Source organism: Kocuria rhizosphaericola (assembly GCF_044462205.1).
GTDB lineage: Bacteria > Actinomycetota > Actinomycetes > Actinomycetales > Micrococcaceae > Kocuria > Kocuria rhizosphaericola.
On record NZ_JBISWK010000122.1, the window covers coordinates 1 to 47,382 of the forward strand.

Annotated in this window: 41 protein-coding genes and 3 pseudogenes; 17 read left to right on the top strand and 27 right to left on the bottom strand. The window is 72.3% G+C overall.

Annotation, left to right across the window (positions count from 1 at the left end):
- The first annotated feature begins 144 nt into the window (after window positions 1-144).
- Window positions 145-717 carry an MOSC domain-containing protein gene (locus tag ACH9D2_RS12445; protein WP_396363118.1) on the top strand — a complete coding sequence of 191 codons (573 nt, stop codon included), beginning with the start codon at window positions 145-147 and terminating at the stop codon, window positions 715-717.
- Between the two features lie 167 nt (window positions 718-884).
- Here the strand turns inward: ACH9D2_RS12445 and ACH9D2_RS12450 are convergent, their stop codons facing one another.
- From ACH9D2_RS12450 to ACH9D2_RS12460, 3 genes are all read right to left on the bottom strand, one after another.
- Window positions 885-1,853: a TIGR03885 family FMN-dependent LLM class oxidoreductase gene (locus tag ACH9D2_RS12450; protein ID WP_396363119.1), complete on the bottom strand. Its 969-nt coding sequence runs from the start codon at window positions 1,851-1,853 to the stop codon at window positions 885-887.
- Window positions 1,854-1,957: 104 nt separating this feature from the next.
- A complete protein-coding gene (locus tag ACH9D2_RS12455; protein ID WP_396363120.1) occupies window positions 1,958-2,797 on the bottom strand; it encodes a fumarylacetoacetate hydrolase family protein in 840 nt (279 codons plus the stop codon).
- A gap of 61 nt (window positions 2,798-2,858) precedes the next feature.
- Entirely contained in the window at window positions 2,859-3,182 is a 324-nt protein-coding gene (locus tag ACH9D2_RS12460; protein WP_396363121.1) for a DUF6504 family protein, read from the bottom strand.
- 301 nt (window positions 3,183-3,483) lie between these two features.
- On the opposite strand from ACH9D2_RS12460, the gene ACH9D2_RS12465 reads away from it, so the two are divergent.
- Window positions 3,484-3,987: a GNAT family N-acetyltransferase gene (locus ACH9D2_RS12465; protein ID WP_396363122.1), complete on the top strand. Its 504-nt coding sequence runs from the start codon at window positions 3,484-3,486 to the stop codon at window positions 3,985-3,987.
- Window positions 3,988-4,110: 123 nt separating this feature from the next.
- Here the strand turns inward: ACH9D2_RS12465 and ACH9D2_RS12470 are convergent, their stop codons facing one another.
- From ACH9D2_RS12470 to ACH9D2_RS12515, 10 genes are all read right to left on the bottom strand, one after another.
- Window positions 4,111-4,542: a pyridoxamine 5'-phosphate oxidase family protein gene (locus ACH9D2_RS12470; RefSeq protein ID WP_396363123.1), complete on the bottom strand. Its 432-nt coding sequence runs from the start codon at window positions 4,540-4,542 to the stop codon at window positions 4,111-4,113.
- Between the two features lie 48 nt (window positions 4,543-4,590).
- Window positions 4,591-5,430 carry an SOS response-associated peptidase family protein gene (locus ACH9D2_RS12475; RefSeq protein WP_396363124.1) on the bottom strand — a complete coding sequence of 280 codons (840 nt, stop codon included), beginning with the start codon at window positions 5,428-5,430 and terminating at the stop codon, window positions 4,591-4,593.
- Between the two features lie 38 nt (window positions 5,431-5,468).
- Entirely contained in the window at window positions 5,469-6,185 is a 717-nt protein-coding gene (locus ACH9D2_RS12480) for a lipoyl protein ligase domain-containing protein (RefSeq protein ID WP_396363126.1), read from the bottom strand.
- A 44-nt stretch (window positions 6,186-6,229) separates the two neighbouring features.
- Window positions 6,230-6,799: a nucleosidase gene (locus ACH9D2_RS12485; protein ID WP_396363127.1), complete on the bottom strand. Its 570-nt coding sequence runs from the start codon at window positions 6,797-6,799 to the stop codon at window positions 6,230-6,232.
- A 156-nt stretch (window positions 6,800-6,955) separates the two neighbouring features.
- On the bottom strand, window positions 6,956-7,963 hold the full coding sequence (locus ACH9D2_RS12490) for an MsnO8 family LLM class oxidoreductase (RefSeq protein WP_396363129.1): 1,008 nt from the start codon (window positions 7,961-7,963) through the stop codon (window positions 6,956-6,958).
- Window positions 7,964-8,117: 154 nt separating this feature from the next.
- A complete protein-coding gene (locus tag ACH9D2_RS12495; protein ID WP_396363130.1) occupies window positions 8,118-8,969 on the bottom strand; it encodes a Rieske 2Fe-2S domain-containing protein in 852 nt (283 codons plus the stop codon).
- 97 nt (window positions 8,970-9,066) lie between these two features.
- Window positions 9,067-9,531 (bottom strand): Fe-S cluster assembly sulfur transfer protein SufU, encoded by a 465-nt coding sequence (gene sufU, locus ACH9D2_RS12500; RefSeq protein ID WP_396363131.1) that lies wholly within the window; start codon window positions 9,529-9,531, stop codon window positions 9,067-9,069.
- Window positions 9,532-9,570: 39 nt separating this feature from the next.
- The gene (locus tag ACH9D2_RS12505; RefSeq protein ID WP_396363132.1) at window positions 9,571-10,854 is read right to left on the bottom strand and encodes a SufS family cysteine desulfurase; all 1,284 of its coding nucleotides are present in this window, start codon (window positions 10,852-10,854) and stop codon (window positions 9,571-9,573) included.
- Window positions 10,855-10,921: 67 nt separating this feature from the next.
- Window positions 10,922-11,155, bottom strand: coding sequence for a hypothetical protein (locus tag ACH9D2_RS12510; RefSeq protein WP_396363133.1), 234 nt, complete (start codon window positions 11,153-11,155; stop codon window positions 10,922-10,924).
- Between the two features lie 251 nt (window positions 11,156-11,406).
- Window positions 11,407-11,784 carry a hypothetical protein gene (locus ACH9D2_RS12515; protein WP_396363134.1) on the bottom strand — a complete coding sequence of 126 codons (378 nt, stop codon included), beginning with the start codon at window positions 11,782-11,784 and terminating at the stop codon, window positions 11,407-11,409.
- Window positions 11,785-12,079: 295 nt separating this feature from the next.
- Here ACH9D2_RS12515 and ACH9D2_RS12520 point away from each other — a divergent pair, with 295 nt between their 5' ends.
- Both ACH9D2_RS12520 and ACH9D2_RS12525 read left to right on the top strand, forming a co-directional pair.
- The gene (locus ACH9D2_RS12520) at window positions 12,080-12,547 is read left to right on the top strand and encodes an ArsI/CadI family heavy metal resistance metalloenzyme (protein ID WP_396363135.1); all 468 of its coding nucleotides are present in this window, start codon (window positions 12,080-12,082) and stop codon (window positions 12,545-12,547) included.
- Between the two features lie 314 nt (window positions 12,548-12,861).
- On the top strand, window positions 12,862-14,100 hold the full coding sequence (locus ACH9D2_RS12525) for an FG-GAP repeat domain-containing protein (RefSeq protein WP_396363136.1): 1,239 nt from the start codon (window positions 12,862-12,864) through the stop codon (window positions 14,098-14,100).
- A 74-nt stretch (window positions 14,101-14,174) separates the two neighbouring features.
- Here the strand turns inward: ACH9D2_RS12525 and ACH9D2_RS12530 are convergent, their stop codons facing one another.
- On the bottom strand, window positions 14,175-14,633 hold the full coding sequence (locus ACH9D2_RS12530) for a hypothetical protein (RefSeq protein WP_396363137.1): 459 nt from the start codon (window positions 14,631-14,633) through the stop codon (window positions 14,175-14,177).
- Window positions 14,634-14,966: 333 nt separating this feature from the next.
- On the opposite strand from ACH9D2_RS12530, the gene ACH9D2_RS12535 reads away from it, so the two are divergent.
- Both ACH9D2_RS12535 and ACH9D2_RS12540 read left to right on the top strand, forming a co-directional pair.
- Window positions 14,967-16,097, top strand: a complete 1,131-nt coding sequence (locus ACH9D2_RS12535; RefSeq protein WP_396363138.1) for an excalibur calcium-binding domain-containing protein — start codon at window positions 14,967-14,969, stop codon at window positions 16,095-16,097.
- Window positions 16,098-16,132: 35 nt separating this feature from the next.
- Window positions 16,133-16,399 carry an NINE protein gene (locus tag ACH9D2_RS12540; protein WP_396363139.1) on the top strand — a complete coding sequence of 89 codons (267 nt, stop codon included), beginning with the start codon at window positions 16,133-16,135 and terminating at the stop codon, window positions 16,397-16,399.
- A gap of 16 nt (window positions 16,400-16,415) precedes the next feature.
- On the opposite strand, the gene ACH9D2_RS12545 is transcribed toward ACH9D2_RS12540, so the two are convergent.
- Window positions 16,416-16,628, bottom strand: coding sequence for a hypothetical protein (locus ACH9D2_RS12545; RefSeq protein ID WP_396363140.1), 213 nt, complete (start codon window positions 16,626-16,628; stop codon window positions 16,416-16,418).
- 177 nt (window positions 16,629-16,805) lie between these two features.
- On the opposite strand from ACH9D2_RS12545, the gene ACH9D2_RS12550 reads away from it, so the two are divergent.
- The 3 genes from ACH9D2_RS12550 (at window position 16,806) to ACH9D2_RS12560 (ending at window position 19,534) form a co-directional block, all read left to right on the top strand.
- Window positions 16,806-17,531: a hypothetical protein gene (locus ACH9D2_RS12550; RefSeq protein WP_396363141.1), complete on the top strand. Its 726-nt coding sequence runs from the start codon at window positions 16,806-16,808 to the stop codon at window positions 17,529-17,531.
- 63 nt (window positions 17,532-17,594) lie between these two features.
- Complete coding sequence (locus ACH9D2_RS12555; protein ID WP_396363142.1) at window positions 17,595-18,551, top strand: helix-turn-helix domain-containing protein; 957 nt, start codon at window positions 17,595-17,597, stop codon at window positions 18,549-18,551.
- A 32-nt stretch (window positions 18,552-18,583) separates the two neighbouring features.
- Window positions 18,584-19,534 (top strand): helix-turn-helix transcriptional regulator, encoded by a 951-nt coding sequence (locus tag ACH9D2_RS12560; protein WP_396363143.1) that lies wholly within the window; start codon window positions 18,584-18,586, stop codon window positions 19,532-19,534.
- Window positions 19,535-19,634: 100 nt separating this feature from the next.
- Here ACH9D2_RS12560 and ACH9D2_RS12565 read toward each other — a convergent pair whose 3' ends face one another.
- The 3 genes and pseudogenes from ACH9D2_RS12565 to ACH9D2_RS12575 all read right to left on the bottom strand — a co-directional run bounded on the left by ACH9D2_RS12565 (window position 19,635) and on the right by ACH9D2_RS12575 (window position 23,119).
- The gene (locus tag ACH9D2_RS12565; RefSeq protein WP_396363144.1) at window positions 19,635-21,098 is read right to left on the bottom strand and encodes a protein adenylyltransferase SelO family protein; all 1,464 of its coding nucleotides are present in this window, start codon (window positions 21,096-21,098) and stop codon (window positions 19,635-19,637) included.
- 164 nt (window positions 21,099-21,262) lie between these two features.
- A pseudogene (locus ACH9D2_RS12570) lies at window positions 21,263-21,882 on the bottom strand (class I SAM-dependent methyltransferase).
- A gap of 61 nt (window positions 21,883-21,943) precedes the next feature.
- Complete coding sequence (locus tag ACH9D2_RS12575; protein WP_396363145.1) at window positions 21,944-23,119, bottom strand: helix-turn-helix domain-containing protein; 1,176 nt, start codon at window positions 23,117-23,119, stop codon at window positions 21,944-21,946.
- Window positions 23,120-23,388: 269 nt separating this feature from the next.
- Here ACH9D2_RS12575 and ACH9D2_RS12580 point away from each other — a divergent pair, with 269 nt between their 5' ends.
- The 3 genes and pseudogenes from ACH9D2_RS12580 (at window position 23,389) to ACH9D2_RS12590 (ending at window position 27,417) form a co-directional block, all read left to right on the top strand.
- Entirely contained in the window at window positions 23,389-24,594 is a 1,206-nt protein-coding gene (locus ACH9D2_RS12580) for an FAD-dependent monooxygenase (RefSeq protein ID WP_396363146.1), read from the top strand.
- Window positions 24,595-25,451: 857 nt separating this feature from the next.
- Window positions 25,452-25,766 (top strand): annotated as a pseudogene (locus tag ACH9D2_RS12585) (IclR family transcriptional regulator domain-containing protein); the annotation flags it as partial.
- 148 nt (window positions 25,767-25,914) lie between these two features.
- Window positions 25,915-27,417, top strand: a complete 1,503-nt coding sequence (locus ACH9D2_RS12590) for an FAD-dependent monooxygenase (RefSeq protein WP_396363147.1) — start codon at window positions 25,915-25,917, stop codon at window positions 27,415-27,417.
- Here ACH9D2_RS12590 and katG read toward each other — a convergent pair.
- Window positions 27,386-29,593, bottom strand: a complete 2,208-nt coding sequence (gene katG, locus ACH9D2_RS12595) for a catalase/peroxidase HPI (protein WP_396363148.1) — start codon at window positions 29,591-29,593, stop codon at window positions 27,386-27,388. The two genes, ACH9D2_RS12590 and katG, sit on opposite strands and share 32 nt — an antisense overlap.
- Before the next feature lie 820 nt (window positions 29,594-30,413).
- Window positions 30,414-31,340: a M12 family metallopeptidase gene (locus tag ACH9D2_RS12600; RefSeq protein ID WP_396363149.1), complete on the bottom strand. Its 927-nt coding sequence runs from the start codon at window positions 31,338-31,340 to the stop codon at window positions 30,414-30,416.
- Between the two features lie 684 nt (window positions 31,341-32,024).
- On the opposite strand from ACH9D2_RS12600, the gene ACH9D2_RS12605 reads away from it, so the two are divergent.
- On the top strand, window positions 32,025-33,005 hold the full coding sequence (locus tag ACH9D2_RS12605) for a patatin-like phospholipase family protein (protein WP_396363150.1): 981 nt from the start codon (window positions 32,025-32,027) through the stop codon (window positions 33,003-33,005).
- A 57-nt stretch (window positions 33,006-33,062) separates the two neighbouring features.
- Here the strand turns inward: ACH9D2_RS12605 and ACH9D2_RS12610 are convergent, their stop codons facing one another.
- Entirely contained in the window at window positions 33,063-34,574 is a 1,512-nt protein-coding gene (locus ACH9D2_RS12610) for an MFS transporter (RefSeq protein WP_396363151.1), read from the bottom strand.
- A gap of 444 nt (window positions 34,575-35,018) precedes the next feature.
- Between ACH9D2_RS12610 and ACH9D2_RS12615 the strand changes: the two genes are divergently transcribed.
- Window positions 35,019-36,320 carry an Nramp family divalent metal transporter gene (locus ACH9D2_RS12615; protein WP_396363152.1) on the top strand — a complete coding sequence of 434 codons (1,302 nt, stop codon included), beginning with the start codon at window positions 35,019-35,021 and terminating at the stop codon, window positions 36,318-36,320.
- Between the two features lie 214 nt (window positions 36,321-36,534).
- Here ACH9D2_RS12615 and ACH9D2_RS12620 read toward each other — a convergent pair whose 3' ends face one another.
- The gene (locus ACH9D2_RS12620; RefSeq protein ID WP_396363153.1) at window positions 36,535-37,707 is read right to left on the bottom strand and encodes a YbfB/YjiJ family MFS transporter; all 1,173 of its coding nucleotides are present in this window, start codon (window positions 37,705-37,707) and stop codon (window positions 36,535-36,537) included.
- Between the two features lie 317 nt (window positions 37,708-38,024).
- Window positions 38,025-38,807: an SDR family oxidoreductase gene (locus ACH9D2_RS12625; protein WP_396363154.1), complete on the bottom strand. Its 783-nt coding sequence runs from the start codon at window positions 38,805-38,807 to the stop codon at window positions 38,025-38,027.
- A 421-nt stretch (window positions 38,808-39,228) separates the two neighbouring features.
- Here ACH9D2_RS12625 and ACH9D2_RS12630 point away from each other — a divergent pair, with 421 nt between their 5' ends.
- Window positions 39,229-40,884 carry an HNH endonuclease signature motif containing protein gene (locus tag ACH9D2_RS12630; protein WP_396363155.1) on the top strand — a complete coding sequence of 552 codons (1,656 nt, stop codon included), beginning with the start codon at window positions 39,229-39,231 and terminating at the stop codon, window positions 40,882-40,884.
- A 165-nt stretch (window positions 40,885-41,049) separates the two neighbouring features.
- On the top strand, window positions 41,050-41,670 hold the full coding sequence (locus ACH9D2_RS12635) for a dihydrofolate reductase family protein (RefSeq protein WP_396363156.1): 621 nt from the start codon (window positions 41,050-41,052) through the stop codon (window positions 41,668-41,670).
- Window positions 41,671-42,127: 457 nt separating this feature from the next.
- Here ACH9D2_RS12635 and ACH9D2_RS12640 read toward each other — a convergent pair whose 3' ends face one another.
- The 4 genes and pseudogenes from ACH9D2_RS12640 to ACH9D2_RS12655 all read right to left on the bottom strand — a co-directional run bounded on the left by ACH9D2_RS12640 (window position 42,128) and on the right by ACH9D2_RS12655 (window position 46,000).
- Window positions 42,128-43,177, bottom strand: a complete 1,050-nt coding sequence (locus tag ACH9D2_RS12640; RefSeq protein ID WP_396363157.1) for a homocysteine S-methyltransferase family protein — start codon at window positions 43,175-43,177, stop codon at window positions 42,128-42,130.
- A gap of 758 nt (window positions 43,178-43,935) precedes the next feature.
- Window positions 43,936-44,211, bottom strand: a complete 276-nt coding sequence (locus ACH9D2_RS12645; protein ID WP_396363158.1) for an integrase core domain-containing protein — start codon at window positions 44,209-44,211, stop codon at window positions 43,936-43,938.
- Between the two features lie 34 nt (window positions 44,212-44,245).
- Window positions 44,246-44,719: pseudogene (locus tag ACH9D2_RS12650) on the bottom strand (DDE-type integrase/transposase/recombinase); the annotation flags it as partial.
- A gap of 201 nt (window positions 44,720-44,920) precedes the next feature.
- Entirely contained in the window at window positions 44,921-46,000 is a 1,080-nt protein-coding gene (locus ACH9D2_RS12655) for an IS110 family RNA-guided transposase (protein ID WP_396363159.1), read from the bottom strand.
- 334 nt (window positions 46,001-46,334) lie between these two features.
- Between ACH9D2_RS12655 and ACH9D2_RS12660 the strand changes: the two genes are divergently transcribed.
- Window positions 46,335-47,369, top strand: coding sequence for an IS110 family RNA-guided transposase (locus tag ACH9D2_RS12660; RefSeq protein WP_396361156.1), 1,035 nt, complete (start codon window positions 46,335-46,337; stop codon window positions 47,367-47,369).
- The last annotated feature ends 13 nt before the right edge of the window (window positions 47,370-47,382 follow it).

Sequence of the window (47,382 nt, forward strand, 5' to 3'; positions counted from 1 at the left end):
GGGCGACGGACCTCCGGGCGAGCACCCCGGCGACGACCGGCGGAGCAGGTCACGGGGTCCGCCGCTCTCCCCGCCCGCCTATGCTGAGGCCTGACGGCGGCACTGCGCAGCGGCGGCGGCCGTCACGACGGAGGGGTGGACGGCATGGCGGCGAGCTATCGGTACGACGTGGAGGTCCTGCACCTGCTCGTGTCCCCTGCGCACGCCTACTTCGGCCGCGCCCGGGACGGCGCCGCGGACGTCCCCACCACCGACGCCGACCGGGCCGAGCTGGTGGCCGGCAAGGGCGTCGTCGGCGACCGGTTCTTCGGCAAGGCCGCGCACATGGACGCCGCCGTCACCCTGCTGGCCGTCGAGGCGCTCGAGGCCATGGCCGCGGACCTGGGCGCGCCCCCCTTCGACCCGCTCCTGGCCCGTCGCAACGTGGTCCTCCGGGGCGCCCAGCTGGCCCCGCTGCTGGGCGAGGAGTTCGCGCTGGAGTCCCGGGGCGCCCTCGTCCGGCTGCGGGGCGGGCGGCCCGCCCACCCCTGCGCCTGGATGGACCGGGTGCTCGCCCCGGGCGCGCACGCCGCCATGCGGGGACGAGGCGGGCTGCGCTGCCGGCCGCTGTCCAGCGGTGTCCTGCACCGCGGACCGGCCGTGCTGCACAGTCCGGTCCCGCTCGAGCCGGAGCAGGCCGGGGCGGCAGTCCTGCGACAGCCCTCCCGGTTGCCGTGATCTCCTCCCGGCCCTGACGGTGGATTCCTGCGCGGCCGACTCGCCGTGCTCACCGGCGATCCGGGACCGACCTGGGCCGTCCCCGGCCACAGTGCGCGCACGCCGGCACGAACCCGGGCGGCCGTGTCCCGGGGCGTCCGACGGTGGTCGCCGTCGGACGCGGCGGCTCAGGCCCGCGCGAGCTGGGGCAGCACCGTGTCCCCGAAGGCGTCGAGGAAGCGGCTCTGCTCCTGCCCCACGTGGTGCAGGTAGATCTCGTCGAAGCCGAGCTCGGCGTACTCGTGCAGCCACTGGGCGTGCCGGCCGAGGTCGGCGGAGACGTTGACCGCCCCGGCGACCTGCTCGTCCCCGACGTCCTCCTGGACCGCCTTGCGCAGGTAGTCCTGGGGGGAGGCGAGCTCGGCCATGGTCACGGGGTCGAAGACGTTGGTGCGCCACTGGTCGAAGGCGATCGCCCGGGCCTGCTCCGGGTCGGGCGCCCAGCTCAGGTGCACCTGCAGCGCGGCACGGCCGGTGCCGCCGGCCTCGCGCCAGGAGTCGAGCATCCGGCGCAGGTCCTCCAGGGGCTGCTGGACGGTGATGAAGCCGTCGGCCACCGGGGCGAAGCGGCGGACCGTCGCCGGGGTGAGCGCGGCCACGAGCAGGGCGGGCGGGACCGCCGGCGGGTCCCAGACCCGGGCGCGGTCGGCGTGGAACGGCTCTCGGCAGGACACCTCCTCGCCCGCGTGCAGCCGGCGGACGACGTCGAAGCTGCCCTCGAGGAACCGCTGCCGCTGCTCCTTGACCGGCCAGTCCGGGGAGACGGCCCGCTCGTTGAGCTTCTGCCCGCTGCCCAGGGCGGCCCAGAGCCGGCCGGGGAACATGCGGGCGAGGGTGGCCGTGGCCTGGGCGGTGACTACGGGGTGGTAGCGCCGGCCCGGGGCGTGCACGAACCCGAACGTCAAGTCCGTGGTGGCCAGGGCCGCGCCCAGCCAGGACAGGGCGAACCCGGAGTGGCCCTGGTGCGGTGACCACGGCTCGAGGTGGTCGGAGCACATGGCGGCGCCGAAGCCGGCCTGCTGGGCGTGCCCGACGTCGCGCAGCAGCTGCTCGGGAGGGATCTGCTCGTGCGAGGCGTGGAAGCCGATGGTCGCCATGGGGTCCTCCGGTCGAAGGCGGGAACAGAGCGGTCGGAACAGAAAGATCGGAACAGAGCGGTCGGACCAGGACGGGCACAGGGGGACGGGTGCCGCGGACCGGGTCAGCCGGAGGCCGCCCGGAGGTCCTCGGCAGGGGTGCAGAGGTTGCGCAGCTCGCCGATGCCCTCGATCTCGGTGACGACCTCCTGGCCGTCGCGCAACCAGATCCGGCGGGGCTTCTTGGCCAGGCCCACGCCGGCGGGGGTGCCGCAGGCCACGAGGTCCCCGGGCTCGAGGGTCAGGAAGCGGCTGAGGTACTCGACCAGCTCCACGGCGGAGAAGATCATCAGGTCGGTGCGGGAGTCCTGGTGCAGCACGCCGTCCACGGCGCAGCGGATCGCCAGCCCCGCCTCGGGGTCGACCTCGTCGGCGGTCACGACCACGGGGCCCACCGGGGTGGTGCGGTCGAAGTTCTTGCCCTGGAACCACTCGGAGGTCCGGCCCTGCCAGTCCCGCACCGAGATGTCGTTCATGATGGTGTACCCGGCGATCGCGGCCCGTGCCTGGTCGAGCCTGGCGTGGCGCAGGGGTGAGCCGATCACCACGGTGAGCTCGGCCTCCCAGTCGATCTTCTCGGACTCCTCCGGCATGGCGATGGGGTCGGTGGGACCGATGAGCGCGGTGGCGTACTTCGCGAAGATCGTGGGGTGCTTCGGGATGTCCTGGCCGACCTCCTCCGCGTGGTCGTAGAAGTTCAGTCCGGCGCACAGGACCTTGCCCGGGTGCAGGACGGGCGTCGCCAGGTCCTCCGGGGCCGGCGCGGGGCCCGGCTCCCCCGGCAGGCGCAGGTCGCCCCCGGCCAGGAGGGCCCCGACGTCGGGGACCGGGAGGTAGACGGTGCGCCCGTTCTCCTGCCGGAAGGCCTGGGTGGTGCCGTCTCGTCGCACGGTGCCGAGTCTCACGGGTGCTCCCTCACGTTCTGCGGTGCGGTCTCCGCCTCGATCCTATGCACCCCGGACGGGCCTATGCACAGCGCACCACCCGGGCCCCCGAGGCGCTCGTGGCCGCGAGCAGCCGCCAGCGCCCGGTGTCGAGGGTGTGGACGAGCTCGAGGGTCAGCAGCTCGGAGCGGGCGTTCAGCTGGACCTGGACCCGCCACATCTGCTGGTCCACCGCCCCGATCCCGCGGTCCTGGGGGAGTCGCGCGTCCTCGGACCACCAGGCGCGCCGCTCGTACCAGCGGACGGGGTCCTGGGCCACCCGGTAGTTCCGCCCGCGCCAGCGCACGCCCACCGGCACCCCGTCCGTGTCGCAGTCCACGTCGACGCTCTCCGTCAGGAAACCCACGGCAGCTCCTCTCTCCCTCGGCCGGCGCCCGATCCGCGGTGCGCCCTGTTCCCTGGAAGCTAGAACACCTGTACGACACGCTAACCCCTCGGGGCACACGAGCGGAACAGGTGTTCCCCTCCGGTGGCGGTTCCGACCGAGGTGTTTGCTTCTGCGACTCGAGGCGGGGAAGCATGGACAAGCCCAGCGAAATGGATACGCTGAGAGCACGGAGGGCGTGCCCTGCGCGACCCGCCCGGACGTCCCTTGTCCCTCGTCCGACCCGCCGGAACGTACCGGCGTCGACCTCACGGAGGCCTCCATGCCCGGAACCATCACGCTGATCGCCCACACCGCGGTGAACACCAGGACTCCCGCCGTGAACCTGCGTCCGGCCGCCCCGGAGGACGCCGACAGTCTCGCCCAGCTCTACTACTCCTCCTACGAGCAGGGCGGGGTCTCCAGTCTGCAGGAGGCCCACGAGGTGATCCGGGGGGTCTTCGACGGGGAGTACGGTCCCTTCCTGCCCGACGCCTCGCCGGTGGTGGTCGACGACGACGGGACCGTGGTGGCCGCAGCGCTCGTGCTGGCCCGGCGGGTCGGCGAGGACCTCCCCGACGTCCCCTACATCTTCGAGCTGTTCACGGCGGCCTCCCGCCGCCGCCAGGGCCTCGCCGAGCAGCTCGTGCGCTGTGCCATGAGCACCCTCTACGACAACGGCTACGACCAGGTCTGCCTGCGGATTGCCGAGGACAACGCGGCGGCGCTCGCGCTCTACCTGACGCTCGACTTCAACCGCTGGGTTCCCGAGACGGACTACGTCTGAGCCCGGCGGGCGCTCCGGCGCCGGGGACGCCGCAGGAGACGCCGGGGAGAACGCCGGAAGAAACGTCACGGGGACGGCCCGGGGCCCGCGAACGCGGCTCCCGGGCCTTCCCCCGTGGACGGGTCAGAGCGCGAACTCCTCCCGGGCCGGGGGCTCGACGGCGACGTCGACGAACCGCGCCCAGCGCAGGCCCACCTCGACGAGCCGGGTGGATTCGGGCTCGTGGCCGCCGGAGCCGGGGTGGCGGGTCTCCAGCCGCTGCCCCGCTTCCTGCGCCGCGTCGCCCTCGAGCACTGCCGCGTCGCCCTCGAGCTGGAACTCCTGGCCCGTTCCGGAGATCAGCACCAGGGAGACCCGCGGGTCGGAGCTGAGGTTGGAGAACTTGCGGCTCGCGATGTTCGTGCCGAAGACCAGGCGGCCGTCGTCGTCCGCCACGAGGTTGACCCAGGCGGACTCGGGGTATCCCCGGTCGCTGTTGGTCGCCACGACGCCACCGCCGTGGGCGCGGACGAAGTCCACGATGCGGCCGACGGTGTCCGGTGAGGCAGGGGTCATCGAGGTGCTCCTTCGGGACGGGGACAGGTCAGGGACCACGGTACGCGCTCAGAACAGGGCGGGCTGCGGGTCCACGAGCTCCGGGGAGTTGTTGCGCACGTTGCCGACCGCCGGGTCCACCGGGTCGAGCACCCAGCGGGCGGCCGTACGGTGCGCCTCGGCCCGGGCCAGGTCCACGAGCTGCGGGGCGTCCTCCTCCCCCGGGCGCAACCAGTCCCCCACGTGCTCGGGCGCCAGCGGGATGGGCATCCGGTCGTGCAGACCGTGCAGCTCCGTGAGCACCGGGTGCTCGGCGGAGGGCTCCGGGGAGTCGGTGGTGAGGATCGAGCAGGACAGCAGCCACGTGCTCCCCGCGCCGTCCCGGCCGGGCTGCAGGGCCGCGGAGTGCAGCTCCGTGCCCTCGGGCACCCGCCACCACTCGTAGATCCCGGCGAACCAGATGGTCTCCTCCGGCTCGGCCGGGTGGATGTAGTAGGGCTGCTTCCGCCCGCCCCGCCCGGCGCCGGGCTCCTTCTTCCACTCGTAGTAGCCGTTGGCCGGGACCGCGCACCGGCGGGCGCGGACCGCCTTGCGGAAGGACGGCTTCTCGAGGACGGTCTCCGACCGCGCGTTGAACATCTTCGACCCGACCGCCGGGTCCTTGGCCCAGCCCGGGACCAGTCCCCAGCGGGCCACGTGCAGCTCGCGGACCAGCTCACCGTCGTCGCCCCGGCCGTCCCCGCCCGTCAGGCGCTCGAGGACGATCGGGACGTCGGTGGTGGGCGCGGTGTTCCAGTTGGCCCGCAGCCGCTCCTGGTCGGCGGCGTCCCCGAGGCTCTCGTCCGGGACGGCCCCGGTCTCGGCCACGAGGTCGCCCACGGCCCGGGCGATGACATAGCGTCCGCACATCTGCTGCCTCCTCGGTCTGCCCGGCCCGCGGCCGGGGCTCAGTCGGTGAGCTGCCCGTACCCCAGGTACTCGGAGTACATGCCGTACACCTTGCGGATCCCGCGCTCGACGTCGGCCACGGTGGTGCCCGGGCGCAGGTCGTCCACGGCCCCCGCGGTGACGGGGTCCCAGTCCAGGTCGAGGGCGGCGTAGACGTCGGTGAGCACCGAGCGGATGGGCTCGGACTGCTCGACGACCAGCACGGTGCTGAAGTACCAGGCGCCCGCGACCACCCGCTGGGCGGTCCCGGCCAGCTTCACCTTCCGGCCCGGGGTCGACGACGACGCCGGGTGCGTCCCGTGCACGCTGTGCTCCCCGGCGCAGTACTCGCCCGGGATCTCGCCGACGTCGGCCTCGATCTCGAGCTCCTCCAGGGCGGCCACGATCATGTCGCCGAAGAGGCGGTAGCGGTCCTGGATGCCCGAGGTGGGGTCCTCGGCGGCCTCGAGGTGGTCGATGATCAGGCACCCGCCGTGGTAGGCGGCGGCCCGGCCCCCGACCTTGCGGACCAGGGGCTCGAACCCGCTCTCGCGGGCGGCCCGGGCGGCGTCGGCGAAGCCAGGGCGCAGCTCGTCCCGGCGCCCGAAGGCGACCGTGGGGGCCGGTTCGTAGAGGCGCAGGACGGGCCCGTCGCGGCGCACGTCGGCGAGGAGGGTCATGGCGCTCTCGTAGTCCTGCTGGGCGCCCAGGGACTCGCGCTGGCGGAGAAGTTTCATGCTGGTCCCAGTCTAGTGGCGGATCCGGACGGCCCTGCGTCGGGTCATGACCGGGCGATCCCGCTGCCGCGGAACCACTGCCCCAGGGCCAGGGCGCTGACCTCCACCTTCTCGGCCCACGCGACCGCCTCCTCGTCGGCGGCGTCGGAGACGTGCTTGACCATCCGCAGCGGCACGCCCAGGTGCCGGCAGGCCACCGCGATCGCCCAGCCCTCCATGTCCACGAGGTCCGCCCGGGCGGCCAGGGCGTCCCGGGCGGGTCCGCCGGCCACGAAGGAGTCCCCGGTGGCGAGGACGGGCCCGTCGCCGCCGAGCTCGATGACGTTGTCCACGGGGATCCCGGCCGCGCGCAGCAGCGCCTCGTCCACGTCCCGGTTGATGATCCGGGAGGGCTCGAGCACCCCGGTCAGCCCGTGCCTCAGGGCGCCGGCGCTGCCGATGTTGAGCACCGTCAGCTCGGCCCGGCGCGCGGGGTCCGGGCAGCGGGTCAGCACCGCCTCGGTGGTGCGCACCGCCGAGGCCGACATCCCGACGCCGGTGAGGACCAGGTCGATGTCCTCCGGGAAGTACTTGGTCTCCAGGGGGTGGGCGGCGAGAACGAGCAGCTGTGGCACCCCGTCACTCTATCCGCTCTCCCGGCCGCCCTCGCCGCCGGGTCCCCCGTCCGATCGCGGCTCCCCCCGATCGAACGTGGGGAGCTGCGACGGCACGGGGGACTCGGCGCGGCGGGCAGGAACCACAGGGGACTCGGCGCGGCAGGGGCTGAGAGGTCAGGCCGGGCGAGCGGCGAACAGCGCGGCGAGCCGCCGGTCGGACTCCGCCTGGGCATCGAGGTCGTACGCGCCGCCCGTCACGAGCAGCTCGTCCGCCCCGGTCCGCTCGAGCAGCCGCTCCAGCTCCGCCCGGACCTCCGGGGCCGTGCCGTGGACCGAGCCCGCGAGGGTCTCCGTCACGAGGGCCTGCTCCCGGGCCGGCAGCTCGTCCGGCTCCGCGGACCGCGCGGGCGCCAGGGGCGGGAACTCGCCCCGGGTGCGGGAGGCGGCCAGGGCGCGGGCCTCGGGCAGCAGCAGCTCCCGGGCGGCCGCGCGGGTCCGCGCCACCGCGACGTTCGCCGAGACCACCACGTGGGGGGCCGCCCACCACGACGACGGGCGGAACCGCGCGCGGTACCGCTCGAGCACCGCAGCACCGCCCGCGGGGCCCTCGCGGAAGAGCGCGGGGCCGCCGAGCACCACGGCGAGTCCCGCCCGGGCGGCGGTCTCCACCCCGGCGCCGGTCGCCAGGACGAAGACCGGTGTCGCGGCGTGGTCGCGGGGCCGGGCGGTCACCGGGGCCGCGCCGGAGAGGTGGGCGAGCAGCTCCGCGAGGTCGGCCTCGAAGCTCTCCGCGGCCTCCTTGCCGGTGCGCAGCGCGTCCCGGACGGCGGCGGTGAACCCGAGGGAGCGGCCCACGCCGAGGTCGATCCGGCCGGGGTGCAGGGCCTCGAGGGTGGCGGTCTGCTCGGCCACCACGAGGGGCTGGTGGTTGGGGAGCATGATCCCGCCGGAGCCGATCCTGAGCCGGCGGGTCCGGGCGGCCAGGGCGGCCATCAGCACCGCCGGGGCGGACCCGGCGATCCCGGGCACCGCGTGGTGCTCGGCCACCCAGAACCGGTGGTAGCCCAGCTCCTCCGCGCGCTCGGCCCGCTCCAGGACGTGGGCGAGGTCCTCGGCCTCCGTGGAGCCGTCACGGATGTTGGCGCGGTCGAGGAGGGAGAGCGGAACGTCGGAGAGGGCCATGGTGCCCACAACCCGGGCGGCGGCGGAGGCATTCCGCGCCGCGGCCGCCGAGGGGGGCGGGGCCGGAACCCTGGGCGGCCGTGGCCCGGCGTGGTCAGGTCCGGCGCCGGAGGTGGTCAGGGCCGGAACCCTGGGCGGCCGTGGCCCGGCGTGGTCAGGTCCGGCGCCGGACCTGGATCCGCCCGTCCTCGACCCGGGTCTCGTAGCCGGGCTGCGGGGCGGTCGCCGGTCCGCGGACGACGGCGCCGTCCGCGAGCCGGAAGGTGCTGCCGTGCCAGGGGCAGGTGACGCAGCCGCCGTCGATCGTCCCCTCCTCGAGCGGGCCCCCCATGTGGCTGCAGACGCTGTCGAGGGCCTCGATCCGGTTCCCGTCGCGGACGAGCAGCACCGAGACGCTGCCGGCCTGCACCCGTCGGTGCCCGCCGGCGGCGAGGTCGGCGTCGGCCAGGACGTCGGTCCACCGCCGCGGGCCCCGCCGCCAGGCGGTGCGGTTGACGTTGACGCCCCGCGCGTAGACGAGGTGGCCGCCCAGGTAGCCCCCGCCCACGACACAGCCGTAGCCGGCCAGCGCGAGAGCCTTGCCGGCCCCGCGCCGGCCCCGGAGCCGTGCGGCGAGCGAGGCCGTGTAGAACGTCAGGGCCACGCTGTTGGCGGTGGCGTGCACCAGGCCGACGCGCCGGTCCGCGCCCTGGGTGTCGGACCAGTCGTTGAGCCCGGTCGCGGCCGTGGGCACGGCGGAGGCCAGCCCCGCGGCCACGAGTAGGTCGGCGGCGCGGGCCGTGCCGGGGCCGCCGGCCAGGTCCAGCATCGCCGCCATGGTCCACGCGCCGATCGGGACGTCGGTGAGGAGGGGGTGCAGCGGGTGCCCGATCACGGTGCCGCTCAGCACGTTGCGCACCGGCGCGGGCCGCGCCGCCCTGCCCACCGCGCGGGCCAGGGGCTCCGCCACCTGGTCCAGTGCCTTCCATGTCTCCACGCGGGCCACCAGGTCCTCGAGCAGTTTCACGACCGTCTCCTCCGTGCCGGGGCGGTCAGTCTTCCACCCGGTCGCGGGCGGGACAAGGTCCTCCTGGTGTGTGAAGGGCGGCGGCTGCGGGAGCTGCTCAGCCGGCGCGGCCGAGGGCCTCCTCGGCGGCGACCCAGCCGAGCATCGCGCACTTGACGCGGGCCACGAACCGGGACACCCCGGCGAAGGCCGCGGCGTCGCCCAGGACCTCCTCGTCGGGGACCACGGTGCCCCGGGAGCGCAGCAGGTCCCGGAACGCCCCGATCCGCTCCGCCAGCTCGGCCCGTGTCATCCCGGGGGCGGTCTCGGCCAGCACCGAGGCCGCGGCCATGGAGATCGAGCAGCCCTCGCCCTCCCAGCTGAGCCGCTCGACCACCGGCTCCGCGCCCTCGGCGGCGGGGGCGAGCTCGACGCGCACGGTGATCTCGTCGCCGCACGTCGGGTTGTACTGGTGGGACTCCGCGCTCCCGTTCCCGGGCGCCGGGGCGGCCAGGCCCTCCCCGGACCGCCGCTTGGCGTGGTCCAGGATGACCTCCTGGTACATGCTGTCCAGCGCGCTCATCGTCTGCTCCTCGGGTGCTCCGCCGCGGTGGTCACGGCCTCAGCCGGACACGCGGAAGTAGGTGCGGACCCCGGCGAGCTCGGCCAGGAACCGGTCGACGTCCTCAGTCGTGTTGTACAGATAGGCGCTCGCCCGGGTGCTGGCCGTCAGCCCCAGGCGGCGGTGCAGCGGCTGGGCGCAGTGGTGGCCCACCCGCACGGCCACCCCCGCGACGTCGAGGACCTGGCCGACGTCGTGGGCGTGCACACCCTCGACGTCCACGGCCGCCAGTCCCACGCGCTCCGCGCCCGGGGCCGGGCCGATCAGCCGGATCCCCTCGAGCTCCGCGAGCCCGGCCGCGAGCCGCTGCCCCAGCTCGTGCTCGTGGGCGGCGACCCGCTCCATCCCGATCGCCTGCAGGTACCGCACCGCCTCGGCCAGCGCCACGGCCTGGGCCACGCGCTGCGTGCCGGCCTCGAAGCGGGTCGGGGCGGGCAGGTACTGGGCGCCCTCCATCGTGACCTTCGTGATCATGGATCCGCCCGTGAGGAACGGCGGCATCGCGTCCAGCAGCTCGGCCCGCCCCCACAGCGCCCCGATGCCGGTGGGCCCGAGCATCTTGTGCCCGGAGAACACGGCGAAGTCCACGCCCAGGGCGGGCAGGTCCACGGGCAGGTGCGGCACCGACTGGCAGGCGTCCAGCACGCTCAGCGCCCCGGCCGCCCGGGCCAGGCCCACCAGGGCCTCGACGTCGGTGATCGCGCCGGTGACGTTGGAGACGTGGCTGAAGGCCACCACCCGGGTGCGCTCGCCGATCACCTGCCGGGCGGCGTCGAGGTCGAGGGCGCCGGTCTCGTCGACCGGGATCCAGCGCAGGGTGGCCCCGGTGCGGGCAGCCAGCTCCTGCCACGGGATGAGGTTGGCGTGGTGCTCGAGCTCGGTGGTGACGATCTCGTCGCCCGGGCCCAGCCGGAACCGTCCGGCTGCTTCTGCCCCGCGCCCGGCCGTGGCGTTGGAGAAGGAGTAGGTGAGCAGGTTGATCGCCTCGGTGGCGTTGGAGGTCCACACCAGCTCCCGCTCGGTGCCGCCGACGAAGCCGGCCACGACCCGGCGGGCCTCCTCGTAGGCGTCGGTGGCCTCCACGGCCAGGGCGTGGGCGCCGCGGTGGACCGCGGCGTTGCGGTGCAGGTAGAACTCCCGCTCGGCGTCCAGGACGGCCAGCGGTTTCTGGGAGGTGGCCCCCGAGTCCAGGTAGACCGTCGGGGTGCCGGTCAGCAGCGGGAAGTCCGCACGGAGCGCACGCACCTCGGGATCGGTCAGGGGCAGCACGTGATTTCCTTCCATGTTCCGACACTGTACGTCCCGGGCCGGGGAGCGGGACGGCCGGGCTCCTCGCGGCGTCACGGGCGGGTCAGCGGTTGCGGGGGCGCAGGTAGGTGTTGCCGTTCGCGTCCTTCTCGACCACGAACTCGTCCTGCAGGTCCTGGTACCACTGCTGCGTCTGCGCGCTGGCCTCGGCCCCCTTGAGGTCTCGGGGGCTGCGCACGGCGGGCCCGTAGAACCGCATGGTGAAGTCGTCGAAGCGCCGGAACAGGCTGCGCCGGGGCCGGGCGTGCTCGTCGTCGGGGTGCTGGTGCGTGCGCATGGTGTCCTTCCGGGAAACGGGTCCGGGCCGTCTGTCCCGGATCCGTGCTGTCCCGTGACGGGCGGTCCGGTGCGGCCCAGGGCGTGTCGGGGTCCGACGGGGACGCCGACGCCCATGGGGGTCGTGATCCCATGATCTCCCGCCGGGCGGCGGGAGGAGAAACCGGCACCGGCCGGCACGGGCCCCGGCCGGCGGGGTTCTCGGGTCGGTCCGGGTCTGACCGGCGCCGTGCCGGAGGGGGCACCGAGGGTTCATCCGCGGACGAGGCGGATCAGCAGTCCCGCTCCGACCAGCACGGTCCCCGCCGCGGCGAGGAGCCACAGCCAGCGGTACGGGGCGATGAGGGCCCAGCGGTACGGATGGCGGGCGTGGTAGTAGACCGTGACCTCCGCACCGGCCGCGGGCGCTGTGGCCGGTGGGTGCGGCCAGGGTTCCTCGTGGATCTCGTACCGGGTGGTGTGCCAGCGCAGCCGGTGCCGGCCGTCCTCGACCAGGTGCACGGCGGCGGTCCTGACCCACCAGGCGTACAGGCACCGGACGAGCAGCGCGGCCACCAGCAGGGCCCAGCCCGCGGTGAGGCACGCGGCGCTCACCACCCCGGTGCGGGCCATCTCGCTGAGCTCGGTCACGAGGGCGAGCCTATCGTTCCGTCCGGTGGGAAGGGTTCGCCCCGGGCAGCGGAGCGACGAGCTGGGCAGCGGGACCTCCGGACGGGGACCGCGGAGGTCGCCGCCGCCCGTGCGGACCACGGTGCGGACCACGGTGCGGACCACGGTGCGGGCGGCCTCCCGGCCTGTCGGGCGCGCGCACGGACACCTGAAGGACACCACGAACGTATTGACGAACATCGATGTTGGTGGCACTCTTTCACATAGACGGACATCGATAACAGAAGGTGTCCGCCGCACCCGAAAGGAACCCGTCATGTCCAGAGTCCAGCTCGCCCTGCGCGTGGCCGATCTCGAGCGCTCCATCGAGTTCTACTCCACCCTGTTCAACACGGCCCCGGCCAAACGACGCCCGGGCTACGCCAACTTCGCCGTTGCCGAGCCGCCGCTGAAGCTCGTCCTGCTGGAGGGGGAACCCGGTGCGGACACCCGCATGGACCACCTCGGCGTGGAGGTGGAGAGCACCGAGGTCGTCGATGCGGCCGCGCAGCGCCTGACCGACGCCGGCCTGGCCACCCGGCCGGAGGAGCAGACCACCTGCTGCTACGCCGTCCAGGACAAGGTCTGGGTGACCGGACCGGGCCAGGAGCCGTGGGAGGTCTACACCGTCACCGCCGACGCCCGGCCCGACCTCGAGGGCCGGACCGGCCGGGAGCTCTCCGAGGTGGGTGGTGACGGCTCGTGCTGCACCGCCGACGCCCGGCCGGAGCCCAGCCACCGCTGACCCTCTCGAGGCCGCGGCCCGGCGTCCCCGGTGAGCAGCACGCTGCCGCGGGGGCCGGCAGCAGGCGACGTGGCCGGGGTGCAACGACGTCACGAACGGGAACGCCCCTGGTGACCGCGCCTGTTGCAGGAGTAAACTGAGGCCCTCAGCAGTTGCGCCCCGGCGCCGGGACGATGTTCCCGGCGCCACCGGTTCCCCGGAGGCGCACGAGCCCCGGGGGACGTCTCCCGGTCGACCGGGGGTCGACCGACGCCTCCGGCGCGTGCCACCGGTGCCCGTGCCGACGAACCACCTCACCACCTCGGGGGCCCACCATGAAACACCCACTCCTCTCGCGCGTGCTCACCGGCGCGTCCGCCACCGTCCTGGCGACCGCAGGGCTCGCCGTGGGCGCTCCCGCCCACGCCGCGACCGCGCAGCCCGTGTACTCCTACGCCCAGGGCTGGCGCGTGGACCAGCACGTGCGCAAGCTCGCGGACGTCAACGGCGACGGCCGCGCCGACGTCGTCGGCTTCGGCAACGCCGGCGTCCAGGTCGCCTTCGGCCAGGCCAACGGCACCTTCGGCACGCCGAGGATGAGCGTGCGGGACTTCGGCACCGCCCAGGGCTGGTCCAACGCACGGCACGTGCGCACGCTGGCGGACGTCGACGGCGACCGCCGCGACGACATCGTGGGCTTCGGCAACGCCGGGGTCTACGTGGCCTACTCCCAGGGCGACGGCAGCTTCACCGCACCGCAGCTCAAGGTCCGCGACTTCGGCTGGAACCAGGGCTGGCGGGTCGACATGCACCCGCGCGAGCTCGCCGACCTCAACGGCAACCTGACCGCCGACATCGTGGGCTTCGGGTACTCGGGCGTCACCGTCTCCCATGCCCTGTCCGACCGGACGTTCACCGGCACCGGCAAGCGCATCGACAGCTTCGGCTGGAACCGCGGCTGGCGGGTCGACAAGAACCCGCGGATGCTCGCGGACGTCGACGGCAACAGCACCGCCGACATCGTGGGCTTCGGCGACGCCGGCACGTACGTCTCCTACTTCTCGGCGCTCGGGGACACGTTCACCCAGCCCGAGCTGGAGATCCGCAACTTCGGCTACGCCCAGGGATGGCGCGTGGGCCAGCACCCGCGGATGCTGGCAGACGTCAACATCAACCCCGCCGGCAACGCCGCGGCGGACATCATCGGCTTCGGATACTCCGGGGTCTCCGTCGCCCACTCGTTGAACGGTGGGAACTACACCGGCGTGGCCGTGCGGGTGAACGATTTCGGCCAGGCCCAGGGGTGGCGGGGGGACCGTCACCTGCGGACCCACGCGGACATCAACGTCGACGGCATCCAGGACGTGGTGGGCTTCGGCAACGCCGGGGTCTACGTGGCCCACGGCCGGGCGGACAACACCTTCGGCCCGGTGTACCTGAAGGTCGCCGCCTTCGGCTACAACGACGGGTGGACGGAGGACCGGTATCCGCGTCTGCTCGGTGACGTCAACGGCGACGGTCGTGACGACGTCGTCGGCTTCGGGCACTCGGCCACGTACGTGCAGCTGTCCTGAGCCCGCCGGGCCGCGATCCGTCGCGGCCCGGTCACGGCGCCGCCCCCGTCCGCGCGGACGGGGGCGGCGTCGTGTCAGGTCACCGGACCCGGCTCCGAGCCGCGCTCGTGGACGTAGGCGGCCATGGTGATCACGGTGACGAGCTGCACGGCGACCACCACGAAGGTCCAGCCGCCCTCCGCGACGACGACGTAGACGGCGGCGGAGACGACGAGGACCAGCTGCAGCGCTCGGGAGACGGCCAGGGCCCGACCGCGCTCGCCGGGCGCGCCCGCGGAACCGGGGTCGGCGACGGGACCGGGATCGGGCTCGGGCTCGCCGGACTCGGGCGTTGCCGTGAGCGGCTCGGCCCGCCGGCGCCGCGAGAAGTGGACCGTGCTGATCAGCACGACGACGTAGAGCGCCGCGACGAGCCCGGTGACGAACAGCATGACGGAGCCGTCGTCGTCGCCGACGCGCATCCCCACCACGAGGCCGAGAGCCACGGGCAGGAGCCAGAGCCCCAGGAGCAGCTTGTCGCGCACGGTCAGCACGAGGCCCTCCCCCCGTTTCGACGATCCCCGTGACCGCATCCTCGCACCCGGTGGGTCCGCGTGTCTGACCCCTCATCCGGGGATGGCGGGGGCCGCTCCGGGCCGGTGACCGGCGCCGGTCCGTCCACCCGGGCTCCTCCGTGCCGCGGGGGCGGGGTCCCCGGCCGGTGCGGCCCGCAGCGGCGTCACACTCGCGCCTGTGGCCGTCATCTGCGGCGTGCCGTCCGGCGCCGGACGGGCACCGGGCGTAGAACAGGAGGGTGCCTCGCGCGCGTTCCCCCGACGCGCGCAGTTCCCCCGGGCGCGCTTCCCCCCACTCCCCCCAGGAGCACCATGAGCAACATCCCCTCCTCCTCCCCTGTCCCGGGACCGGACGTGGCCTCCCGCCGCGGTTTCGCCGTGGGCAAGTGGATCGTGGCCGTGCCGCTGCACCTCACCCTGGCGATCGGGCTGGTCGCCGGCTGCGCCTCCAGCACCGCGTCCACCGACCCGGTCGCCGGCCCCGTCCCGGGGACGGTGACGACGGTGCCCGCCACCCCGTCCGCGAGCGCCACGCCCAGCACCGTTCCCTCGCCCACGGCCTCGCGGACCCCGGGATCGGTCACCACGGTCGCCCCGGCGCCGGCCTCGTCCCCGGAGCCGTCGGAGACCCCCGTCCGTGCGGTCGCCCCGCCCTCGGGGGCGTTCCTGGCTCTGGAGGACCTGCCGGTGGCCGCCGCCGGGACGATGTCCGACTACGACCGTGACGCCCTGTTCGGCGGATGGATCGACGCCGACGGCGACTGCGAGGACTCCCGCAACGAGGTCCTCGCCCGGGGCCTGACCGGCATCACGTCCGCGGACGGGTGCAGGGTCGACACCGGCACCCTCGCCGACCCCTACACCGGGGCGAGCATCGACTTCGTGCGCGGAGTCGCGACCTCCAACGACGTCCAGGTGGACCACGTCGTCTCGCTCGGCAACGCCTGGGTCACCGGGGCGCGCCGGCTCTCCCAGGCCGACCGCGTGGCCCTCGCCAACGATCCGCTGAACCTGCTGGCGGTGGACGGCCCGACCAACGGGTCGAAGTCCGACCAGGACGCCTCCGAGTGGCTGCCTCCGAACCGGGCGTACGCCTGCGACATGGTGGCCGTGCAGATCGCGGTGAAGTCCCGCTACGACCTATGGGTCACGGCACCGGAGAAGGACGCCATGGCCGAGGTGCTCGCGGGCTGCCCGGACCAGCAGCTGCCCGGCGGCATCCCGTTCGGCGACATCCCCGGAGGCGCCGGGACCGCTCCGGAGCCCGCTCCGGCCCCCGCCGAGGGCCAGGAGGCTCCGGACGCCCAGGCGCCCGCCCCTGCGGACGTCCACTACGCCAACTGCACGGCCGCCCGGGAGGCCGGCGCCGCCCCGCTGCACCGCGGGGACCCCGGCTACCGCGACGCCATGGACCGTGACGGGGACGGCGTCGCGTGCGAGTAGGACGACAGCGACGACAGAAGGGACGAGGGCCGGAGATGTCCGCCGCACGCTGCGCCCCCGCTTCCACGGCGGCGTCCGCTCCGGGACGGGCGCCCCGCCCGCAGCGGTCCCCGAAGGATCCGACGACGGCCTGGCTGCTCTGGATCTTCCTCGGGGTCTTCGGCGCGCACCGCTACTACCTCGGTGACTGGAGGACGGCGGTGCCGATGACCCTCACCCTCGGGCTGCTCGGCCTCTGGTCACTTGCCGACGGCATCGTCCTGGGCCGCCGGCTGGAACGGATCAACGCCGGCCGGCTCTGAGGCCGTCGCGCCGTGCTCAGCTCTGCCAGGCAGCCCGTCCGCCGCTGCCGCGGGCGAACTCCGCGGCGCGGCGGTGCGGCAGCGCGTCCCACAGGGACCCCGCCGCCATGCCCACGAACCACAGGCAGGGGAACCACCACCGGCCGCCGTCCAGGTGCAGATAGCACGACGTGACGAGGACGAGGGTCAGCGCGATGTTGAGGAACATCAGCGTCATCTGGTGCGGCAAAGCGGCCCCCTTCACTGTTCGACGGCGTGCCCTCCGCATCGTGGCACGGCGCAGCTCGCCCCGTCTGACCCCTCTTGGGTGGGCAACTCCCAGGTGGACAACCGGGCGGGCAACCCGGGTTCGCCGTGCCGGCCGCTTACAGTGGGAAGCCCGCCCCCCAGCGAAGCAGAGGCACCCATGAGCCCGAAGGCCGTCGTCACCAGTCTGTTCCTCGCATCCGGTCTCGCCCTGGCCGGCTGTACAGGCGAGCCCCGGGCCGAGGAGGACACCCCCGCCGCCCAGATCTCGCCCTCCCCCACGGACACGGTTCGGGGGACAACGCCGGAGCCGACCTCCTCATCGACCCACGAGCCGAGCGCGGAGCAGGCTCCCGAGCCGGCCGAGGACTCCTCGCCGCAGCCCGAGGCCGCTCCCCCTGCGCCCGAGGAAACCGTTCCCGCCGATCCGTGGGCCGCGTTCTCCGCCACGCCCGAGGGACAGCAGTACGCCGGGACCGTGACCAGGATCGAGCAGCAGGAGGCCCAGGGCGGCGGCTTCGCGCACCGGCTCACCGCGGACGTGAACGACCGCGCCGTCGCCGTCGAGATCTGCGGTGCCTACCAGTCCGCGATGAACACCGGCCAGGACCGGATCGACGTCGTCGACACCGTCGGCCAGCTCCTGGCCTCCGCCACGGGCGGGCCCGGCAGCTGCCAGGTGCAGGTGAACACGGACGTGGGGGCGGTGCCCTTCCCGGAGAAGTTCACCTACGACGAGGCCCTGGCGGCGTGGCAGAGCGGGGTGCCCTACTACGACGCCTTCTGCGTCAACTACGATCCGGTGACGGAGGCCGGGGTCGCGCAGTGCACGGGCATCGAGAACGGGACCGTGGACAGCGTGACCGGGGAGTACATCGGCGGGTGACCGGCATCCGCACGGGCCGTCCGGTTGTCGACGGCGCCCCGTGCTCGGCGTACCCTGCTCATCATGGGGGACAGTGTGCAGCGGGCGGTCTTCACCACCCTCGACCCGGTCCGGGCCCTGGCCAAGCTGGACGAGGTCTACGCCCTGCGTGACGTGCGGTGGATCAGGAGCGGGGCCTTCTCCATGTCCCTCTCCTCGACCGGCGCAGGACCCGCGAGCTTCGGGCGGCTGCGGCTGGGCGGATCCTCCGTCCTGGGGACCACCGAGTGCGCCGAGGTGGTGCGGATCGGTCACGTGCTGGACGGCGAGCTGAGCAGCCCCGGCGGCCCCGACCGCTTCCCGCGCCGGGGCCCGTTCCTGTTCCCCCAGTCCCCGTGCACCAGCTACTGGGCGGATCTCGATCTGTTCAGCGTCTCCGTGGACGGCGCCGCGGTGGCGGAGCAGGCCGGGCAGCTGCTGGGAGCGGACTCCTTCCGTCTGCAGTTCACCGGCACCCGCCCCGTGAGCCCGGCCATGGCCCGGTACTGGTCGAGCTCCGTGGCCCACCTGCAGCGCAATCTGCTGCCCAACGCCCAGGTGATGAGCAGTCCCCTCGTCCGGGGCGAGATGACCCGGTCCCTGATCACCGCGCTGCTGCACACCTTCCCGAACACCTTCCTCCAGGGTCCGCCGGTGCCCGACGTTCCCGCCCCCCGCCCGGCGGCACTGCGCCGGGCGGTCTCGTTCATCGACGCCAACCTGAGCGAGGACATCGGGCTGCCGGAGATCGCCGCGGCGGCGAGGCTGAACCCCCGCGGGGTGCAGGCGGCGTTCCGCCGCGAGCTGCACACCACCCCCATCGCCTATCTGCGCTCCGCCCGGCTCGAGGCCGTCCACCGTGATCTGCTGGCCGCCGACCCGACCACCGGGACTACGGTGGAGGCCGTCGCCGCCCGGTGGGGCTTCACCCACCGCGGACGGTTCGCCGCCGCCTACCGGGACAGATTCGGTCAGGCCCCGTCCACCACCCTGCACGCGTGACAGCGTCGCACCGGACCCCGGGGAGGAACGACGTGACAGACCCGCCGCCCATCCGGCTGCGCGTGGCGACCACCGACCCCGAGGTCGCCAGCGACAGACTCCGGCAGACCTACGCGGGGGCGGAGATCCGCACGCCCCGCGACGACCCCGCGTTCGCATACCGCCAGGACGTGGACGGGGACGACGAGCTGACCCTGGGGCGATTCCACTTCGGGGGCCGTGGACGGGTGAACCTGGTCCTGGAGGACGCGCTCACGGTGGTCCGACGCCGCACGGGCACCCACCGCTGGGAGCTCGACGGCCGTCGCGGCACCGGTCTGATGGTCATCCAGCCGCACGAGGACTACCGGGCCGAACTGGAGTTCCTGGAGGTCGACTCCCTGAACCTGCACCTGCCCGCCCTGCGGGAGACCGCCCGCGCCGTCCACGGCGACCAGGGTCTGGAGGTCGCCTTCGACCATCCCCGGCCCGCGTCCCCGGCGCACGCGAAGTACTGGGCCGACACCTACGAGTTCGTCCACGAGGCCCTCACCGATCCCGCGATCGCCACCGTCCCCCTGCTGCGGGCGGATCTGCGGCGCCGGATGTCGGTGGCCACGCTGGAGACGTTCCGCCTCTCCGGCGATCCGAGGGCCCGGCGGACCTCGGTCGCCGCCCGGCAGACCGCCTACCGGCAGGCCGTGGAGTTCATGCACGCGTCGCTGTCGCTGCCGGTCACGGTCGAGGACGTCGCCCGCCACGTGGGACTGAGCACGGTCGAGCTCGTCCGGGTGTTCCGCTCGCAGACGGGGATGACCCCCGCGGAGCACCTGCGCGGTCTGCGGCTGGCGGCCGCCCACCGGGACCTGGTGCGCGGTGCCCCGGCCGACGGCGAGACGGTGCGCGCGATCGCCCTGCGCTGGGGCTTCCCCCACGCCGGGGACTTCGCCCGCCGTCACCGGCACGCCTACGGCGAGAACCCGGCGCGCACCCTGCACGGATAGGCCGGGGGGCGAGCCTGACGGCGCCCGGGTCCCGCGGCTGCTCAGGCAGAGCCCGGCCTGCACCCGGGTCGCGTCGTGGTAGGGGGCCGGCAGCGGCGCCTCAGGTCCCGCAGTAGGTCGTGTAGGTGCCGAAGTCGTCCGGGGGTCCGGCGGCGTAGCGCTCCAGGCCGGGGCGCTCGTCGTAGGGGGCGGTCACCGCCTCCAGGAGCCGTCCCAGGGGGTCGAGGTCGCCCTCGACGGCGGCGGCGAGGGCCTCCTCGACGAGGTGGTTGCGGGGGATGTAGACGGGGTTGACGCGCTCCATGACCCCGGGGTCCGGGCCCACGGCGCGCCAGCGCTCGGCCCAGGCGTCGAACGCCGGCAGGTCCAGGAACAGGTCGCGCGCGGCGTGCGCGCCGGTGCGGGCGGCCCCGCCCAGGGCGCGGAAGGACGCGGTCCAGTCGACGCGGTTCTGCTGGAGCAGCCCGAGCCAGTCGTCGACCAGGAACGAGGCGACGTCGCGGTCGAGGTCCTCGGGCAGACCGAGCTTGGACCGCATCCCCGCCGACCAGGCCGCGCTGTACTGCCGAGGGAACGCCTCGAGGGCCTCCTCCGCCATGGACACCGCCCGGTCCTGGTCCTCGTCGAACAGCGGCAGCAGGGCCTCGGCGAGCCGGGCGAGGTTCCACTGGGCGGCGACGGGCTGGTTGCGGTAGGAGTAGCGACCGCCGTGGTCGATCGAGCTGTAGACCGTGGCCGGGTCGAAGGCGTCCAGGAACGCGCACGGCCCGTAGTCGATGGTCTCGCCCGAGATGGTCGTGTTGTCGGTGTTCATCACCCCGTGCACGAACCCCAGGAGCATCCACCGGGCCACGAGCGCCGCCTGGGCGACGACCACCGCCTCGAACAACGCGAGATACGGGTTCTCCGCACCGGCGGCGTCGGGGTGGTGGCGGCCGATGGCGTGGTCGGCGAGCCGGCGCAGGAGGTCGGTGTCTCCAGTGGCGCGGACGTACTGGAAGCTGCCCACGCGCAGGTGGCTGCTCGCCACGCGGGTGAGCACGGCCCCCGGCAGCAGGGTCTCGCGGCGCACCTGCCGTCCCGTGGCCACCACGGCGAGGGACCGGGTCGTGGGGACGCCCAGGGCGTGCATCGCCTCGCTCAGCACGTACTCGCGCAGCATCGGGCCGACCGCCGCGAGACCGTCGCCCCCACGGGCGAAGGGCGTCCGCCCGGAGCCCTTGAGGTGCAGGTCGCGGCGCCGGCCGCCGGCGTCCACGATCTCGCCCAGCAGGAGGGCGCGCCCGTCGCCGAGGCGCGGGGAGAACGAGCCGAACTGGTGCCCGGAGTAGGCCTGCGCCACCGGGGTCGCCCCGCGGGGCACGAGGTTGCCGACCAGCAAGCGTGCGCCCTCCGGGCTCCGAAGCCACGCGGGGTCCAGTCCCAGCTCGGCGGCCAGGGGCTCGTTGAGGACCAGCAGCCGGGGGTCGGCGACGTCGTCGGCGCGCCACGGCACGGACAGCTCCTCCAGTTCCTGGGCGAAGCGGCTCTCGAGGACTACGGTGGACAGGGGTGCGGTGCTCACACGGTCCACGCTACCCGGAGGACCCGGTGCTGCCGAGGGGCCGGCGGAATCCGGGCCGCACCGCAAGGTTCAGAGCCGCACCACGGAATCCGGGCCGCACCACCGCCTCAGTGCCGCGTCGCAGGGCCAGTGCCGCGCTGCAGGACCAGCGCCGCAGCACGGGATCAGGGCCGCGCCGCGGCCCGCAGCACGGCCACGAGGAAGTCGCTGTCCTCCCGGTACGGGCGCAGGTCCCAGGTCGACAGCAGCAGGTCGGGCACGAGCCCGGCCCGCTCGGCGTCCCGCAGGAACTCCGGGAACGGATAGCCGCGGCCGGCGCCGAAGCCCACGGCCACCCGCCCGTCGGCGGTCAGGTGGCGGCGGAACCGGCGCAGCACCTCGGTGCGCGTGCTGGGGGCCAGGAAGGCCATCACGTTGCCGGCGCAGACGACGGCGTCGAAGGGCTCCGGCACGCCCCGGGCCGGCAGGTCCAGCTCCGCCAGGTCGCCCACGAGCCACCGGGGACCGGAGTGGTCCTCCTGCGCGGCGGCGATCAGGGCGGGGTCGACGTCGACCCCNCCCCGACGACGGTGTGCCCGCTGCGGTGCAGGTGGCCGCCCAGCCGGCCGGGCCCGCACCCGGCGTCGAGGATCCGGGACCCGGGCGGGACCATGGCCTCGACCAGCCGCGCCTCCCCCACGATGTCCTCACCGGCGGCCGCCAGGGCCCGGAACCGCTCGACGTACCACGACGAGTGCCCGGGATCCGCCCGCACCTTCTGCATCCACATGCTCTGCTCTGCCACCCGGCCAGGATACCGCCCGACCGGTGGTGCCCGGCGCCGTCGCCGGACGGGCGGACGCGCGTCACGGTCCTGGTGGCCGCAGGCGCGCGAGCCGGGCGACGCGGAGCCCGACGTGGAGCTCGTTGCGGGTGCGCCCGTCGTCGAAGTCCAGGTCGAGGCGCTCCTTGAGCCGGTCGAGCCGGTAGTAGAACGTCGAGCGGTGGATGTGCAGCGCGGCGGCGGTCCGCTGCGCGTCGGCCCCGCAGTCGAGGTAGGTCTCCAGCGTCCGCAGGAGCTCCGGGGCCACACCGGCGGCCAGGACGCGGCGCACCTGAGGCGGCAGGTCTTCGGCCGTCATCGACTCGAGCGGCAGCAGGGCCAGCAGCCCGTCCAGTCCGGCGTCGCCCCAGGTGCCGACCGGTCCGTGGGTGGGGGGATCCAGCCACAGGGTGCGCCACGTGCGGCGCGCGAGGCGGAACGAGCGGTGCACGTCGAGCAGGTTGTCGACCACGGGACCGATGCCGGCGCGCACGGTGTCGACGTCGGGCCGGGTGAGGATGCGCGCCAGGCGGGGGACGACGACGGGCCGGGGGAAGACGAGGACGCCGGTGCCGTCGTCGAAGGTCGAGCCCACCACGGACGCGGTCGAGCTCCTGGCCACGAAGTCGAGGGTCCGGTGCACGGCCAGCACGGTCCGGCCCGTCTCGTCCGGTGCGGCAGCGAGCGGGTCCGCGCCGAGGACCACGGCGCAGTACTGCCGCGACGAGCCCAGCAGTCCCTCCCCCACCAGGGCCTCGGCGGCTCCTGGCCGGCGCGCCGGGTCGCCGGCGACGAGGGCTGTGAGCAGGGTCCGCGCCCGGTCCCGGTCCCGCGCCGCGTAGAGCGTCCGCAGGGACAGCAGGACGCCGAGGGCGGGCGCCTCGTCGAGCAGCACCCGGACCTCGTCCGTGGACGGGGACCGCGGACCGTCCAGGACGGTGAGCAGGTGCCCCACGCGGTGGCGGTGGTCGTGCAGCGAGATGACCAGGCACCGGCCCAGCTCCGGGACGTCCTCGACCGAGAAGCCGTCGGGGCCGGCGGCGGGGACGTCCCACGAGTCGCTGTGCGCGAGGGCGGCCGAGAGCCGGCACCGCTCGTCGTCGGACTCGTGGATCGACCAGGCGACGACGCGCATGGCGGTGTCGAGGACGATCAGCCGGCGGGCAGCTCGTTCGGAGAGGTCCTGGAGCGAGTCGTCCAGGTCGGGGGTCCGGTGCACAGGTGGTCGGTGGCTCCTCGGCTACGGCGGGCAGGCGGCCGCGCACCGTGGGGAGCGCTGCACCGCCTGTCGGACATGGTGTCCAGTGGATCGTCCCGATCTTCCCACAGCTGTCCGAAGAGGGTGAGGGCGAGCACTGGCTACGGTCGGAGCAGGAGATGCGGAGAACGAGCTTCGCGGCACGAGCCCCGCAGCAGGAGCCCCGCCGCACGAGCTCGGGAGCACGAGCTTCGCGGCACGAGCTGCTGAGCACGAGGAGAGGATCACGAATGACGACCACCGGGAGGCGCATCGCCGTCGTCGGCGCGGGCATCGGCGGGCTGACGCTGGCCATCGAGCTGCGCCGCCGCGGCCTCGATGTCGAGGTGTACGAGGCGGCCGAGGAGCTGCGCGAGGTGGGGGCCGCCGTGGCGCTGTCCGCCAACGCGACCCGCTTCTTCCTCGAGCGGTTCGGGCTCGAGGAGCGGCTGAGCACCAGGTGGGCGGAGGTCGAGGCGCTGGTCTTCCGCGACGGGCGCGACGGCCGGCTGATCGGCCGGCACGGCACGGGCTACCGCGAGCGCTTCGGCGCCCCGTACGTGGGAATCCACCGCGCCGACCTGCAGCAGATCCTCTCCGGCGCCCTCGGGACGGACGGCCTGCACCTGCGCAAGCGCCTGGTCGACGTCGACGACGGCGGCGCGGCCGCGGTGCTGCGCTTCGAGGACGGCAGCACGGCCGAGGCCGACCTGGTCATCGGTGCGGACGGGGCCCGCTCCACCACCCGGAGGCTGCTGCTGGGCTACGACGACGCGCTGTACTCCGGGACCAGCGCCTCCCGCGGCATCGTCCCGCCCGAGGCGCTGTCCGAGCTGCCCGATCCCGGGGCCATCCAGTTCTGGATGGGCCCCGGCGCGCACCTGCTCCACTACCCGATCGGCGGCGGCGACCAGAACTTCTTCCTCGTGGAACGCTCCCCCTCCCCCTGGCCGCACCGGCGCTGGGTCGTGCCGGTCGACGAAGGATCCCACCTCGAGCGGTTCCGCGGCTGGCACCCGGCGGTCCGGCAGATGGTCTCCGCCGTGCCCGTCACGGAGCGCTGGGCCCTCTTCCACCGCCCGCCCCTGTCCCGGTGGTCCCGTGGCCGTGTGACGCTGCTGGGCGACGCCGCCCACGCGCTCGTGCCGCACCACGGGCAGGGCGCCAACCAGTCGATCGAGGACGCGATCGTACTGGCCGACCAGCTCGCCGGGAGCACCGACTGGGACGCGGCGCGCGAGCAGTACGAGCGGCTACGCCGCGGACGGACCCGCAAGGTGCAGTACGCCTCCATCACCACGGCCGACGTCCTCCACCTGCCCGACGGCGAGCGCGCGGACGAGCGCAACGCCCGGCTGGGGCACCCCGGCGCCGTCGACCGGCACCTGGCCTGGATCCACGGCTTCCGCGCCGACGTCGACGTGCCCGACGACGAGGGCGGCGGTACCTGGCTCTGACGTGGACCGGCCTGTCGCCGCGGGCCGGCCGGAGCGCTGTCGGTCCGTTCGGTCCGCGACGACGGCGTCGATGTGCACCGGCTCGCTGATGAGCTCGTGCTCCCGCACCTGCTCCTCGATGAACTCGAGGGACTCGACGTCGATCTCGGACTTCGACTGCGGCAGGACCACGGACTCGGCGACCTCGGGCGTCTCGCGGGCCAGGTCGGGCAGCGCGGCGCGGAACGCGTCCGGGTGTCCCGCGACGGACTCGGCGGTGGCCTCGAGTCCGTTCCGGAAGGCCTCGATGACCTCCGGGTTCTGCGCGTGGTACTCCTGGGTCGCCAGGAAGATCCCGACCATCAGGCCGGGGCGGGCCTCTGCGTACGGCCGGAGGACGGGGCGGGCCCCCGGACTCCGCGCCGAGGGTGACGAAGGGCTCGATCTCCCACGCCGCGTCGGCCTGTCCGCGCGGGAGCAGGTCGATCCCCACGCCCAGCGGCCGGATTCCCGGTGCCGGTTCGTGGACGCGGCACGGGATGCCCAGCCGGTGCAGCTCGAGCGCCAGGACCAGGCCGCCGATGCCGGCGCCGACGACCGCCACCCGGGTGTCCGCGCCGGGCCCCGTGGCCGCGGCGCTCTCGTCCGGACGTGTCATGGCCTGCTCTCCTCGCCCGCGGCGGGTGCCCTGTCCTCGTGGTCCCGTGGGAATCCACGCCGGGCAGGTGCTGCGCAGGCCGGGACTGGTCAGCCGCCCTTTCTGACCTGCAGAACGAACCGGAGCTGCCGCCGTACGCCGTCGCGTCCGTCTCCAGCGCCCTGCGGCTGCTCCTGCTGCTCCGCGACCAGGACTCCCTCCGCGTGACGGCAAGGTCCTCCTCGCCGCCGCCGGCACGGAGGCGGCCCGGGCCCTGCTCGACACGGGGCTCCCCCGCATGACCGAGCGCACCACCGCGAGCGCGAGGATCCTGCGGGAGGAGCTGGCGGACATCCGTCGGTCCGGCTGCGCGCTCGACCTCGGTGAGAGCCTCGATGGGCTGCACGCCGCGGCGGCGCCCGTTCTCGACGCCGAGGGGAGGACCGTGGCGGCGCTGGCCGTGGGCGTCCCGGCCGATCGGGGCGGCATCTCCTGCCTGCGACGCCACGTCCGTGCGCTGCAGGAGACCGCCGGTCAGGTCGGCGGCCTGCTCTGATCGACGGCGAGCAGGCCGACGGCGAACCGGACCCGCCTGCTCCCCTCCACTTCCAAGCTACAGCGGCCCGGGGGGCTTGTGGCAAGACCCCCTGCGCGCCGCAGAATGCTCGGGCCGGGAGCGGGACCTGCGGACCGAGGAGCAGCAGATGGACGAGCACGAGGTGGTGGTCGTCGGTGGAGGACCGACAGGACTGATGCTGGCGGGCGAGCTGGCGCTGGCGGGGGTCGACGTCGTCGTCCTCGAACGGCGGGCCGGTCAGGACCTCGTCGGCTCGCGCGCCGGCGGGCTGCACGCGCGGAGCATCGAGGTTCTCGACCAGCGCGGCATCGCCGGCCGGTTCCTCGCGGAGGGAACGACGGCGCAGGTCGCCGGGTTCGCCGGCGTTCCGCTGGACATCGGCGACTTCCCCACCCGCCATCCCTACGGGCTGGCGCTGTGGCAGAACCACATCGAGCGGCTGCTGGCGGGCTGGGTCCGTGACCTGGGGGTGCCGGTCCGCTACGGGCACGAGGTGACGGGCGTCGCCCAGGACGGCACCGGCGCCGACGTGGAACTGTCCGACGGCCGGCGGCTGCGGGCCCTCTACCTCGTGGGGTGCGACGGAGGACGAAGCCGGATCCGCAGGGCGGCGGGGATCGAGTTCCCGGGGTGGGATCCGACGACCAGCAGCCTGCTCGCCGAGGTCGAGCTCGCCGAGGAGCCGGAGTGGGGCATCCACCAGGACGCCGTCGGCAAGCATGCCTTTCGCCGGCCCGAGGACGGAGGGCCGGCGGGGGTCATGGTGACCGAGCAGCACGTCGGGCCCGGGCGCGAGCCCACCCTGCGCGATCTCAGCGAGGCGCTGATCGCGGTGTACGGGACGGACTACGGGGTGCACGGTCCCCGCTGGATCTCCCGGTTCACCGACACGACCCGGCAGGCCGCGTCCTACCGGGAAGGACGGGTCCTGCTGGCCGGCGACGCCGCGCACGTGCACGCCCCGGACGGCGGACAGGGCCTCAACACCGGGGTGCAGGACGCGGTGAACCTCGGTTGGAAGCTGGCCCGGGTGGTCGCGGGGACCTCGCCGGAGAACCTGCTGGACAGCTACCACGCCGAGCGCCACCCGGTGGCCGCGCGCGTGCTGCGCCTGACGATGGCCCAGGTCGCGCTGCGCCGCCCGGACGATCGCACCCGGGCCGTGGGCGAGACGGTCGCCGAGCTGCTGGGCATGGACGAGCCACGGCGGCGCTGGGCCGGGATGATGTCCGGTCTGGACATCCACTACGACCTCGGCGCGGGACACCCCCTGCTGGGACGGCGCATGCCCGATCTGGACCTCCGCACGGCCGGTGGTCCGACCCGGGTGTACTCCTTCCTGCACGAGGCCCGGCCCGTGCTCCTCGACCTCGGTGACGGGAGCGGTGTCGACGTCGGGCCCTGGGCGGAGCGTGTCCAGCTGGTCACCGCTGAGTACGCCGGTGCCTGGGAGCTGCCGGTGCTCGGCACCGTCCCCGCGCCCACGATGGTGCTGGTCCGGCCGGACGGACATGTGGCCTGGACGGGCGACGGAGACCGCTCAGGGCTCGAGGACGCGCTCAGCACGTGGTTCGGCCCTCTCCCCGGGGCCCCTGTTCTCAGCGGAGGTCGAACCGGTCGAGCTCCATGACCTTGGTCCACGCGGTGACGAAGTCGCGCACGAACTTCTCCTGGGCGTCCGCACTGGCGTAGACCTCCGAGATCGCCCGCAGCTGGGAGTGCGAGCCGAAGACCAGGTCGGCCGCGGTGGCCGTCCACCTGAGCTCGTCCGTGGCGAGATCGCGGATCTCGAAGACGTCCTCCGCCGACCCGGACGGCCTCCACTCCGTGCCGGCCGCGAGGAGATTGACGAAGAAGTCGTTGGTCAGTGCCTCCTTGCGGTCGGTGAGGACACCGTGCTCCGTCTGCCCGTGGTTCGTTCCCAGGCTCCGCATGCCGCCCACCAGGACCGTCATCTCCGGGGCGGTGAGGTTCAGCATGTAGGCGCGGTCGAGGAGCAGCGTCTCGGGCGAGAGCTGCACGTCGGACTTCACGAAGTTCCGGAAGCCGTCGGCCTGCGGCTCGAGCACGGCGAAGGATTCGACGTCGGTCTGCTCCTGCGTGGCGTCCGTGCGCCCGGGCCGGAACGGGACCTGGATCCGGTGCCCGGCGTTCCGGGCCGCCTGTTCGACGGCCGCGCAGCCGCCGAGGACGATCAGGTCGGCCAGCGAGACCTTCTTGCCGTCCGAGCGGGCGCCGTTGAAGTCCTGCTGGACCTGCTCGAGAACGCGCAGCGCCTCGGCCAGCCGCTCCGGCTCGTTGGCCTCCCAGCCGCGCTGCGGCTCGAGGCGGATGCGGGCGCCGTTGGCCCCGCCCCGGTTGTCGGTGCCACGGAAGCCGGCCGCCGAGGCCCACGCGGTGGAGGCCAGCTGCGACACGGTCAGCCCCGAGCCGAGGAGCGTCTCCTTCAGGGTGGCGACCTCGTCGTCCCCGATCAGGTCGTGGTCGACCGCCGGGACCGGGTCCTGCCACAGCTGCGGCTCCGGCACCCACGGTCCCAGGTAGCGGGTGACCGGGCCCATGTCGCGGTGCAGCAGCTTGTACCAGGCCTTGGCGAACGCCTGGGCGAACTCGTCCGGGTGCTCGTGGAACCGCCGCGAGATCTTCTCGTACTCCGGGTCCGCCCGGAGCGCGAGATCGGTGGTCAGCATCGTCGGCCGGTGCTTCTTGTCCGGGTCGAAGGCGTCCGGGACGTTCTCGTCGGCGTCCTTGGCGACCCACTGGTGCGCCCCGGCGGGGCTCTCGGTCAGCTCCCACTCGTGGTCGAAGAGGTTGCCGAAGAAGCCGTTGCCCCACTGGGTCGGGGTGCTGGTCCAGGTCACCTCCAGGCCGCTGGTGATCGTGTCCGCGCCCTTGCCCGTCCCGTAGGTGCTCCTCCAGCCCAGGCCCTGGCCCGTGACCGGGCAGGCCTCGGGCTCGGGACCCACGTGGTCGGCGGGACCGGCGCCGTGGGTCTTGCCGAAGGAGTGCCCGCCAGCGATCAGCGCGACCGTCTCCTCGTCGTTCATCGCCATGCGGGCGAACGTCTCGCGGATGTCCCTCGCGGACGCGATCGGGTCGGGGTTGCCGTTGGGGCCCTCCGGATTGACGTAGATCAGCCCCATCTGCACCGCGGCCAGCGCGCCCGTGAGCTCGCGGTCGCCGGCGTAGCGCTCGTCGCCGAGCCAGGTGTCCTCCGGGCCCCAGAACATCTCCTCGGGCTCCCAGACGTCCTCGCGGCCGAAGCCGAAGCCGAACGTCTTGAAACCCATCGACTCGAGGGCGACGTTCCCGGCGAGCACCAGCAGGTCGGCCCACGAGATCTTCCGGCCGTACTTCTGCTTGACCGGCCACAGCAGGCGCCGGGCCTTGTCCAGGTTGGCGTTGTCCGGCCAGCTGTTGAGCGGGGCGAAGCGCTGGGCGCCCTCCCCGGCGCCCCCGCGGCCGTCCGCGGTCCGATAGGTGCCGGCCGAGTGCCAGCTCATCCGGATGAACAGGCCTCCGTAGTGCCCGAAGTCGGCCGGCCACCAGTCCTGCGAGGTGGTCATGAGCTCGGTCAGGTCTCTCTTGAGCTCCTCGACGTCGAGCGTCGCGAACTCGCTCGCGTAGTCGAAGTCGGGGCCCAGCGGGTCGGTCGTGGTCGAGTGCTTCCGCAGGACGTTGAGGTCCAGCTGGTTGGGCCACCAGTCCTGGACCGTGCGCGGCTGACCGGTCTTGGGGGTGGGTGCGTCGATCGCCGGGTTCTCGCTCTCGCTGCCGTGCACGGGAGCATCAGGTGTCGGGGACATGGGTCTTCCTTCCAGGATGGCGGTGCCGGTCCGGAGCCGGTCCCGCGGCAGAGGATTCGCTCCCCGTGGACGGCCCGGATGCGTCGGCGGACACGACGTGGGCGCCGGACGCTGTCGGGCGCGAGGTGACGCCGGCCGACCACCGGAGGGCGTGGTGCGCGGCCCGGGGCGGCAGAGCGCGGAGAGCAGGTCGGACGCCGCGGTCGAGCGGGGCCGTGGCGGCGTGCGGCTGCACGGCCTTCGGGACCGCCGGCGGAGTCGGGTCGACCCGCTGGGCGGTGCTCCGAGGGAGCTGCTGGGAATCCAGCTGTGCGTCCACCCCTCAAAGTCTCGTGGCCGGTCCGGAGCCCGTCAAGGATCCGCGGTTCCCGAGACCGGCTGCGTCGACACCGGCGCGCGTGCCCCTTTCCGCCGGACGTCCGGTCCGGAGCAACCGGAGCCGTGAACGGTCCGGGACCGCCGATGCCGTTCGCCGGGAGACTTCCGTAGCGGCTCGGTCCTTCACCGCGGTGGGGCGAGAGGCTCGTCGACGGTGTGGATCTCGTTCCTGAGGCTGCTGCCTCCGGCGCCGTCCCACGGGGTGAGGTCCAACGGGGTGACGTCCACGACGATGCCCGTCCGCACGTCGAGATGGCCGCTGTCCGCCGGGGCAGCGCGCCGCCGGTCACGGTCGGGTCCTCGGGACCGTCCTCGGGAATCCGGCCGGCGGCGCTGTCCAGCAGCGGGCGGTGACCACACCGTGACAGGTAGCCGTTGTCCCACTCGTCGCCGTGCAGCGAAGGAGTTGCCGCGCAGGGGACCGGGTGGAGCGCAGGCCGGGCTACCAGCACATGATGGCGGTGTCTCCGGACTGTCCTGCCCACGCGAGCCTGACGCGCACGACGTACCGCCTCCCCCGGAAGAGCTTCGCCGTCAGGCTGGAGTTGCGGTCCTCCCCGCTGTCCTCGTCGCCGGCGAGGAAGCGCAGCTCTCCGTCGACCTCCTCGAACAGCACCAAGGTGGTGTCGGCCGTCCCGAAGGTGGCGACCTGGTACTTCCGCGACGCGTCGGGAATGATCCCGAAGTCCGCCTGCTGCCCCGGATCCAGGGTCAGGGGCGTGGACCGGAAGGGTTCGAGGGTCGGGAGCACGTCCGGCAGGACCGGGTAGAACTTCCGCGCCCATTCCGTGTCCTTGGCGGACAGGCCGCCCGGTGGACTGATTCCGGGCTGGTAGCGGGCGGGCTCCTTGATGAGCCCCTCGGGGAAGGAGTACTGCATGACCGAGTCGGGATCCCAGGTCGAGCCCTCCACCTCGTCCTGTCCCAGCTTGCGGAGGACGTTGTGGTGCGTCGTCTCCGACGACCAGTGGTTGGGTGCTCCGGCGAAGAACTCGTAGACCCTGGCCTCGTCCCACACGATTCCGGCGAACGGGTTCTGGTGCTCGTGGGGCAGGCCCATCGTGTGGCCGATCTCGTGCAACGCCGTCGTGCGGCCGTACGCATCCGTCAGGTCCCAGCCGAAGTTCATGGTCGCGTCCTGCGCGCCGATGCTCAGGACGTCCCGTCCCAGGAACGACCACGACCCGCCGGCCTGGTCGAAGGAGATCCGGACCTCCGCCTCCCCCGGCTCGTCCACCTCCCGGAACTCGAGGCCGATCCCCAGGTCCTTCCATTCCTGGAACGCGCCCCGCGCAGCGTGGCGCTGGGGCTCGGGTCCCTCCAGGAACGCGTAGTGGAGGACTGTTCCGTTGACCCATTTCTGGGCCATCACCCGTACGAGTCGCTGCCTGACGCCCACCAGCCCGTCGGGCAGAGGACGCACAATACGAGGCTTGACCGCGCAATAAGGACGAACTGGAGAATTTGCCATTTCCGACTCCTGACGAACACCGGTCGATCGATCTCGGGCACGGCTCCCGGCAGGAAAGGCAGTTCACGACACCGCAGGAACCAGGTGGACGATGCCGCCCCCCTCACGCGAGCAGTTCCCACCGACCGGGCGCGTTCCCCCGGTGTCGGTGCGACTTTCCGTCTCACCGGGAATATTCAGCGTCTGACCTGCGCCGACATCGTTCCTGTAGGACCGGTGCCGACGGTGCAGGACGACCCCCGGCCTCCATCGCCTGTCGCCGCGTCCGGGAAGGACCGTCGAAGTGATATGCATCGACGGAACCACGTGCGAGGCCGCCCTTCCAAGACGGTGACCGTTCCTGTGCTGCGGCTGTAACCATGTGACACCAACATGAAGGGCCCCTGTGCCGACGTTCGTGGTTCGGCCGGAACACGTTTCCCTGTGCTGCCGGAAAGACGAGAAATTCCTGTTCCTGCAGATCGTCCCCGGGTGATTTCTTTCTCGTCACACGGGATCCGATACCGCTCGACGGTTCCGTGTCCACCAGTCATTTGCTCTACTGGTTCCAGCAGACCAACATGCCTGAGGGGCGTGGGCAGCATGGAACAGTATGCCGATCTGGTGCTGGAGGGCGGGGGCGTCAAGGGCATCGCCCTGGTCGGGGCCATCGAGGTCCTCGAGGAGCGCGGCTACCGCTTCAAACGGGTCGCCGGCACCTCTGCCGGGGCCATCGTCGGCGCCCTCGTCGCCGCCGGAGCCCCGGCGAAGAAGCTGGTGGACATCATCGGTTCCGTCCAGTACCCGGATTTCCGCGACGGCTCCTATTACACGAGGTACACACCGGGCAAGGCCGCCAGCATCCTGGCCCGCAACGGCATCTACCTCGGCGAGCACCTCCGGTCCTGGCTGCAGTCCCAGCTCGACGAGTACGGGGTGCGGACCTTCGCCGACCTGCCCTACGGCGACGACGAACGGCCCCCCGCCCCGGGGCGGGCCTTCCGGCTGGTGGTCACCGCCTCGGACATCAGCAGGGGCAGGTTGCGCTACCTGCCCTGGGACTACGACGACTTCGGCCGTGACCGGGGCGCCCAGCACGTGGTCGAGGCGGTCCGGGCGTCGATGTCCATTCCGTTCTTCTACCGTCCCGTCCGCTGGGACACCGCCGACGGCAGGAGGACGTGGCTGGTCGACGGCGGAATGCTCTCGAACTATCCCATCAGCGTCTTCGACGCCCCGGCGGGGACGGCCCCGCGCTGGCCCACCCTGGGCATCAAGCTCTCGGCCCACCCGGACGCGGTCCAGGGCACCAAGTACCCGATCAAGGGGCCCGTGAGCATGAGCCGGGCCATGCTCAAGACCATGACCGGGTTCTACGACCAGATGCACATCGAGTCCCCCGACGCCCAGGCCCGCACCATCTTCGTCGACACCGGCGCCATCCGCGCCACCGACTTCAACCTCACCGACGCCGACCGGGACTTCCTCTACCAGAACGGACGCAAGGCCGCCGAGAAGTTCCTCGACGGCTCAGCCCACCGTCCGCCGTGGGACTTCAGCGGCTACATCGCCGAACACCGCTGACGCCTCGTCGGGTCCACCAGCCCTGCCGAGCCCGCCGGCCCCCGCCCTCGCTCCTCGTCAGGATGGGGACGCGGGGACGCCGGGTCCGGCGTCCCCGGCCTCCCCCGCGGCCACGCGCGCGTACGACGCCGAGACCCGGCGGTAGACCGGGGTCAGGAAGGCCAGCAGCGCCGCCGCGACCATGATGATCCCGGCCACCAGGAACACCAGGGCGATGCCGCGGGAGGTGCCCTCGCCCAGCAACGGGGCCAGCTGGGCGGCGCCCTCGGCGGACCGCGCGTACGGGATGATCCAGACCTGGGCGACCGGCGCGATGAGGAACGCGGTGATCGGTGCCGCCGCGGACTCGAACGCCATGGCGAATCCGAACACCCGGCCCTGCCGCTCGAGCGGCACGACCCGCTGGATGACCGTCTGTTCGGCCGCCTCCACGAAGGGGACGAGCACCAGGTAGAGCCAGATGCCGAGGACATACAGCCAGGCCCACTCCCGCACGGTGAACACCGCGCCGAGCACGCCCATGGCGATCACCGCGAGCAGCATGGTGCGCAGCGGATTGGGTCCGAGCCCGAACTTGCCGATCAGCGCCCCACCGACGATGAATCCGGTGGCGCCGAGCGCGAAGACCGTTCCCCAGATCTCCACGGGGAACATCTCCAGTCCGTATGGGTCCATCAGCGCCATGTAGACGCCGCCGATGAAGTTGTTGAACGTCGAGAACAGGATCAGGGCGAACAGCCCGGACACGGCCAGCACGGCGGCGAAGGCTCCTCGCAGGTCGAAGCCGCCGTGGGCGTCCGTGGCCGCGGCGCGCACCTCCTCGGGCATGCGCAGCGTCAAGAGGTGCACGAAGGCCGCAGCCGTGAGCACCACGGCGGCCACGACCGTCCAGCCCATGCCCAGCAGTCCGACCGACAGGCCGGAGAGGACCGAGGTGACGATGAACATCACACCCTGCACCATGCCCACCAGCCCGTTGGCGTTGGCGCGCCGGTCCGGTTCGATGAGGATCGTGACCGTGGTGGACAGGGCGATGTTGCGCATGTTCTCCACCACCGCCCCGATCAGGACGACCAGGGCGAAGACCCAGATCCACGGCCGGGTCAGGTCCGCCATCGCGGCCGCCGGGGCGAGGAGGAACAGGACCCCGGCCAGCACGAACATCACCAGGGTGAAGGCCGCGGCGAAGCGCATCACGGCGAGCTTGCGGTAGCGGTCCACGAACGTGCCGAAGCTGATGCTGGAGATGGCGATCAGCAGCATGTAGGCGCCGCCGACCACTCCGGTGGCGATCACGTTGCGCGTCTCCAGGTACACCCAGAACGTCAGGGCGAACCAGAGGAAGCTGGTCGTGATGTTGGCGAGCGCGGTGTTCACCAGGATCCCGGCGAAGGTGCGGGACCGCTGCGCCGGACTGCGCAGGGACGTGTCGACCACGTCGGGATCGGCCAGGCCCGGGGCCCCGCCGTCGTCGATCGGAGCGGACGTGACGGTCGCGTCCGCGGGAAGTGCCGCACGGCCGACGGGAGCCGCAGCGGCCCGGGACAGGCCCGGTTCCTGCTCGTTCATGCGGCTCAGTGTAGTGACGGTCGCGGACACGCCAACGGCCTGGTCGCCGGCTCGGACCACCGGGCAGAACGAGCTGGTGCCCGGCGTGCCACAGCAGTTCCCGCAGCGGTCCAGCACACCGACGACGCCGGTCGGGCCCACCTCGACGAGGAGTGCGAGAACTCGGTTCCCTCGTCGGAACGTGCGCCGCCGGGACCCTCGCCACTTGTCGCTCTCCACGTGGGGAAGGACGCGCCTTCCCGCCCGGTAGGGTGATTCGGGGCTCAAGGACTCCGGCGTGGACCGGAGCTGTCCGGTCGAATTCTTCTCCCCCTTCAGCCGGCTCCTGTCCGCCCGGGAGGCCCGGCCTCCCGGCACCGCACGACGATCCCGCCGATCAACAGCCCTGCGCCCCTTCCCCCCAGGTGCCACCGCGTGCACATGACCGATCTCTCGAGGAAATAGATGAGTCACCAGAACGAAACAGATTTCGCGGCCCACGAAGCCCGCGCGGACGACGACGGCGGGGCACCCGCCAAGTGGAAGATCGTGGGACCCGGCCTGGTGGTCGCGGCCACCGGCGTGGGCGCCGCCGACATGGTCGCCACGCTGGTGGCCGGCTCCCGGTACGGGTACGGCCTGCTGTGGGCCGTGGTTCTCGGAGTGGTCCTCAAGATCATCCTCGTGGAGGGCGCCGGACGCTTCACCCTGGCCACCGGCCGGACCATCTTCGAGGGCTGGCGGTCCTTGGGCCGGTGGACCACCTGGTACTTCGGCCCGTACATCATGATCTGGGGCTTCGTCTACGGAGCCACAGCGATGTCGTCCGCGGCCCTTCCCCTCGCCGCGGTCTTCCCCGTCCTGCCGCTCTGGGCCTGGGCCGTCGTCATGGGTCTCCTCGGCTTCGTCATGGTCTGGTTCGGGAGGTACTCCACCTTCGAGAAGATCACCGCCGCACTGGTCGGCCTGATGTTCGTCACCGTCGTCGGGCTGGCCGTCATCGCGACCCCCAACATCCCCGAGATGCTCAAGGGTCTCGTGCCGATCATCCCGGAGGGCGGCGTGCTCTACACCCTGGCGCTGGCCGGGGGCGTGGGCGGTACCATCACGCTGGCCGCCTATGGCTACTGGCTGAGGGAGAAGGGCTGGTTCACCCCCAAGTGGATGCGCGTCATGCGGATCGACAACTCCATGGCCTACGTCGTCACGGGCATCTTCGTCATCGCCATGCTGATCGTCGGCGCCGAGGTGGTCCGCTCCGCCGGCCTGGCACTCAGCTCCGGCGACGAGGGTCTCCTCGACCTCTACGCCGTACTGCGAGCCGAGTACGGGGACGTGGTCGGCACCGGGTTCCTCATCGGCTTCTGGGCCGCGTCCTTCTCCTCGATCATCGGTGTCTGGAACGGTGTCTCCCTCATGTTCGCCGACTTCTGGGGCAACGTCCGCGGCAAGGAGTCCGGCCACCCCGACACCCGCGTCGGCGGGAAGTACTTCCGCTTCTACGTGCTGTGGCTGACGTTCCCGCCCATGATCCTTTTCGCCCTCGGCCAGCCGATCGGCCTGATCCTGGTCTACGGCATGCTCGGCTCGCTCTTCATGCCCTTCCTCGCCCTCACGCTGCTGGGGTTGCTCAACGGCAAGCGGATCCCGAAGAAGTGGGCCAACAGGCTGCACACCAACATCGCCCTGGGAATCACGGCACTTCTGTTCGCCGTCCTGGGCGTACAGCAGCTGGTCAAGACCCTCGCACCCGTCCTCGGCGGCTGAGGCGCAGGCCGTGGATCTGCTCTGCCGGACGGTCGTGCCGCACCACGCGGCCCCGTCTCGACAGCCCATCCCGGATCCACGCCGACAGGAACGACCCCGTGGCGGTGCAGGAGTGGCCTGCACCGCCACGGGCGTGAAACCCCTCTGCATCCGCGCGCCGCGACACCGTACTCCGGTTTCCAGGCGTGACTCCCGGCCGCGCGCACGAAGAGCATCAGCCGGTGGGGTGTCTGTCGGTGCGGATGAGCAGGGTGGGGACAGCGGCCAGGGTCACGATCACGGCGCCGAGCACCAGGGCGGGGGCGTATCCGCCGCCCAGCAGGGGCGCTGCGGCCAGCGGCCCGAGGATCTGCCCGATGCTGAAGGCGATGGTGAGGATGGCTGCCGAGCGCGGAATGCCCATGCGGGCCCCGGTGCCCATGCCCAGGGAGACGATGCCCAGGAAGGTCCCCCCGAACACGATCCCGGCGAGCAGCGCCACGCCGCTGCCGGAGAACACCGCGGGCAGCAGCATGCCGACGGCCTGGACCAGCAGCGCCGTGCGCAGCACCGTGGCCGGGAGGAACGAGGAGGCCAAGCGGGCGTACAGCGCCGAGGAGGGCAGTGCCGCGAGGCCCACGACCACCCAGGCGCTGCTGCCGATCCACCCCGGGGAGGTGGCACGGATCGCGGCCACCAGGAACGTCCCGGCGATGATGTAGCCGGCGCCTTCCAGGAGGTAGCTGACCACGAGCGCCACGAACGAGCGACGGACACCCGGACGCGCCCGGACCGGGGAACCGAAGCCGGTTCGCGACGCCGGGGCCGGGACGGGGCCCGGAGCGCGGCCCACCGGCAGGACCCAGGCGACCGCGCCCAGCACCGCGGCGGCCCCCGCGCAGGCCCACCAGGCCGTGTTCCAGGTCCCGGCGCGTTCCAGGGCCAGCACGAGCGCCCCGGACAGCGCGATGCCCGCACCGATGCCGCCGTAGACCCAGCCGCCACTGCGCGCTCCTCCGTGCGACAGCCGTGCGGCCACGACCCCGGCCACGGCGATGAACACCACGGCGCTGGCCACCCCGGAGCAGAGCCGGGCCAGAGCCCATGCCGGCACGGAGGTGGTTGCGGCCATGGCGGCCAGACTCGCGGTCTGGACGACCAGCCCGACCCGGAACGCCAGGACCGACGAGGTCACTGCCGGGCGCACCAGCGCCAGCACCGCGCCCAGCAGATAGCCCAGGTAGTTGACGGTGGCCAGCTGGGCCCCCTGGGCCGGGGCCAGGCCGGCCTGGTCCTGCATCAGCGGCAGGATCGGGGTGAATCCGAACCGGCCCACCCCCATGGCCAGCGCCATCGCCGCGGCTCCAGGAACGACGACGGCCCACACCCACGGTGTCTTCTGCAGCACGGGCAGGATCTCCTCTCGTGGTGGAGCCGGGTCGGCTCGGCCTGCTCCGCGGGCATCCGGGCAGGAGTCGCGGTCAGCGCCGGACCGACCGTGGACCGGACCGGTCGGGGCAGCACCGACCGACCTCAGCATGGCATTTCCCCGGTGGGCACCGCGTGCCCGGCGCCCGGAGGCGTCCCGTCCGGGGTCCCGTTTCGGTCGGATCGTGCACCGAGAACTCGGTCCTTGTCGACTCCCGGGCGAGGTCAGCCATCCGGGCAGGCCTCCGCGGCACCACCGCCCTCGGCCTGGCGTGGAGATGGTGCCGGCGTCGTCGCTCACGAGGTGGTGCTGAGCCAGTCCTCGAAGCGGGTCGAGGCCTTCGTGAAGTCGCCCCGGGGCAGGAGCCCGCCCTGGCCCAGGGCGGTGAAGGACACCGGCACCCTGACCACTCTCCGGTGTCCTCCTCGACGCTCGTTCACCGCACGGGCCAGCTCCGCCATGTCCCGGATCTCGGGGCCGGCGATGACGGCGTCGGAAACGGACGTTTCGGCGTCCTCGTGCTCCACGGCACGGTCGGCCACGAAGGCGGCGGCCTCGTCGACGGCCAGCGGCCGGGAGCGCAGTCCGGGCACGAAGGAGAACGGACCGATGCGGGTCTGCGACAGGAGGGTCTCGGCCAGTTCGTACCACTGCGTCGAGGCGACGACCGCGACCGGGACCGGTCCGGCGCGATAGACCTGCTCCTGGGCGGCCTTGCCCGCGTAGTAGCCCATCCATCGGTGCACCTCAGGCAGCCGAGCGTTGACGATGGAGACGCACACGATCCGCGACACACCCGCCTGCTCGGACGCGGTCAGGACATGGCGTGCGGTGGTGGCGAAGAAGTCGACGGCGCGCTTCCGCGACAGCGTCGCCACGTTCAGGCAGTCCACCACTGTCGTGACTCCCGCGAGCGCAGCCTCGAAACCGTGACCGGACCAGACGTCCACGCCCTGCCGGCGCGAGATCTCGACGACGACGGCGCCGCGATCCCGGAGGTGCTGCACCACCGGCGCGCCCAGCTGCCCGGTGGCCCCCAGGACGGCCACCTTCAGGTTCTTGTCGTTGCCCTGCATCATCCACCACCTTTTCCCGCCCGGGACCGCCCTGGATTCCGCGGGCCCTCGGAGCTGATGGTATTTCCGCCGTGACCGAGAACTCCAGGGCCGCGCCCCGGGTGCACGACCTCACGATCGGGGACACGCCCGCGGTGGGCTCTCCGGGCCGGTGGCGGAGAGGACCACGGTGTCGCGCACGGTCCTGTCGAACCGCAGGTCGTGGTGGCCGCAGCGCCCCGTCCTGAGGTGTCCCCTGTGCCGCCATGGCGACGCGCGGACGGTGGTTGCGCCAGTTGATGCGCGGTTCCACGACGATGCACCGACCGGCGCGGGGACCACCGGGCGCTCCCGGCCCGCGGGTCACCGAATGCAGAGGATGCCGACTTCGGCGAGGAACGTTCCCAGGTCTTAGCCCGTCGGAGGTGGTGGGGAGAATCGGGTCATGACGGCGACGGCGCAGTGGCGGGCCCGGCCCTCGGTGGCCCCCGAGGGATCTCCGGCCGGGTCTGTGCTGCCGGAGAGGACGGGATCCGCGGCGCGGTGCGAGGTGGTGCGGGCCGCCGCCGCAGAGCTCGCGGAAGCCGCTGCCGCGGAGGCCCGGGCGGTGGGGGCACAGATGCGGTGCATCCACCGTCTGTGGCTGGCGGCGCAGGCGGCTCGCACGGCCGCCCGGTTCGAGGCGATGGCGCGGGCCGAGTTCGAGATGTCCTCCCAGAGATTCGTCCGTCCCGACCCGTTGGGCCCGTTGGCCGAGGCGGAGCACCAGCTGGTCGTGGACGTGGCGGCCGAGGTGGGGCCGGCCCTGCGACTGCCGTCCGGCACGGCCAGGCGGCGGGTGGAGGACGCCGTGGTCCTGGCAGAGATGCTGCCGGAGGTCCTGACGGCCCTGGAGGAGGGCCGGATCGGAGCCGCCCAGGCCACGGTGATGGTGGAGCAGTGGCGCGAGCTCATCGCACAGGCGCCGACCTGGACTCCCTGGCAGTGCGTCCCGCCGCCTGTCGAGGCCGTCTGCCGGCTGATCACCGAGCTGCTGGAGCGGGCGCCGCACGCCACGGCCGCGCAGCTGCGCGCGACGGCTCGCGCCCAGCGGGCCGTGCTCGTGGCCGACGCCGAGGAGCGCAGCCGGCGCACCGCGCGGAAGAACCGTGCGGTGTGGGTGGAGCCGGCCGCCGACGGGACGGCCTATCTGCACGCGCTGCTGGACGCGCACGTGGCGGTCGCCGTGCACGGCAGGCTCGAGGACCTGGTCGCCCTGCTGGGCGAGGACGTGCCCGCACCGGGCTCTCTCGGCCCCACCTGCCGGCCCCGGTCGGAGGGCCCGGAGGACGCGGAGCCGCGCTCGGCCGGAGAGCTGCGTGCCGACGTGCTGGCGGACCTGCTGCTGGACGGCGTCCTGCCGGACGCGCCGCGCTTCCCGCGCGGGGTCCGGGCACAGGTGAGCGTGACAGTGCCGGTGGCGTTGCTGGCCGGCGGAGGCGCCGGCGCGGACCCGGCCGCTTGCGGCGTCCCGATGCTGTCCGGTTTCGGCCCGATCAGCACGGAGGTGGCCCGGCAGCTGGCCGCCGGAGCCGGCGCCTGGCACCGGGTGCTGACCCATCCCGTGACGGGGGTGGTCCTCGACCACGACCGCACCGTCTACGCCGTGCCCCGGGACCTGCGGCGCCTGGTCGAGCTGCGCGACGACACCTGCCGCTTCCCGGGGTGCCGGCGCCGGGCCGAGGGCTGCGAGCTCGACCACACGGTGGCCTGGGCAGACGGCGGCACGACGGCCGAACACAATCTGGCCGCACTGTGCCGGCACCACCACCGGGTCAAGCACCGCGAGGGACACCTCGGGCGCTGGTCGGTGCGGCGGGTCATGGCCGGCACGGAGGACGGAACGGCCGGGACCCCGGCCGAGCGCGCCGCGGTGCTGGAGTGGACCTCGCCGGGCGGGCTCGTGCACCGGCCCGTGCCCGAGCACGTCGGTGGCTGGGGCGCCTTCGCTGACCGTAGGCCCCCGCCCGCCGTCGGACGGCCTGCCGGTGACCCACCACCCCTGGACCCGGTCGGCAGCGCGCCACCCGGCGGACCGGTCGACGATCCACCGCCCTTCTGAGGTGTGGCCGGTGGGAGACGCGAACCGGGTCGGCCCGGTCGGCGAGATGCTGGCTCCCTGAGGACCAGGACGGCCGTCACCGCGGGCGAAGGGTTGACGGCCGAAATCCGTGGCGAAAAGATGGTGCACCGCCGATGTCGCAGGAGCTCACCGAAGGACCACACCATGGGCATCATCCAGGTCGACCTCTTTCTCACCCTCGACGGCGTCTACCAGGCGCCCGGCGGACCCGACGAGGACCGTGCGGGCGGCTTCGAGTTCGGCGGCTGGCAGGGGGCGTACTTCGACGACGAATCGGGCGCGACGATCGGCGCCGGCATCGAGCGACTGGATGCGCTGCTGCTCGGTCGCAGGACGTACGACATCTTCGCCGCCTACTGGCCGCCCCACGGCGACGACGACCCGATCGCGTCGAAGTTCAACGCGGTGCCGAAGTTCGTCGTGTCGCGCACACTGTCCGACCCGTCGTGGGAGGGAACCACGGTGCTCACGGATGTCGCGACCGAGGTGCGAGCGCTCAAGGACCGTTTCGACGAGGTCCACGTCATCGGCAGTGGTGACCTGGTGACGACCCTGCTGAGTGAGGGTCTCGTCGACCGGCTGAACCTCATCATCTACCCGCTGGTCCTGGGCTCGGGCAAGCGCCTCTTCGGCGGCGGCACGGTCCCGGCCGCCTTCGTCCTGGTCGAGCCGCCGCGGGCGTTTCCGAGGGGAGCCATCTCGCTCGTGTACGAACCGGCCGGCGACCCGGTCACGGGCCTCGACATCTCGCAACCGTCACCGTAGGTGCCGGCCGATCGTCCGAAGACCGGGGTCCCGAGCTCTCGTGCGCGACGACGGCGGTCCGGCCCTGCGGGAATCCGGTCCAGTTGTCATGAAGTGCGCTTACGCAGGCCGCACGATACCGGGCGTCTCGCCATCTCCAATACGGGTAGATTTTTCCCTCGAGTTGTCAGCGTTCATCTACAGGCCTGACCGTTTCTGACTTCCTCGGCCGCTTCTGCCTCCACAGCACTGCCGTGACTGGATGGTGCTGCTTGCACCCGTCTGGAGCCCCTCCTCTGGTGCGCCACCGTGGAACCAGGGCCACCCGCTCTGAGCTGGTCCATCAACTCCGTACTTGCTGTTGCTCTGCGCCGACCCTGGGTGCAGACCCATCACCGAGCCACCCACTACGACGTCAGAGGAACCACCGGGCGGAACGGCACGGGCGCAGAGCAACAGCAAGTGAGGGACCCCCTCCTCAGGCGCGGTCGCCCAGCTCGACGATGTGCGCGGGGAGACGCTCATTGCTGCCGTACATGAAGTGGTTCTCCATCCGCTCGGAGAACCGGCTTGCTTCAGTCACACGCCCGACAGCTTCCGCGACCTCACGAATGTGCATCGGAGAGGCGCCGCAGCATACGCCGAGGTAGTGGACACCGAGTTCGAAGGCCTCTTCCGCAAAGCGCCTGATCTCGTACCGGTTGGTGGCGAGCGGGTCCAGCGCCGTCGGGAACGCCCGGTGGTGCGGAGAGGCGACGTGTGCCCGCGGGTCGCTGAGGTTGAAGAAGGTCGGCTCGCTGTTCGTCGTCCGATACGGCACCGGAAGCGCGGCGACGTGGCACGAGACCGCCTCACGGATCTGCCTCACCCACGGCATCATCGTCTCCGGGCCCCGGAAGCAGTTCATGCCCACGACATCGGCCCCGGCCTGCTCGAGGCGCTGTGCGGTTTCCACCACACCGATCCCGTCCGCCATCTCCTCGAAGGCCATCGGAGCGAGAGTGATGACGACGGGCAAACCGGACTTCTGTGCCACGTCGAGGGCGGCGAGTGCTTCGCCGGCGTAGTAGAAGGTCTCCCCGACGATCAGGTCGGCACCCTCCGCGACCGCCCACCCCACCATCTCCTCGAACATCGCCCGCACGCTGGCCTGGCTCTGCGGGTCGGACGGATCCCAGATGTTGGTGTTCGAGATGTTTCCCGCCATCAGGTCACCGGGACGGGCGTCGGCAACCTCTCGGGCGATCCGCAGTGCGGATCGATTGAGCGGTTCGAGCAGATCCTCCTTGCCGATGACTCGCATCTTCTCGCGGTGTCCGTTGTAGGTGAATGCCTCGACGATGTCCGATCCGGCGCGCTGGAAGTCCACGTGCAGCGCGCGCAGGGCTTCCGGGTACTCCAGCGCGACCTCGGGAACGAACTCGCCCGCGCTGAGGTATCCCCTCCGTTCCAGTTCGAACAGGAAGCCCTCTGCACAGATGACAGGACCTGCTGCCAGACGGTCGGTGAGCGTGGGTGTAGCGGCCATGCGGCCTCCTCGAATCTCGACTGAGTGAGACTGAACGAGCCGGCGCCGCTCTCAAGCGGCCCCGGCGTCGTGCAGCTAGACGGGAAGATACGCACCTGCCCGGTCTGTGGGCTACCGGCTGCCTTCCGCCGTCACATTTCGACACGGATCGTCGTTTTGCAGAACGCCCCGGAAAACCTCAGCCTGTAGATGTGGTCGTTCCGTGGCGGTCTTCTGTGATTTGCTTCGTGGCGGCGTCCACTCCGGCGAATGAAGGCAACTGCCGCACCCTCAGATGACATCCGACGGGGCGTGCCCGCAGGGCTGCCTGGAGGGATGTTGTTGTGCCCGCTCCCGACCCCCAAGAGTTCTGTCACGACATCCTGCTCGTTGCCCGCGGTCTCCCCCGACCCCTTGCCGCCCCTGCCCAACTCCCTTTCCGGGCGGGCCCCGCAGTGAGTACTCGACGAGGCCCTGGAGCGACAAGGCTTGTCCGCTCCGGCCGGTCACCGTCAGTGGCGCCGTCGGGCCGACGGAGGCGTGGATCGTGGTGCCACAGCCTCTACCTGGCGTTACTGGGAGAAGACTTCAGCCCCCAGGGCCCTTGAAGGCTCCCTTTCATTCCTTGGTAGGTCCACTCACCACCAACTAAAAATGGCCCGCTCGGTCCAGTAAGACCGAGCGAGCCGCAGACACTAGAAGGCGAGTTCTATATGTCCACGTCAAACACTACCCCACCACTGTCCTGATCTGTGAACCGTCACGGCTTCTCTGCCGTTTCATACGGGCTGCGCCGCAGGTGGTGGTGCAGTGATCTGATCGTAGTGGGCGGCCTCGAACTCGGCCGGTGGGACGTTGCCCAGGGTGGAGTGCAACCGGCGGTTGTTGTACCAGTCGATCCCGGCCATCGTGGCGTACTCGACGTCGCTGACGGTCTTCAGCGGTGCTTTCACGAACGAGCCCGGGCGGAGGCACTCGGTCATGTACAGGCCGATGATCGATTCCATGAGGCAGTTGTCGTAGGCGTCCCCGACCGAACCGATCGACGGGGCCATGCCCTCCAGGGCCAGGGGAAGCGGTGAAGCGCAGCGCGGTGTACTCGGATCCGGCGTCGTGGTGTTGGATCAGCCCCTCCGGCAGCACCAGCCCCTGGCGGGTCCGATCCCACCGGCCCATCCGCAGGCAAGTCAGCACCAGGTCCGTGGTGCGCGTGATGGCCGCGTTCCAGGACACGATCCGCTGGGCGAAGACATCGACGATGAACGCGACGTAGGCGAAGCCGGCCCACGTGCGCACGTCGGTGAAGTCCGCGACCCGAACCGTGTTCGGCGCCTCCGCGGTGAAGTTGGGATTGAGCAGGTCACCGGCCCTAGCCCCGTCGGCGGAGGGGACCGTGGTGCGCACCTGCCTGCCCCGCACCACCCCGGCCACCCCGAGCGCGCGCATCAACCGATCCACCGTGCAGTGCGCCACCGCCAGCCCGCACCGGCGCAGGTAAACCGTCATCTCCCGCCGGCCGTAGAGGCCCTCCGGGATGCCCACGGTCGCCAACAGCGCATCCATGAGGATCGCGCCGCTGACCGTGCGCGCGGCAGGCTGCCGACCGGGCTGCCTCCAGGACCGGTAGGTTCTCGCGGCGACCGGCACGCCCTGCTGACACAGGATCGCGCAGACCGACTCGAGATACGTAGCCTTCGGCCCTCATCTGGTCGATGAACCCGGCGATCAACGGTTGCGGGGATCGAGCTCCCCGATGCTCCTATGTCAAGCAGCAACCTCGAGAACTGGTTCCGGGCCGGGGCGATGCCTGAGGTCGATTGGTGACTCCTTGGCCTTCTCATCGGCGCGCAGGGCGGCGAAGACTCGGGCCGAGATCCGCCGTCGGAGCAGTCGCATCGCTTCGGTATGGGTCTTGCCGCGGGCCAATTGCTTGGCCACGTAGTCCGCTCCTTCGTAGCCAAGCCGTTGCTGAGTCACGGCGGCCATGTGCAGGGCGGTGTTGATCGTACGGTTGCCGCCGCGGTTGAGGCGGAACCGCTCGTGGTTGCCTGACCATACCGGGATCGGGGCGGTGCCGTTGAACCGGGCGAAGGCGTCCTTGGAGTGGAAGCGCGCCGCCCCGGCAGTCTCCCCGACGATCGTCGCGGCACCGAGCACTCCGAGGCCGGGTACCGCCAGCAGACTCGGGTACTCGGTGCGCACCAGTCGCCCCAGCCGCGCCTCGAGCTCGTTGATCCGCCGGGTCAGCCCGGTGATCTCGCTGATCATGTCCCCGGCGATCTCGGCCACCACCCCCTCCTTGCCGGCCAGCTGCTCTTGCAGGGAGTCCAGGATGCAGTAGCGGCGCAAGGCCCGGGAGGGAACCTCGATGGCCGGGTCGATCTCGTGCAGGAACCATAGCAGTTTCGACTGCAGGGCCGAGCGCCGGGCGACCATGGATCGGCGGTGGTCGGCCAGCAGCTTCAGATCGCGTTCCGGGCCGGCCAGCACCGCGGTCGGCAGCTTGTCCTCGCGCAGTGCGACGCGGGCGACGGCCTCAGCGTCGATCGGGTCGGACTTGCCGCGTTCCCTGGCCCCGCGGCGCATTCCGGCCATCAACCGGGTGTGCACCCGAACGACTAGATGGCCGGCCAGCAACAAGTCGACTTCCAAGGCGCGGGAGAGATGTCGGCAGTCCTCCACCGCTACCTTCACCGCGCCCTGGGAGCTCAACCATGCCAGGACCTTCTCGTGTCCGCTGGGCCGGGCCTCGACGGTGAGCTCCTGGAGTCTTCGCCCAAGCCCGTCCACGGCGACCAGGGTGTGGGTGTTCTTGTGGGTGTCGATACCCACGACTGTGACCATGGCTACCTCCGCGTGCTCCTCATGCCTGATCGAAAGGCAGGACGAGCCCCCGGCGGGCACGCCTCAATCGGACGCCGAACAGCGCACGCTCCTGACTTGTCATGAATGGGTGGTGGCCGGCACTGGGGAGTCTGCAGCTTCGTAGTGTTGAGAGTGGCGGTCGGCGCTGGTCCGCAAGCTTCTTGTCGCCCCTGGAAGGGGGCTGGCTCATTGATAGGGTGCCCGGCCGGCCGCCACCTGCCCTGGGTGTGGTTCGACAGAGGCGTGCAGGTGGATTGAAGTCAGAGTGCCCACCGAGGGAGCTTCATATCCCTGCCAGTGGAAGCAGTCTGCCATGACGATCATCGGGATCGATCCGCACAAGTCCTCGCTCACCGCCGTAGCCCTTGAGGCTGATGGAACTACCCGTGCCACGCGGCGCTTCGCCGTGACCAAGGGCACCGGCCCGGCCGTGCTGGCCTGGGCCTCCCAGTTCGACCAGACGTTGTTCGCCGTCGAAGGCGCAAAAGGCCTGGGCCGGGGCATCTCCCAGTACCTCATCAGCCAGGGCCACGAGGTCATCGATGTTCCCTCGACCCTGTCGATGAAGGCCCGGGTGCTGCACACCGGCGGCGGGCGGAAGACCGATGCCGCTGACGCCCGGGCCGTAGGATGGGCCGCCCAACACCACGAGGGTCTGCGGCGGGTGATGGCCGAGGACCATACCGAGATCCTGGACCTGCTCACTCACCAGCGTGACGCGCTCAAAGGTGAACGGACCCGGGCCCTGAACCGACTCCACGACCTGCTCCGAGATCTAATCCCCGGTGGCGTGCCCCGAGGCCTGAACCTCACCAAAGCGAAGGCGGCGGTGCGCACGGTGCGCCCGGCCACAGCCATCGCCCAGTGCCGGCGCGATCTGGCACGGGATCTGATCGGTGAGGTGGCCCGGCTGGAGAAGCTGATGGACGACTACGAGCAACGGATCGCCGAGGAGCTGCAGATCACCGGCACCTCTTTGATGGAGCTGCCGGGCATCAGCACCATCCAGGCCGGGAAGATTCTGGGCGAGGTCGGGGACGTGCGCCGGTTCCGCTCGGCCGGGCACTTCGCCAGTTACACCGGTGCCGCACCCCTGGACACCTCCAGCGGGGACAACATGCGGCAGCGTCTGAACCCCGGAGGCAATCGTCAGCTGAACTCGGTGCTGCACGTTATGGCGGTGTGTCAGATCAGCCATGCAGGCCTCGGTCGGGAGTACTACTTGAAGAAGATCCAGGAGGGCAAGACCCCGCGCGAGGCCCGCAGAGCCCTCAAACGTCGGCTGAGCAACGTCGTCTACCGCACCATGCTCAAGGACCTGACGGCCAACAAACCGGCCCTCCCTTGACACAGAGGCCCTA

What these genes read in the sequence shown, in the direction of transcription:
- ACH9D2_RS12465 (WP_396363122.1), top strand. Translation starts at nt 3,484, where the DNA reads ATGCCCGGAACCATCACGCTGATCGCCCACACCGCGGTGAACACCAGG.
- ACH9D2_RS12555 (WP_396363142.1), top strand. Translation starts at nt 17,595, where the DNA reads ATGGGGGACAGTGTGCAGCGGGCGGTCTTCACCACCCTCGACCCGGTC.
- ACH9D2_RS12605 (WP_396363150.1), top strand. Translation starts at nt 32,025, where the DNA reads ATGGAACAGTATGCCGATCTGGTGCTGGAGGGCGGGGGCGTCAAGGGC.
- ACH9D2_RS12535 (WP_396363138.1), top strand. Translation starts at nt 14,967, where the DNA reads ATGAGCAACATCCCCTCCTCCTCCCCTGTCCCGGGACCGGACGTGGCC.
- ACH9D2_RS12645 (WP_396363158.1), bottom strand. Translation starts at nt 44,211, where the DNA reads ATGGCCCCGTCGATCGGTTCGGTCGGGGACGCCTACGACAACTGCCTC.
- ACH9D2_RS12490 (WP_396363129.1), bottom strand. Translation starts at nt 7,963, where the DNA reads ATGGCCCTCTCCGACGTTCCGCTCTCCCTCCTCGACCGCGCCAACATC.
- ACH9D2_RS12615 (WP_396363152.1), top strand. Translation starts at nt 35,019, where the DNA reads ATGAGTCACCAGAACGAAACAGATTTCGCGGCCCACGAAGCCCGCGCG.
- ACH9D2_RS12635 (WP_396363156.1), top strand. Translation starts at nt 41,050, where the DNA reads ATGGGCATCATCCAGGTCGACCTCTTTCTCACCCTCGACGGCGTCTAC.
- ACH9D2_RS12525 (WP_396363136.1), top strand. Translation starts at nt 12,862, where the DNA reads ATGAAACACCCACTCCTCTCGCGCGTGCTCACCGGCGCGTCCGCCACC.
- ACH9D2_RS12445 (WP_396363118.1), top strand. Translation starts at nt 145, where the DNA reads ATGGCGGCGAGCTATCGGTACGACGTGGAGGTCCTGCACCTGCTCGTG.
- ACH9D2_RS12625 (WP_396363154.1), bottom strand. Translation starts at nt 38,807, where the DNA reads ATGATGCAGGGCAACGACAAGAACCTGAAGGTGGCCGTCCTGGGGGCC.
- katG (WP_396363148.1), bottom strand. Translation starts at nt 29,593, where the DNA reads ATGTCCCCGACACCTGATGCTCCCGTGCACGGCAGCGAGAGCGAGAAC.
- ACH9D2_RS12630 (WP_396363155.1), top strand. Translation starts at nt 39,229, where the DNA reads ATGACGGCGACGGCGCAGTGGCGGGCCCGGCCCTCGGTGGCCCCCGAG.
- ACH9D2_RS12640 (WP_396363157.1), bottom strand. Translation starts at nt 43,177, where the DNA reads ATGGCCGCTACACCCACGCTCACCGACCGTCTGGCAGCAGGTCCTGTC.
- ACH9D2_RS12600 (WP_396363149.1), bottom strand. Translation starts at nt 31,340, where the DNA reads ATGGCCCAGAAATGGGTCAACGGAACAGTCCTCCACTACGCGTTCCTG.
- ACH9D2_RS12480 (WP_396363126.1), bottom strand. Translation starts at nt 6,185, where the DNA reads ATGAAACTTCTCCGCCAGCGCGAGTCCCTGGGCGCCCAGCAGGACTAC.
- ACH9D2_RS12660 (WP_396361156.1), top strand. Translation starts at nt 46,335, where the DNA reads ATGACGATCATCGGGATCGATCCGCACAAGTCCTCGCTCACCGCCGTA.
- ACH9D2_RS12510 (WP_396363133.1), bottom strand. Translation starts at nt 11,155, where the DNA reads ATGCGCACGCACCAGCACCCCGACGACGAGCACGCCCGGCCCCGGCGC.
- sufU (WP_396363131.1), bottom strand. Translation starts at nt 9,531, where the DNA reads ATGAGCGCGCTGGACAGCATGTACCAGGAGGTCATCCTGGACCACGCC.
- ACH9D2_RS12520 (WP_396363135.1), top strand. Translation starts at nt 12,080, where the DNA reads ATGTCCAGAGTCCAGCTCGCCCTGCGCGTGGCCGATCTCGAGCGCTCC.
- ACH9D2_RS12590 (WP_396363147.1), top strand. Translation starts at nt 25,915, where the DNA reads ATGGACGAGCACGAGGTGGTGGTCGTCGGTGGAGGACCGACAGGACTG.
- ACH9D2_RS12580 (WP_396363146.1), top strand. Translation starts at nt 23,389, where the DNA reads ATGACGACCACCGGGAGGCGCATCGCCGTCGTCGGCGCGGGCATCGGC.
- ACH9D2_RS12550 (WP_396363141.1), top strand. Translation starts at nt 16,806, where the DNA reads ATGAGCCCGAAGGCCGTCGTCACCAGTCTGTTCCTCGCATCCGGTCTC.
- ACH9D2_RS12655 (WP_396363159.1), bottom strand. Translation starts at nt 46,000, where the DNA reads ATGGTCACAGTCGTGGGTATCGACACCCACAAGAACACCCACACCCTG.
- ACH9D2_RS12475 (WP_396363124.1), bottom strand. Translation starts at nt 5,430, where the DNA reads ATGTGCGGACGCTATGTCATCGCCCGGGCCGTGGGCGACCTCGTGGCC.
- ACH9D2_RS12540 (WP_396363139.1), top strand. Translation starts at nt 16,133, where the DNA reads ATGTCCGCCGCACGCTGCGCCCCCGCTTCCACGGCGGCGTCCGCTCCG.
- ACH9D2_RS12505 (WP_396363132.1), bottom strand. Translation starts at nt 10,854, where the DNA reads ATGGAAGGAAATCACGTGCTGCCCCTGACCGATCCCGAGGTGCGTGCG.
- ACH9D2_RS12610 (WP_396363151.1), bottom strand. Translation starts at nt 34,574, where the DNA reads ATGAACGAGCAGGAACCGGGCCTGTCCCGGGCCGCTGCGGCTCCCGTC.
- ACH9D2_RS12450 (WP_396363119.1), bottom strand. Translation starts at nt 1,853, where the DNA reads ATGGCGACCATCGGCTTCCACGCCTCGCACGAGCAGATCCCTCCCGAG.
- ACH9D2_RS12470 (WP_396363123.1), bottom strand. Translation starts at nt 4,542, where the DNA reads ATGACCCCTGCCTCACCGGACACCGTCGGCCGCATCGTGGACTTCGTC.